This is a genomic window from Mesorhizobium sp. 01N446 (assembly GCF_056399285.1).
In genome coordinates this window covers 1-57,671 of the sequence record NZ_JBFTRA010000003.1, presented here as the reverse complement: position 1 = coordinate 57,671, position 57,671 = coordinate 1, and the positions used below count along the sequence as shown (strand labels likewise).

Genomic DNA, 57,671 nt, shown 5'->3' with positions numbered 1-57,671 from the left:
GAGGCCGCGATTACCCCGAGGACACGGGCGATCGTGGTGGTCCACTACGCCGGCGTGGCCTGCGAGATGGACACCATTCTTGATATAGCGCGCCGGCACGGCCTCGAGGTCGTCGAAGATGCCGCCCAGGGTGCGATGTCACGCTACAAGGGGCGGCCGCTCGGCAGTCTCGGCGATCTGGGGACGCTGAGCTTCCACGAGACCAAGAACCTGATTTCGGGTGAGGGCGGGGCGCTGCTGATCAATGACCCCGAGCTCAGCCAACGGGCCGAGATCATCCGTGAAAAGGGAACCGACCGCAGCCGGTTCTTCCGCGGCGAGGTGGACAAATACACCTGGCAGGACGTCGGCTCCTCCTATCTTCCCAGCGATTTGCTGGCGGCATTCCTGCTCGCCCAGCTCGAAGATGCCGAATCGATTACCGCCGAGCGCTTGCGGGTATGGGACCGCTATCACGAGTTGCTGGCGCCGCTGGAGCAGGCCGGGCTGCTTCGTCGCCCGATTGTCCCGGCCGAATGCGAACACAATGCACATCTCTACTACGTGCTGTTGCCTGAGGGCGTTGACAGGCGTGGCGTGCTGGCCCGTCTTCGCGAAAACGGTATCGACGCCATTTTCCACTATGTTCCGCTGCACGACGCGCCTGCCGGCCGACGCTATTGCAGAACACACGGCGACCTGCGGGTCACCACCGAAGCCGCCGCGCGGCTGATCAGGCTGCCGCTATGGTATGGGCTCAGTCTCGCCGCCCAGGAGGGCGTGGCCGCGGTGCTTGGCGCCGGTCACCACTGAACAGCAAGGACGTTGGGCTGTTCCAGGGATTCTTGGGTGAGTGAAGCTGCGGGCAGATGACGAAACGTGTGGCCATTCTCCAGTCGAATTATATCCCGTGGAAGGGATATTTCGACCTCATCGCATCGGTCGACGAGTTCATCCTCTACGACGACATGCAATTTACACGGCGCGACTGGCGCAATCGCAACAAGATCAAGACGCCCGCCGGCGCGCAATGGCTGACCGTGCCTGTCGTGACCAAGGGAAAATACCTTCAGAAGATCCTCGAGACCGAGATAGACGGCGCCGACTGGGCTCAATCGCACTGGCGGCAGCTGCAGCAGAACTACCGCCGGGCAAGCTGTTTCTCGGAAATAGCTGAATGGCTGGAGCCGCTCTATATCAGCCACTACACGCATATATCGGAGCTGAACCGCTGCTTTCTCGCGGCAATATGCGGTTATCTGGGGATCACCACGGCCATCACCTCATCCAGCGCGTACCAGCTCAACGGTGCCAAAACCGAGCGGTTGGCTGACATCTGCACCCAGGCGGGAGGGACGGTCTACGTTTCGGGGCCGTCGGCGAAAGACTACATCGTGCCCGAGGTCTTCGAGCTCAAGGGCATCGATCTCGAATGGTTCGACTATGAGGGTTATCCTGCCTATCCCCAGCTCTGGGCGGGATTCATACACGAGGTGTCGATCCTCGACCTGCTGTTCAACTGCGGAAAGCAATCGCCTCAGTTCATGCGGTTCGTCGCCAGGCGAGCGTAGTTCCGGCGCCCTGATCGAAAATTTAGTGAGTTATCGGCTTTGATACACAGTCATTGATTGGCTGGGGTTCCTGGAAGCTTTTCGAACTTTCTGGGTCACACCTCGGACCGAATTGCGGGTGCTTATGGACAAAGCAGGACATTAGATTCGGCTTTTTTGAGCTATTTAGGAAGCCAACGACTTCCTAGCACCTTTGCCTTTCCGACAGTGCGCGTCAGCAGGAACACTCAAATGTGAGCGGCCGCATTGCCCCCTTTCTTTCGGCTGCGAAGCAACAGCATTCGCCGGTTTCCGGGAACACCACCACGCAGCCTAGCGCTACCACGCGGTACAGGTGAACGCGGTCGGTTGAGTTCAATTCGGGCCTTGCACTTATGCCGTGGATAATATCACAATCCGCTGCTTTCCCTGTTCTTTGTCTGCTAAAAAAATAGGCGAGCCTGAGGTGGCTTCTCATGTCAGGCGTCAAAACAGCCGAAGAAAAACCTTTTCGAATTCTGAGCCTGGATGGCGGTGGCGCCAAGGGGTTCTACACGCTTGGCGTGCTGAAGGAGTTGGAAGCCGCACTGGATAAGCCCCTTCATGAGGTTTTCGACCTGATCTACGGCACAAGCACGGGCTCGATCATTGGAGCCTTATTGGCAATCGGTAAGCCGGTCGATGAGATCCACTGCCTGTACAAGACCTACGTCCCTACGGTGATGAAGCGCTGGCTACCAAGCCGGAAGACCGCCGCGCTCAGCGATTTGGCTACCCAAGTGTTTGGCGAGGACGGCTTCGATAGGGTGAAAACAGGTATCGGAATCGTCGCCTCAAACTGGGATGCCGAAATTCCAATGATATTTAAAGCTAGCGAGAAACAAGCTCACGGCCGACGGAAGACTTTCGATCCGGGGTTTGGTTGCACGCTGGCCGATGCAGTCCAGGCTTCGTGCTCCGCCTATCCATTTTTCAAATTGAAAGTTATCACCACTTCGCGTGGGGAAATCCGCAAGGTTGGGGACGGGGGTTATTGTGCCAATAATCCGGCGCTCTATGCGATTGCAGATGCGGTCGAGGCCTACCAGGTGCCACGCACAAGCATCAGGCTCCTCAGTATCGGGGTTGGGGAATATCCGCCCCCCAAAAAACCCTTGTGGAGCGTCTTGCGATGGGTGAACAAGCTGCCATCAATCAAGCTCCTGCAGAAATCCCTCGAAATCAACACTCAGTCGATGGAACAGCTGAGGGATGTGCTTTTCGGCGGCATACAGACAGTTCGGATCAGTGAGAGATTTACCCAGCCAGAGATGGCCGCCGACTTGCTCGAATACAATCTGAAAAAGCTCAATTTGCTGAATCAGCGCGGGAGCCAGTCCTTCGGGAACCGAGAAGCCGAAATCATCGCGCTGCTATCTTAGTAGGGGGGAAAATGACAATTCCGGAAGATCAGCTGGAGACCTGGTCGCAAATCGGTGCGATCCAGTCGTCTGCCGCAACCAACCAGACTATCACCAACGTGTTGGTCGACCAGCGTGCGCCTTATTCCAACAGATCTTACCAGCAGCCGTTTTTGCAGGGCTCCTACAAGAACCAGACGAACATCCGCACGGACAGCGATGTCGACATTGTCTTTTGCACTGATGCGATCTTCTACCACAATATCTATGAGGTTAGTCCACCCCGAGTGACCGCCTCAGGCCAAGCCGCCTTCGAGCAGGCTCACCCCGGTGTCGGCGCATATTCCCAACAGCAATTTAAAGCGGATGTAGCGCAGTGGCTTAGGGCCAACTTCGGCGACGACGTCCAGCCCGAAAGTAAGGCCATCTACATCCGAGGGAACAACAACCGCCGTGATGCCGACGTGCTGGTTTGTGCACAATTCCGGCACTACTTCAACTACATAGATGAAGCCCATCACAGTCGGGCAGACGGCATCGTATTTTGGAAGAATGACGGCACGCGAGTCGTGAACTTTCCTCGTCAGCACGCGGAGAACTGCACGACGAAAAATCAGAACACGCGAGAGTGGTTCAAACCGACCGTGCGAGTGTTTAAGAATATGCGCAACCGGATGATTGAGGCAGGGATACTGGCCGCAGGTGTCGCCCCATCCTACTACATCGAAGGCCTGCTATCCAATGCACCGGACCTCTGTTTCGGCCACAGTTTCCAGCGGACATACGAACAGTGCATGGGGTATCTGAGCCACGCGCCGGTCGATGACCTTATGTGCCTCAATGACGTTCACTACCTGGTGAGGCCGAATTCAGACGTGAACTGGTCACCGGACAATTTTACAACCTACATGCGGGCGACTGCCGAGTTTTGGGATGGATTTGGGCGCCGCGTTATGGGGTTGGGGCTTTAGCAGGCAACGTCAGCATCTGGTAAAACGACTCAACGTCTCTCTTGGAATTGAGATGACCAAACTTGAAGTGATGTACGACCTACTTGTCGACATGATGAGAGACACCATGCGGCTTTTACCAGAGGTCAAATTCGACCGAGGCAACCGCATTCATCGCGCCGTCATGGCCCTTTATGCGGTCATCATCGAGAACACGGACAGCGCCATGATACTCCGGCAGGCCAAAAGGTCGGCGGGAATAGACACCATTTTGCGGTCGAGTCTGGAGGCCTTTGTCGACCTCGCCAACCTGTGCAACGATCCGACCTATTACAACCAGATGCTTGCGCTCTATCACAAAGACTGGCTCCAGCTCACTCAGGAAGGGCTAGCCGGAAACCCCTTTCTCGACTTCTTTCAGCAAGACCCAGGCGCAGCTCAATCGTTGGAAGACCATAGAAAGGCACTCGTGGAACTGGAGAAGCTCGGGCGCACCTTGAACATATTCGAGCGCTTCCAATTGGCTGGTTTGGAGAACGAATATCGCTCTGTCTACAAAGACCTTTGTGGCCACAGCCACAACAACATCAAAGCCTTGTCCGACCAGCATTTTATCGGTGAGACGGAAGATACGGTGGAGGTCGTCATCTTTGCTGAGATGGGTAAGGAAGCCCTTTTGTCGTCATTGGATCAATTCGTGGTTATCGTTGGAACCGCTGGCTATATCGTGCACGACTATTTCCAATCGCCCAGCGCGGAAGAAGCGGCGGCGTTTAAGAATCGTCGCACGGACCTCCAGCCTTTCTTCGATGATGGGGAGGAATGAGGGCCATCACCCGTACCGGGCGAATTTGTTCGGCGTCACCTTCTTCCGCCACTTCTCCAAGCCGCTGCCTTTGCCGCGGTTCAGGGTGTCATAAGTCTCGCCGCCATGCACCTGCGCCATCCGCTCCGCCTGGAACGGCTCCTTGAACCGGAAGGCGAGGTACTCCCCGTCATCATGGCGGATGAACACGTGGCGCTCGGCGCAGGCCATTTCATGCGCCCGGCTGTGAGCCAGGGTCATAGTTCTTCTCGCAGCAGTTCTCCCGCGGGGATGACGGCATGATAGGATCGAATTCCTATCATGCAGAGCGAAAGTCAAGCGTTACTCGATGTCGAAGGATGGCGGTTCCTTCAGGCTCATGAAGTCATCGAAGGCTCGGATCGCCTCAGGCGTCGGGATATCCGAACGGTCAAGAAACTTTCGTATTCCATCTGCTATGTTACGACGGTTGATTACCCCCAAAATGACCCTTCCTGCGCTCATCTCATAGTCGAGGGCGCCACACCACATGTTGATGCGTCCATAGCCAGGTGCAAAAGCTAGCGCTTTGGCTTTTCCACTCACTTCGTGCTTCGCCAGAGAAACTCGCAGGAATTCGATTTGGCCGAACAGGATGTGAGTCATCCGAAGGTCTTCGCGTATCCGGCCGATGATGGCTGGGTCCGATTGCACGCTTTCTAGTTGGTCGGCCAACATCTGCTCGCCCGCATGCAAGAACCCCTTCTCTTTGCGTAGGGCCTTGATCTTGAGAGGCAGTCCGCCGTTCTCATGCCATTTCAAAACATCCTTGACGCGGCTCCGCCACGTTCTCAGCAACTCGTAAACTCCGAAGATCCACATCTGCGATTGTGCATTCAAAAATACGAGGGCGCTAATGTCGCGGTTTTCATCATCCTCGCGCAGGGTGGTGTACTCCAAGCTTGTGATGAACTCATCGACCACGCCCAGATTGGTGGCCTGCATCCCCAGGTAAGGGTCGAACAGCACCAGGGAATCCAGCGCCGCCCGCAGGGCATGCCATTTGATATGTTCGGGGTCTTCATACCCTGGTTCGAACTCCTGCTCGAAGTCACCCTCATCGTCACCATCTTCCATCGACATGTCGATCACCCACCGAGGTCGCTATCAAGCGATTCAATTAAGCGCTCGCGGGTTATGGCGCCAGACCCTACAGCAAGCTTCACGTCAGCGATAAACGTGGCAAGTGACGGAAGTCGGTCGCCACCGCGGACGGCCCACCGGTGGGCATTTCGGATAGCGTAAAACGGGAAGCCCTCCAGCTCCTCGCTCCCCACGAGCACCTGAGCCCGAATCTTCGCTTGATCGCCGGGGGCGGCAACAGCTTCGTCACCTCTTGCTCCAACTCAGTCCCGCGATTGCTGGCAGGGGCCAGCAGGTCAGAAAGGGATGTGAGCCGCGCCATCAAGGTCGCGCGGTTGGCTTCCGACAGTTCCGGTTTCGCCGTAAGGATGAGGCCGGTGCTCGCCGCCCGGAGCTGGCCCATTTCAATGTCTGTGAGCCACGACTGCACTGACGGCGGCAGCAAGTCCCCACCAGGCGTTGCGCCGGCGCCGCCGCTTGCGACGGCAGTGAGAGCGCCAGGTTGCGGGCCAGTCGGCCTTAAGGCCACCGTGTACTGCGTTTCCCCTTGTCCAGTAGTCCGCAAAGTCATCCCACTCGGCGGAGACACGAGCAGCGTCCCAACCGAATTGCTGGTTTGCCCACTCTCCCCACTCGGCGGGCGGGAGGCCTGCCAGCCGTGCTCGACCAGCTCTTCGGAGCGCATAGAGGCCCTTGGCCTTGAGTGATAGGCGGTTATCGCGCAGCAGCGCATTGGCAATGATGGTGAAGTCAGATTGGGATTGGCGGAGCTTATTCATATGGTGACAGCCTCGCTCTGATAGTCAGCTACGCTTGGCGCCAAACTTGGAGCGCCTCCTGCCGACTGTCACCGTTCCCGGTTTACCGCGAGTGCGATTTCTACCCGCCACTATACGACGTGTTCAGCGGGACGGGCGAGGGCTGATGATGAACCCCCGCCCGAGCCGCCCGATGGCGTCAAGCAAATCGTACTGGCGGGTGGAGTAGAAGCACCGACAATGGCCCAGCGACATACCGTCAACAGGTACATCCGTGCAACCAACACCATGCCCATGTTCTTCTTCGACATCCCACCTCTCTAAAATCGGCCTCCGCTTTGGTGGCGGGCCTTTTTGTGGCACATAGCGATGTCGGGTTTGGGGAGGAAGTACCCTTGTTTGAGCGGAAGACCGTCTTTGTCGTGGGCGCAGGCGCCAGCAACGAACTCGGCCTGCCGATGGGTAGCGCACTAGCGAGCGGCATTGGCGATAGGCTACAACCCCAAGGCACCGATTTCGGGGCCAGCCTCGGCGATGCTCTTTTGACCTACGCCATCAACCTTCTCGCCGATAATTCCCGAGGCAGCGGAGAGCGATTCTTTAAGGCCGCGCAAATGATTTCCAGGGCGATGCCGCAAACGCTTTCAATCGACAATTTTCTCCATGCCCATGCTGACAACCCGACTCTGATTCAGACCGGAAAGCTTGGCATCGCAGCAAGCATTTTGGAGGCGGAGAGATCGTCGAAGATCTATGTGGGGAGGGATACCGATCACGTCAGCTTCCGTGCGGTCGCCGACACGTGGCATCGGACTTTCTTCAAAATGCTGTGTGAAGGGATGCAGCGAAGCGACCTAGAGGGGCTATTCGACAACGTCAGCATCATCACCTTCAATTACGACCGGTGCATCGAGCACTACCTGGTTCAGGCGCTTTCCGTCTATTTCGACCTGACATGGCAAGATGCCCGGCAATTGGCCAATACGCTGACGATCATCCATCCCTATGGGCAGGTTGGAAAGCTGGAGTGGCAAAAGTCGTCCATGGTGTCCGTAGATTTCGGACACGCACCGCCTCCCCATGATCTACCAGCTATTGCGGCGCAAGTCCGAACGTTCACTGAGCGTGTCGATGACGTAGAGATCATGGAGAGGATGCACAGCCTCCTCGATGAAGCCCAGGTCGTGGTCTATCTGGGCTTCTCTTATGGGGACATGAACATGGAATTGATGACGACCCAGCGCAGTGATCGGCCTAAGCAGGTTTACGGCACGAGCTATGGAATTTCGGGACCCAATGGGGAGCGAATAAGGAAGGCCATTGCGGCCTCCATGGGGGAAAACGTCCGCCCGGAGCATGTTCATCTAGTCGGATGTAAGAGCAACGAGCTTTTGTATGATTTTTGGCGGCCCATCCTAAAGGGATAAGTCCGTACAACTTCCGAGTAAACGCCCGCTGAAACTGAACTACCTTTTTATCTCATATTTTTGCATTGCCTTATCGGTAACGCTAAGCTCTTTGAAGACACGCGGGATGCGCCGCGTCCCGTCCATGTCTCGCCGGAGGGGGGCCGATATTTGGGTTCCGGCTTCATGCGTGTCCTGTCACCTGTTTCACCATTTCCGGTACTGGTGCCGAGCGGTCGCTGCGTGAGAGCTCCGGAGTTCCCGGCGAGGCAGTTGCAGCGATGTTCGTTGCCGAGCGCGGCGACGACCCAAATACGTCTGGACGCTGCGGCCATTCTCTACAATTTGTCGCCGGCCGAGACGCGGATTTTTCGAGCTCACGATTGATGGCCGAGACAGCGAGGAGATCGCCCGAACCCTCTCAATCTCACCGAACGCGCTGAAATCCCACACGCGGCACTTGCTCGAAAAGGCCGGGCAACGCCGTCGGGTCGACCTGCTCCGCCTCGCAGCTTCCCTGAGGCCGGCCGTGAAGCACTGTTAGCTTAATGCGTCTTGCACCTGCACCCGGCGAATTAGCTAAGCTTACCACTTGGGTCGGTTCCGGCTGGGGACGAAATGCCACTCCAGCGGATTGCTCCAATGGTTTCAGCGTCATTCCTATTCTGCCGCCTTGGCCTTGGCGCGCTGAGATAGCCGCGCCAAGGTCGAGCGGGAGGCGCTGTGGCGGCAGCAATGCTGTACCTTGCGGTTGCGCTACTCCAAGTCCGTTGACACCCAAAGCTTCGCCTTTCGCGCCTCATCGGCTGCGGGGTGATTCCGCTCGATGCTAACCTCTCCGCAAGGAGACTATCAATGGGTTCTTTGGCCACTGCTGCATCGCCCGCCACTCGGCTCCCACTGCTATGTTCGCTGGCCCATCTGCTCTTCCTGCCATTCCGCATCGAATGCCCGTCTTCCCTTCGCGGCCCAAAGGTCTCGCGCATGTTTGCCGTCATGGCTTTGCAGCTTTGCTGCGATCCAAAGCATCGCTCCATAGATGACGGCGCGATCATCATTGGTCAGCTCGACAATGCCTGCCTTGACGACGAGACCGCCGAGTTCGATGAGCTGCCGTGTGCGCTGGCGGCGCTCGACCTGCCAGGTGCGCATGTCATTGCGAGCCTGTGCCGCCTGCTGTCGATTGTAGGCTGCCCGGTTGCGCTTGAGTGCCGCGTGTGTTGCGCAGAGATGCCGGAGCAGTTCGCCGGGACCGGCTCTCGAAAAACATCACCCCACGCTTGGCCCATGCCTCGCGCTTAGAGGTGTCTTTCGTTTCGGCAATTGCAACCAGTGCGCCGGCCAGTTCGTCGGTGCTGAGCTGATCGGCGCCGGTGGCGATCACCAGCTCGCCAAGTTGCTGCACCTTTCGCGTTTTGAGTTCTCGCGCCTTTTCTTCCAGCGCCTTCAGTTCGGCGTCGAAGTCCCGCGGTTTGCGCATGGTTGTCTCCATCGGTTGTTGATGCGGCGATGATAGGCGAGCACCTGCCGGAAGGCTTCAGGGTTGCCGAGACAGCCCGGGACGGGCTGGTCCATCCCGAGAATTTTTCGAGGGAGGGCGCGCTTATACGTCGTGCCGACGTGCGCTTTGACGTGCAAATGATCTGGTCGCGATGGCGATCTATCATCTTCACGTCAAGGTCATTGGCCGCAAGGCAGGCTCAAGCGCTGTCGCGGCAGCTGCCTACCGTTCAGCGTCGCGGTTACGCGACGAGCGCATCGAACGCAGCCATGACTTCTCCGCCAAGCGCGGCGTCGTCCATTCGGAGGTGATGCTGCCTGAGGATGCACCGCAGGCCTGGCGCGACCGCGAAAGGCTGTGGAACGATGTCGAGGCGTTCGAGGGGCGCAAGGATGCCCAGCTTGCCCGCGAGGTCGAGTTTGCGCTCCCGCGTGAACTCACCCAGGCGCAAGGCATCGAACTGGCGCGCGACTTTGTACAAGCCGAGTTTGTCAGCAAGGGTATGGTAGCCGATCTCAATGTGCACTGGGACCGGGCAGAGGATGGAAGTCCCAAACCGCACGCTCATGTCATGCTCACCATGCGGTCGGTCGATGAGAACGGTTTTGGTGCCAAGGTTCGCGACTGGAATGCTACCCAGCTGGTCGAGCGGTGGCGCGAGCGGTGGGCGGAGCTGGCCAATGAACGCCTTGCCGAACTCGACATCGACGCGCGCATCGATCATCGCACTCTGGAGGCGCAGGGCATTGCGCTGGAGCCGCAAACCCAGATCGGTGCGCCAGCCCGGCGCATCGAGGGCGGTGGCCTTGCTGCTGGTGACATTGAAGCAGATCGCGCCGAACTGCATCGCGAGATCGCGCGCAACAATGGTGCGCGCATCATTACCGATCCATCCGTGGCGCTCGACGCCATCACGCATCAGCAATCGACTTTCACCCGAAAGGACATTGCGAAGTTCTCGCATCGCCACAGCGAAGGAATGGAGCAGTTCAACGCGGTCGTGGCAGCCATCAGCAACGCACCCGATCTGGTCGAACTCGGCAAGGACGGACGCGGCGAAGACCGTTTCACCACCCGGCAGATGATCGAGACCGAACAGCGCCTTCACCGCGCGGCGGAGCGTATTGATTTGGACGAGCGACACGCGGTGAGTGACGCACATCGCGAGGCAGCATTGGCGCAGGCTGTGCAACGCGGGCTTGTCCTGTCAGGCGAGCAGAGCGACGCGCTTGCGCATATCACCGATGGTCGCGGTCTTGGTGTCGTTGTCGGCTTTGCCGGGACTGGCAAGAGCGCCATGCTGGGCGTTGCGCGCCAGGCATGGGCAGCAGCAGGCTACGAGGTCCGAGGCGCCGCACTCTCCGGCATTGCCGCCGAGAATCTGGAGAGCGGATCGGGGATTTCGTCACGCACCATCGCCAGTATGGAGCATAGCTGGGGACAGGGCAGGGATCTGCTCACCACGCGCGATGTGCTGGTGATCGATGAGGCCGGCATGGTCGGCACGCGCCAGTTGGAGCGCGTGCTCTCCCATGCGGCGGACGCTGGCGCAAAGGTCGTGCTGGTCGGCGATCCGCAGCAGTTGCAGGCGATCGAAGCCGGTGCTGCGTTCCGTTCCATCCATGAGCGACACGGCGGTGTCGAAATCGGCCAGGTGCGCCGGCAGCGCGAGGACTGGCAGCGCGATGCCACGCGCGATCTGGCAACTGGCAGGATAGGTGCGGCGATCAGCGCCTACGACGACAAAGGGATGGTGCATCAGGCTGCAACGCGCGATGAGGCGCGAGGTGAACTCGTCGAGCGCTGGGATCGCGACAGGCAGGCGCATCCAGAGGCAAGCCGGATCATCCTCACCCATACAAACGACGAGGTGCGCGCGCTCAACCAGGCCGCACGCGAGCGCATGCGCGCTGCCGGAGATCTCGGCGACGAAGTGCGAGTGACTGTCGACCGCGGTGCAAGGGCCTTCGCCAGCGGTGACCGGGTCATATTCCTGCGCAACGATCGCGGGCTTGGCGTCAAGAACGGCACGCTGGGCATCGTGGAGGAAGTCAGCATACAAAACATGACGGTTCGCGTCGACGATGGGAGGTCGGTGCGCTTCGACCTGAAAGACTACGCGCACATCGACCACGGCTATGCCGCCACCATTCACAAGGCGCAGGGCATGACCGTCGACCGGACCCATGTGCTCGCCACACCGGGCATGGATGCGCATGGCAGCTACGTCGCCCTGTCGCGGCATCGAGACGGGATGGACCTGCACTATGGCAGCGATGACTTCGCGACACGAGATCGGCTCGTCCGAACGCTGTCCCGCGACCGCGCCAAGGACATGGCGTCGGATTACGAGCAGATCAACCCGGCGCAACACTATGCCGAGCGGCGCGGCATCACGTTCCGCGAGCGCGTCGTCGAGATCGTGCGCCGGATCGTTCCGGAGAAGCTGCGCGACAGGATCGGCGGACTGCTGGACGGGTTGCGCTCGCCCGGAGACGCCGAGCCCATGCAGGAAGGTCGGCCTGAGCCGGGAAGGGAGAGTGTTGGCGGGCGGATCGGAGGCCCGACGCCGGAAAGAGATCCTTCTGCCAGGGGAGTGCCGCGCGACACGGATATACCGATGGACCCGGAAGTGGCGTTGCGCAGCGCTCGTACGAAGGCGCTTGTTCGTCACGCACGCGCCCTCGATGCGATGTCGCACAACGCAAATGCTGACGGGCAGGGCAGTCCCGACCAGATGCGGGAATTGAGGGAAGCCCGTAACGCGTTCGAAAAGGTGCGGCCCTATGGCTGGCGCGATGCCGAAGCGGCCTATGTGAAAAATCCCGAACTTGTCCGCGAGGCGGGGGCCGGCCGCGTCAGCCGCATCGTGCTGGCTCTCCAGCTTGAAACGGAAATTCGTACCGGGATGGACATCGATCCCAGCCGCCGCGCCGACCGTTTCGTCGAACGTTGGCAAAAGCTCGACCGGACGGGACGGGAGCAATACCAGGCCGGCGACATGTCCGGCTACAAGTCAACGCGCTCGGCCATGTCCGAGATGGCCAAGAGCCTCGAACGCGACCCTCAACTGGAATCCCTCCTCGCCAGCCGCAAGCGCGATCTCGGCATTCACACCGATACTGGCCGTCGCCTGGGCGCGGAACTCGACTTCAGCCATGGCATCGGTAAGGGGCGGGGCATTGGGATCTAAGACCTGCCGATTTGCCGCCGTTTCCACTCCGCGGCCGGCTGAGGCGACAAACCTGATTGCCTCGGGCATGGGTTCGTCCTGTCTGTCCCCGCAGAAACCAGCAAGAACCAGTGAGGTGCAGGCAAGCTACGTCCGAGCCGGATCGTATCATACGCCTCCAATCCGTCCTTGCCCGGACCGGCCTGTCTCGCACGACCATCTATCGCAAGATCGCCGAAGGCACGTTCCCGGCTCAGATCAAGATCAGTGTCAACGGGGCAGGCTGGCGTGAATCCGATATCAATCGTTGGGTCGACGATCCTGTCTCATGGCACACCAGTGCATCAAGAGAAAACAGCGACTAGTGGTGGTCGAGTGGCACGTTGCTGCCACCGTTGAACACTCTCTCTGAGCAAGTTCAACGACTGGGAAGCGGCCGGAAGCAGACTGACAGCTCTGGTCGCGGACTAAAGCTAGCGGACGTCGCGCCCTTTGCGGCCGTCGATATTAATCTGGCAGTCGCAGCCCTCAAAAGCTCACAAGCCTTTTCAACCCGGGCACTGCAGGTTACCAATCACTGTTCGGCAATTGCGCAGAGGCACAGCATGACTGAGGCGCTTGGCTCCTTACACGACTGGTTCTACCAAGTGGCTTCGCCTGTGATTTCATGGTGGCTGGGCTCGATCACTGCTGGCGTCGCAGCGTCGCCGGCTATTGCTCTGATTTTGCTGCTGGTGTCGATCCTTTGTGCGGTGCTTGGCAGAAGCATTTCCATCATGATCTCTTGTCTCGCCTTCAGCGCCATTGTCATTGCATTGCACGGCCTCGCCCCAACGCCGCCGTTGAAAGGCGGGCTGATAATGGTGGCGGTGTTAGGCTTCGGATTGCTGGCGGTAGCATTCTACCGTGAGCGCGCTAAAGTCGACAACATGTACCAAAGGCTGGAAGCTGCCCGCAAAGAGACTGAAGAAACGAAGCTTCTTCTGGACAATGAAATCAAGTGGCGAAAAGCATCTGAATGAGCAGCCGAGGCCGTTAGCAGATCCAACGTCAGCGTGCGCTAATGCTGGACTTCGAGCTGACGAAGTAGATGCATGCCGGCCTGTCGGCCTGGAGTCTGCCAGCTCCGCATCAACGGAGGCAGTAAAACTAGCTAACAGGTTGCTGCCAACGCCTGGGGCGGGTTAAGCGGGGGTACAGGCGTTGGCAGCTATCAGGGTGTGGCTACTCACCCTGATTGCCGGTCGCTTCGAACTCAACAGCAACGGGTTCGATGCGTTTGGATCAATCTTCGTTCATGGCTCGCTTCATCTGATCGGTGAATGGCTTGATAAGGTAGGAAAGCGCGGATCTTTCCTTCGTGTGCAGGAAGACTTCAACCGGCATGCCCGGCACAAGTTGCTTGCCTTCCAGGCCGCTGTCATTGACGATTGCAATCGTTGAAAGATAGTAGGCCTGACCAGTCTGCGCGTCGACACTCGCAGCTGCTCCAACAACGTTCACGCGCCCGTCTATCTCTGGCGTGGTACGCTGGTTGAACGACGAGAAGCGCAGCCTGACATCCTGGCCTGTCGATACTTGGTCGATATCAGTAGGTGCGACCCTTGCCTCGACGACAAGCTCGTCACCGCGAGGCACGATTGACATGACGGTTTCACCGGGCGCAATCACCCCACCCACAGTGTGAACCTTGAGGTCGTTGACGGTTCCCGAAATCGGCGCTCGCAATTCCATGCGCGAGAGACGATCCTTTGCAGCGACGATACGCTCGTCCAGTTCGGCAACCTTCGCCTCGACGTCGCGCAATTCGCGTTGGGCATCGGTCCTGACCTGCTGGTCGATCTCAATCATCTTGAGATTGACCTCGCTGATCTGGCCTCTCGCCCGCGCTATGTCGGACTCGACCTCGGCGATATGGCCATCGATCTTCACCTGGTCCCGTTCCAGCGAGTGGGTCTTGTCGCCTTCGATAAGCCCCTTGCGCAACAAGGGAGCCAAACGGCCGATATCTTCAGCCACGAGGGTGCGCTCACTCCTGCTTGACGCCTTCTGGGCTTCCAGACCTCTGATCTGTTCCTCAAACTGTTCGATCTGCGAAGCCAGTTGCGCTTTCTGCGCCACACGCGACGCCCGGTTGTTGGCAAACATCCGCTTTTCGCCATCGACGATAGCTTGTGAATCGACATCGGCTGCAAAATCGAACGTGATCTGGTCCATGTCGTCGCGCTCGGCGCGCAAACGGGCGGACCGCCCCTGGAATTCCAGGAACTGCCCACTCAACACGCCTAACTCCGCCCTGGTCTGGGTCTCGTCGAGACGGATCAAAACGTCACCGACTTTCACCGGGTCGCCATTGGCGACTTCGATCGCGCCGATGATGCCACCGTCGCGATGTTGAATCATCTTCAACTGTTTTTTCGCGGTGACTTTGCCCTGTGCAACAATCGCACCCGATAATTTTGCATTGGCCGCCCAGCCTCCACAGCCCAAAACCAAGCCCAACGCCACGAGGCCGGAGAGCGCCACCCTTGAGTGAATTGCGTATTGTGGCCGGCGCGTCTTATTCTGGAGATTCTTGTCCACGCTTTTACCCCTGTCGTCTACGCGTTCGCCAATGCCAGACCAGGCATTGCGGCCTCGTGCTTTGCTTCAAGAATGAAGTCCTGTGCGGTCAGTTCGTGATGGCCGTCCAGGACCAATGAGAATTCGTCGTCCGGGTCGCTGTCGAGATTACCGGAGACGATGGTGACCTCGTGATCGATGTCGAGCATTTGATAGTTGAAGGTCACCGCCCCAATATCGGCCGGTGCCGCCGAGGCTGCGCCGGCAAAGAACAATTTCTGACCGGCAAAATCATTGTTGTCATCGGATATGCGCGACAGATCGATGCGGTCTCCGATCTGGAAGTCCATTATCAGGTCGCGCGGCCCGCCACGGTTGGCCAGAGATTCGATCGATCGAAACACGAAGGTGTCATTGCCGCCGCCGCCAACCAAGATATTGACGGCGTCGTTCGCCACCAGCGTATTTCGCCCATGGCTGCCCACGATGCTCTCGATTTCAAAAATATGGGCCTCTTCGATGCCGTCCAGGAAGAGAAGCCCATCCTGGAGGTCCACGATGGCGTCAGCGGCATTGGCGGAAAGATCAAGCGTGTCCTGCCCTTCGCCGCCATCAACGATATCGATCTGGAGGTCGTTGCAAAGAACAATGACGTCATCGCCTGTGCCGCCGTCGACGTGGTCGAGACCTGCACCGTCACTGAGATGATCATTGCCGTCACCGCCGCTGATAGTATCGTCGCCTGCACCGCCAATGAGCGTGTCATCGCCCTGACCACCGTCCAGTGTGTCATTCCCGTCGCCGCCATCCAGCGTATCGGCGCCTGCATCCCCATGCAAAGTGTCGGCGCCGCTGCCTCCCAGCAGATGGTCGTTGCCGTCGCCACCGACGATCGTATCGTCGCCGCTGCCCCCGATCAGCAGGTCGGTCCCGGCACCGCCATCGAGGGCATCGTTGCCATTACCACCGTCCAGCGTATCGTTGCCGTCTTCGCCATACAGTGCGTCATCGCCTGAGCCGCCGTTGGCGACGTCATTGCCATCGCCACCATGGATCTGGTCATTGCCTTGGTCGCCAAGCAGAAGATCGTTCCCGGCATCGCCATACAGGATATCGTTGCCCTCGCCGCCGAACAGGGTATCGTCGCCAAGGCCGCCAAACAGGATGTCGTGTCCGCGGCCACCCCAGATCACGTCGTTGCCGCCGCCGCCGATGAGCCTATCATCGCCATCGCCGCCGTGAATCGTATCGTTGCCTTCGCGTCCATAGACGATGTCGTTGCCGCCGCGGGCGTCGATCAGATCATTGTAAGGCGTTCCTATGAGTACATCGTCGCCTTCGGTGCCGGCCATCGATTCACCAGTCGGCTCCGCGACTTCGAGATGAGCGCTCTGCTGGATGGTGTCTGCACCGTCGCTGATCTGATAGTGAAACGTGACCGGTCCGGTCTGATCATGTTCGGGCGTATAGAGCCAGCGTTCCAGTCCTATACGCTGAAGTTCGCCATGATCGGCCTCCAGCGAGCGTACGATCAAATTGTCGCCGTCCGGATCGCTGGCGCCGTTCAGGAGCTCCCCCATGGTGATGATGACGGACAGGTTCATCATGCCGTCGGAAAGAAAAACCGGACCGGACAAGACCGGCCGCCGGTTTGTTTTTGTCGACCCTGGCGAGCCTTGACCTGAGTCGGATTGGCCGGGCTGATTTCCCTGTCCGCCACTGCTGCCGCCCTGGCCACCGGAGCCCGACCCGCCCTGGCTGTTGTCGCCCCCGCTCTGGCCTGGCAAGGCGCCGCCGGGAGGTGGCGATCTCCCGCCGTTGTCGTTGCCGGCAACAGGTGGCGGCGGGCCGCCATGACCGCGAGGTCCATGGATGCTGTTGCCAAGGCCACTGCGAATGTTCGAGTGCGGTCCTTGCACGCCCCAAGGCCGATTTGAATGCAAGATATCGAAATTGAGGTCGGGTACATTGACACTTACAGGTTCGGCGAGACTTCGCAGATAGTCTGCGACATGGCCAATCTTCTGTATCTGCGTCATTACGGGATCGTCTTTGATGTCGGATGCGTGTTTGTCTTCCCTACTGTTGTGGTCGGAGGGCTCGCCCGGGTGCTTGTCGGAAACCTTCTGTTCTGTCTCGAACATTTGTTTTAGAAGCGACACAAATGCGCCGATCAAGAACGGAACTGCGGAAATTGAATTGACGCGCGAACGCGACTCTCGCAGTGCAAAGCGGTTCTTCGGAGCGTCGAGCTCCTCGTGGTTGGGCAGTCCAAGTGCGAGCCGATCGTCCATTTTGCACTCGTCAGTCTTTTTGCGCGGCCGCAACGGCCGACGTAGCTCGCATCTTGCCGCCAGAGCTCGGCACGGCGCCCACCTTGCGATCTGAGGCAGGTATTGGGGCGGCGCGCGTAGGTTCGCGGATCAGTTCGTCCTTCGGCCCCATCGCTACGAGCTTGCCGTTCTGTATCAGCCCGACGAGATCGACTGCTGCCAGGGCGCTTGGGCGATGGGCAATCACAATGGCGATGCCGCCACGCTGACGGACGCCTTTGAGCGCCTCCGTCAATGCCGTCTCCCCTTCGGAGTCCAGGTTGGAATTAGGCTCGTCCAGCACGACAAGGAAAGGGTCGCCGTAAAGAGCCCGCGCAAGGCCGATGCGTTGGCGCTGCCCAGCCGACAGGGCTGTGCCGTTCGGCCCGAGTTCGGTCTGGTATCCCTGGCCGAGCCGAACGATCATTTGATGGACACCTGCAGCGCGCGCAGCGGCAACGATGCCACGTGCATCGGCTTGCGGGTCGAAGCGCGAGATGTTCTCGGCGATCGTCCCCTCCAGCAGCGATACATCCTGTGGCAGATATCCGATAGCGGCGCCAAGTTTGTCGCTGTGCCATTGATCGAGCTCGGCGTCGTCGAGCCTGATCGAGCCACGCAGCAGCGGCCAGACGCCGACAATGCCCTTGGCCAGCGATGTCTTGCCGCCGCCGCTCGGGCCGATCAGTCCGAGCGCGTCGCCGGCCTTGAGTTCGAAAGAGACGTCGCTCAGAAGAACCGCTCCGGTATGGGGCGCAACGACAGTTACCTTCTCCACTTTCAGCGTTTGGCAAGGCGCTGGAAGATCGATGATGTGGGACTCGTCATTCATAGCCGCAAGGGTTTCCTTCAGCCGGCCAAAGCTCCGGCGGGCGGCGACGAAACCCTTCCAGTTGCCGATGGCCATGTCGATGGGAGCAAGCGCGCGCGCGGAAGCGACCGAACACGCAATGATGGAACCCGCGGAGAGCTCTCCCTTCATGGTCAGATATGCGCCAAGGCCCAATAGCGCCGATTGCAGCATCATGCGCAGCACCTTTGCCAGGCCGCTGAGGGATCCTGTCGCATCGCTGGTCTTGGTTTGCAGATGGAGATGCTTGTCATTGGCCGCTTCAAAGCGCGACACGGCACGCGAGCCAAAACCCATGGCCTTTAGAATATCGGCATTGCGCGCATGTGCGTCGGCGATGTTCGAACGCACAATGGCGGCGCGGTGCGTGTCCTTGGCGGCATTTCTCGTCAGCACTTCGGTGATGATGGTCAAGGCGATGAGGACTATCGCCCCCCCGACCGTTACCAAACCGAGCATAGGGTGGAGGAGATAGACAAAGCCCAGGAACAGCGGCATCCATGGCAGGTCGAACAAGGCGATGGGGGCTTGGCTGGATATGAAGCCGCGCACGGTGTCTACGTCGCGGCCTCGCTCGAGCGCTTCCGATGTGGAATAGCCGTAGCGTGGCATCTCGATCACCACCTGATGGGCAAGCGGGGCGAGTCTGGCGTCGAAGCGTGCGCCATAGCGGACCAGAATCTGGGACCTCAGCACATCGAACAGGCCTTGAAAAAGGTAGAGACCAATGGCCAGCACCGAGAAGGCTACGAGCGTAGGCACGCTGCCACTGGGGATAGCCCGGTCGTAGATCTGCAGCATGTAGAAAGAGCCCGTCAACGCCAGCAGGTTGATGACGCCCGAGAGGCAAAGCAGAAAGACTGCAAGACCGCGATAATTGCCGATGTATTGCGAGACATCGGGGGTAGACCGGGTGCGTTTCTTTTGGGTACTCATGAAAGCAAATCCCAACTACGTTGAACAGTCTGTGGGGTTCAGCGGCCGCCGGGGGATTCCCCCGGCGGCCAGCAGGTTCAGGCGAACTTGAAAGAACTTCCATCCAGGTCGTGGTGGCCGGCTACGTCGATGCTGAAGTCGGCCGCGCCGTCTCCGTTGATCTCACCGGTTACCAGCGTGTGTTCGCCGTCGGCGGCGGTCTGGTAGCTGACCATGACCTGGCCCGCCGAAGTGAACCCGGCTCCGGCAAAGAGGACGAAAGACTGGTGACCTGCGGCGTTCGTGTCGGCGTCGATCATTGACAGATCGATCTTGTCGCCCGGCTGCAGGCCAACGATCGTGTCGCCATTGGCATCGGCTGCTGAGCCGAACACGAAGGTGTCGTTGCCAAGTCCGCCGTCCATCACGTTCGCCGCCGAACTTGCGATTATGGTGTCATTGCCGGAACCGGCGACCACGTTCTCAAATCCGAACACCGTGTCCTGGCCGCTTTGCGCGCTCGAGACACTGCCGTGATGCAGCAACCCGTTGCCCAGATCGATCGTCAAGCTGGCGCTGATGGCCGAGTAGTCGAGCGTATCCTGGCCATCCTCACCCCAGTAGACGTCGTCTCCGTCACCAACATTGGCGATGATGTGATCGTCGCCGGCGCCGGCATAGACAGTGTCGTTGCCGGATCCGCCTTCGATGACGTCGTTGCCCTCGTCGGCGAATATCCGGTCGTTGCCGCCATCGCCGAAGATCATGTCATGTCCGGCGCCACCGAAGATAATGTCATTGCCGCCGCCACCGAAGACGACGTCGTCGCCTGCGCCAGCCTTGATCAGGTCGTCTCCGGCACCGCCGAGCAGGGTATCAGCGCCGTCATTGCCCAGAATGACGTCGTCGCCTTGGCCACCGCTCAGCACGTCCGCATCGGGTCCGCCGATCATGACGTCGTCACCATCGGTGCCGAGGTGCGCGTCACCTCCCATCTCCGGCGCATCCGCGCCGTCTTCTTCACCACCGGCAGCTGCCGTCAGATCCAGCGAAGCCGTCTGGTGAGCCGAAATGTGGCCATCGCTGATGTCGTAGCTGAAGCTCACCTGGCTGGTGTCGTCAGTGTCGGGTGTGAAGGTCCAGCCATCGGGCCCCTGCGTGACAGATCCCGAAGACGGCGTGAGGTTGGTCACCGTCAGGGCGTCGCCATCGGCGTCCGAGGCTCCAGCCAGAAGCGTCGCCGCTGCGATCAGCATCGGTGTGTTGGCGCCAAGCGACGGCAGGACGATGGGTCCGTTTACGACCGGCGCACGGTTCAGGTGCTCGTCGTCGTCGTCGTCGTCGTCTTGAACGTTCGACGGCTGGCCGCCGCTGCTGCCATTGCCCGGATCTCCGGACGGCGCGCCGTTCATGTCGGAATGGTTGACAATGTCCTGGGTGCGTATGTCGCCAACGACCTGGCCGGCTGCATCCGTATTGAAGACGATGCGATGGGCTGAGGTAAGGCCGGTGATATCTACACTATCGCCGCCATCCGCGTCGTTGATGTGGATGGTGTTGTAGTTCAGGTGCGTCGCATCGAAGTTGCCGCTGACGTTCACGGTATCGTTGCCGCCGCCGGTGTTGATCACCAGTTCCTCGACGTTGCTCAGTTCGGCGATGATCGAACTGTTGATGGTTCCGCCGCGGGTGATGACGATCTCGGTATTGCTGGCCGCCGAATGGCCGTTGTTGCCGCTTCCGTTCCCGAGCGCCACCCAGTCAGCGCGGGTGTAGATGTTGTAAGTCTCGGCACTGTTGCTGCCGTTGATCACGAAGGTGTCGCCGGTTGCCCCGTTCGTCCCGCCGTCGACCGTATCGCGGCCATCGGCGCCGTTGTTCGAGTTGCCGCTGGCGTTGTTGGCGTTCCAGACGACCGTATCGTCTCCGGAACCAGCGTTGATCGTGTCGTTGCCGCCGCCGCCGTCGATGATGTCGTTGCCGCCATTGCCGTTGATCGTGCTGGAGCTATCGTTGCCGATAATGATGTCGGCATTGTTGGAGCCGTCCAGTGCGCCGGAAGTATCCTGGCTGACATTGACCGCAGTATTGCCGACGCCGGGGCCGGGATTGGCGACCGAGTAGGTGAAGCTGCCGCCGTTGGCACCGCTGTCGAGGATCGAAACGGTGTGGCTCGCGTTGCTGTGGCTGAGCGTGGCAAGACCCGAGCTGTTGGCGACGTTGCTGATGCTTGCGCCGTCGACATCCGTATCGTTGGCGGTCAGCATCCAGTCGGCCACGGTGAAGGTCGCTCCGCTCGTCGTGCCGTAGTTGGTGATGATTGAGTCGGCCGCGGTAGCGGTGGTCGGATCGTCGACCGGCGTCACATGCACCGTTGTCGTGGCGACAGCGCTGTCTCTAAATCCGTCGTTCACCGTGACGTCAATGTGACGATCGGCACTGGTCGGGTTGTCGCCGGGGTTCGAGAAGGTGATTGCTGCCAGTGCGGTCTGGAAGTCCGCCTGCGACGAGCCAGATACGCTGTTCAGGAGAACCGTCCCGGTCCCGCCGCCCGTAGCGACAATCCCCGCCGGCAAAGTGCCAACGTTAAGTCGATCACCGGCAACCGCATCCCGGATGTGGATGTTCGCGGAGAAGACCTTATCGCCGATGTCCGGGTCGGTGATCAACGGCGTGGAGGCGATCGCCGGAGGAGTGGGTTGCTGCTCGGTGTAGTTGACCGTGTAGTCGTTGCCGGGGAACGCATCGACCGACTTGCTGGCCGTCACGCTGATGTTGTCGATCGTAACAACGTCGCTGCTGCTGTTCATCGAACTGGCCACGAAGTAGAGCCGCGAGTTCGATGAGAAGGTGCCCGTGACGTCGAAGCTAACCTGTCCAGCCGCATTGGTATTCTGGTCGATCGTAGTAACCAGAATATCGTTGACGCTCGGCGCATTGCCGCCGTTTGTCAGATAGACACGAACGGTCTCGCCGTTGCCTAGCCCGGATTGCGAGACGCTGAAGCTGACGTGAGCGGTCCCGTATCCAGTCAGGTTGACGCCACGATAGATCGACGCTCCGTTATAGTTGTTCCCGCTGCCGCCGTTGATCTGAAGCGCCCCGCCGGTGCCATCGAGGCTTGGGGTGGCATAGTGGATCTGGCCCGATGTGGCGCTGGTGCTATTACCATCGCCGGACTCGCTCCACCCGCCACCGCTCCAGCCCGATCCGCTCGAATACGAGTTGTTGCTCGCAAACGTATCCGCCGCCGAGAAGTTCGTCGTCGTCAGTTGCGAATGCAGATCCAGCGTCGGCGCCTTGTCGAAGAACGCGGCAATGTTGATTGTCTGGTTTGCGAACCTGAGGTTTTCGACCCCAATTACCAGGTCGGTACCCTCGTTCGTCAGCAGGTTGCCGTTGGTGTCAACCAAGGGATTGCCGTTGGCGTCGAGGAAGTCGGCGGCGGTCCTGTGGTCGGTGATCTTCAAGGCGAAGAAGCCGTCGGCATGTGGATTGGCGACCACGTTGCCCTGAGCATCAAGCGCCACCACCGTGTAGTCGGATCCCGCCGCTCCGTCGAGGAACATATTCCCGGTGTAAACCGCCGTATCCGCCTTCCCGTCCGTGCCACCGTCGCCCAGCACCGTGTCCTTGAACATCTCGGTGCGGAGCATTTCGGTGAAGTGTTTGTCGAACATCGCCGTCTGGGCATGACCAAGAAGGCCGCTGTTGTCGATGGTCTCGCTGTACAGCGCGCGATGCGAGGCGCCCTGGTATAGGGCATCCTCAAGTTGCTGTGCGTCGGTCAAGCCGGGATTGTCGTTGTTATGCGTATATCCCGAGTTGTATTTGCCGATCAACGCATCGAGCCGGATCGAGCCGCCAACGATGATGTCGTTGCCGCCGGCGCCAGCCAGGATATCGTTGCCCGAGCCACCAACCAGCCAGTTCTCACCCTTGTCGAGGGCGGCATTGGCGAGACCCGCGTCACCGGCGGAGTCGCCGGTCAGCGTATCGTTGCCGGCCGAGCCGATCAGCCCTTCGGTCTGGAAGGCGGCGATCTGCTTGGGAATGCCGTTGACGTTGACGGCCGGGTTCTGCTGGTCGGCCAGGTTGAAAGTCACGCCGCCCGGACGAACGGCATTGTCGCTGAAGTCGATAAGGTCGAAACCCAGCGTACCGGGCTTGTCACCCTCGTCGGTGACGCCGTCACCGCCGAGCACCTCATCGGTGCCGATGGTAAGCGCGCCGGTGGTGTCACCGGGACGGATGATGTCGTCGCCATTGCCGCCGAACATCTGGTCTTGGTCGCCTCCGCCGACAAGCACGTCATCGCCATTGTCGCCGTAGAGGATGTCGCCGCCGCTGCCGCCATCGACATAGTCGTTGCCGTCGCTGCCGTGAGTGAACGGATCGGTGTCCTGATCACCATAGATGCGATCGTCGCCGGTGCCACCGGACAGCTTGTCGATGCCAATGCCGCCGGAGATGAAGTCGTTGCCGGAGCCGCCGATCACCTGGTCGTTGCCATTGATGTCGGAGCCGCTGGACTCGCCGTAGAGGAAGTCGTCGCCGGAACCGCCGTCCATCAGGTCGGGGTTGTCGCCGCCATACATGTGGTCGCTGCCATCGCCACCGTAGAGCCGATCGATACCATAGCCACCGTACATGGTGTCGTTGCCGCCGTCGCCGTAGACCGTATCATCGCCGCCTTGCGCATAGATCAGGTCGTTGCCCATGGTGCCGACGATGATCTCGTTCGACTCCGCACCCGAATTGGGCGTTCCATCGAGGTTGACGCCATCGTTGAAGACCACTGATCCGGTGGTCAACTGGATGTCATCGACCAGAATCTGCTGGCTGCCGCCGGCCGAGTTTTGCTGGACCTCGATCCGCAACTGGAAGCCCGCATAGGCGGGGTCAATCGTGCCAGTGTCCAATGTCACATGCGACCATGCACCGTTGGCCGGTGTCGGCAGGGCCAGTGAGTTCAGCACATGAGTGGTCACGCCATCTGTTGCTATCAGGCGTACCTCGCCGCCTGGCCAGGCCAGGTCCGTCCGGTCGCCCACATTGAGACCGAGGCTGAAGGTCTGACCCGCTGTCAGTATCTGGCCTGTGTCCTGGGACAGGATTGCCCCGCTATGCAGCCAGACGACATTGCCGCCGCCATGGCCGGCGGTATTGCTGACCGAGGTGGCCGGCGCGAACAGGCCGCCAACGCCGCCGGTGATTGTCCAGTTGCTCGGATTGCCTATCGTGTAATTTCCGAGAGCATCCTGGATGACGCCCGGCGCGCCTGTGGCAAGAGAGTCCGTCTCGAAGGCTGCGTTGATGGGATTGACTTGGAATTGCGCGCCATTCGCCAGCCGGGTGTCCTGCACATATTGCACGCCACCGATGGTCACCACATGGCCGTCGTTGAGATTCCCGCGGCCGCCATTGGAGTAGACGCCCATCGTTCCGTCAGCGACCGCGGCAATGTCACCATATTTGTGCTCATCGCCGGTGGTCTGCGCTTCGGCACCCGTTGCCACGACCTCCTTTTTCGCGCCGAGATCGACATATTGATCGGCATATCCAAAGATGTTGCCGTTGAGGTGCGTGAGCCCGGTATTGCGCTCGACGATATCCTTGAGCTGGCCGTTGCCGACTTCTTCGGCAAACTGCTGACCGGCCAGGCGGAACAGATAGTAGAAGCGGTCTCCGTCCATCAGTGACTCGATCTGGTTGACGAACACCTTGTCGAAGGTCTCGCCAAGCAGGCCGCCGGGTTGATGGATCTCGGCGAGCCCCCCAAGCCAGGTGTCGATCAGGTTGAAGGCCAGCGTACCGGCGCCGCCGACGGCTTCATCCCCATTCAGGAAGCCGTATGCCTGATCCAGCGTAAAGCCCAACGTACCGACAGCTACGGTGCCCTCGACAATGCCCAGGATCGTCTGCGCCCTGGCGAGGTCCCCGTCAAACGCATAAGCAGCAATGAAATTTGCCAGCGAGGTCGGGTGCTGCATGTTCTGCCCGAAGTCGTTCCAGCTCGTATACTTTTGAAGGCCGATCGCTTCGCGGAAATCATTCAGCGTGGGGATGCCGACATCGCGACCACGGGCAATGTTGATGGCGGCGAGATCCAGCGGTTGCCCCAGCAGGCCCTGGTTGAGGGCCGGGGTGATGAACTCGTCAACCTCGTTCATCTGCTGATGCGTCATGCCAAGCGCGATGGCGGCTGGACCGATGTCCGCGTATTTTTCCGGGCTGAGGAACGCCTCCTTCAGCGCGTAGCCCATGATCTTGCCGGTCAGCCCGTGGCTTGGATCGATAGTGTCGATCGTCTCGCGCAGCGTCGAGTGACCGAAACGGAATGCTGCCTGCGAATACTCCAGCGAGACCGCGGAATTGACGCTTGACGAGTATCCAACAAATTCCTGGATATTGGGCGTCACGTTGCGGGCATATTGGTCAACCGCTGCGTGCTGATATTCCATTTCGACGACCAGTTTGGCCGCGTTGAATACCTTGTCCTGGTCCCAGGCGATGCTGTTGTCGGTGTAGACGAAATCTCCAGCCGCATTCATGTGACCCGTGTCGACCTGAAAATCATGCAGGCTGGCGTGGGTTGGATCGCCCGAGACAACATCTTGCCGATGCAATGCGTCCATCAGGTTCTGCACCTGATAGTTATGCTCCTCGTGGAAAATGTGATGGATGGAGGTGAGGCCGAAATTCTCGTTCACACGGCCATCGCCCGCGACATAGTGATCACCAACGGACGCCAGCAAGATCTCACCCACAGCGTTGTGCACCGCTCCGGCAGGCGCCGTGATGCTGAAATCCGCAAAGTTGACGAAGGGATAGAGCGCGCTGGCACCCGAAAGCGTGTGGGGCGTTCCTGCCGGGGAACCGGCCGGCAGGTTTTCCATGTAAAGCGTCAGCTTGTGTGTCGTGGGATCGATGCCAAAGGACGAGTTGGCCCCAAACGTGCTTTTGACGTTGGCATTGATCGTCGCGATCGCGGCATCGACCTTGGCCGACTGGGCGGAGTTGCCGTAGCTGGCCTCGCCCACGCCTTGGACGCCATCACCATTGGTATCGTAGAAGCCGTGCAAATGGCCCGCATCAAAGCGCGGGTTCATGTCGAGCAGCAGTGCAGAGCCACTCGTGCCCGCAATCACATGTCCGCTCGCGTCGCGGTTGCGCAGATTGGATACGTCTTCCCAGGTCAGGGCATCCCGTCCGGTTGCCTCGACATGGGCCCGCAGTTCGTCGAGCGTCGGCAGGGTGTCGTTTGTCGAGGTGCCGTCGGCCTTGGTCCATGCGGTCGCCAGCGTCGTACCGTCAAACAGGTTCATACCTGCATGGAAGTCTGTTGTTGAGGCAGTCGTCGGATCCGGCACCCATTCGCGCAAAAGGTTCGTCAGTTGCTCGTGCGAGCCATAGGTCTGGCTCTGGTCGATGAACGGCGAGGTATGGTTGGCGTATTCCGGGCCGTTGGCATCGATGGTTTGCACGGTCGCGCGACTGATGGTGATCTCGTGCACCGGCTGTCCGTCGGCGCCGGCCATGCCATAGAGCGGATCGTCGGCCGCCAGCGCGATCTTGATGGTTGCGCCGGACGACTTGTCGATGAAGTCGAGGCCATGGTCGAAGAACTGGCCGAACAGTACGAAAAAGCCGTTGGACGGCGACACACCTGGGTTCAGGCCACCGATGAAGTGATCGTCCTGGCCGGCCGACGCGGCTAGCCGCGCTTGCGGGTCGACCTGACCGAGACCGCCGTCCGCGACGGTGGCCAGTTGCCCCCAGTCGAGAACCGTGGCGACGCCATTGGCGTCATAGTAGATTTCGTTCGGCGTGTGGTTGGCAGCATCGGGGTTCGGTGTGGTTCCGTCTGGCATAAATTGGTGATTGGTCCACGTGTCATACGTCACGCCCGCAGTCGTCGTCGCAAGGCTGATCATGCGCGGCGTGTAATCGACGACGTTGGGAATGTTGATCGCGGTGCCATCCGTTGCATGAGAGTCACCAGGTTGTACGGACGCGGTAGTATCCAGTGTCACGGCATAGTTCGTGTTCGAGGTACCGCTTGCGTTGAAGGTTCCGGTCGGGGTTCCGTCCGTCGCGCTGCCGTCGCTGTACTTTCCGTAGTATTGCTTCGCTGCGGCATAGGCATAATCCGCCACGGCCTGCATGATCGGCGAATAATTGGCGTAGTCCGCGGCAGCCGACCGCGTGAAGATTTGGTCGACAGCTCCCCAAGCGGCGTTGACGAGCGATAGGTTATTGTTCAGCCCAGTGACGTCGCGCAATCCGGCGAGGTCGGTGACCGACTGGTATGAGGTCCCATAGGCTGCGATATTGGCACTGACGCTACCAAGATTGGCATAGGCGACGTGTTTGGAATTGTAGACCGTGCCAGTGCCGTCCCAATTGATGATCGCATTGCCCTGCTGGTCGAACAGAGGAAGAAAGTTCAACTGGTCCAGAATGAACTGGATGTCCGTCTGGTTGATCACGAACGGCTTGAGTGTATAGGCCATGGCACTTCTCCTCACTTGCGCGCCCAGTCGATATCGGGGACAGTCAGCGCTATTGGATCTGTCGGTCTTGCAAGGAAATCAGCCACACGCTGTTTCGAGCTCAGTCCTGGCACCCGACGTTAACTCTTCTTTAAGGATGCCGTAGTGGCGATCATTTGCCATTGTCCGAGGTCGAGCGAATTCTTTGGACCTTAGCGGGATTGTTCGAGCATTAGGTCTGGCTTCGAACCAGACTAAAGTCGGGATCTATGCCTGACTTTTGGCCAGAACCCATGCACCTGCGAGAGAATGGCTGCATCCATTAGCTACCTGGCGGATGGCAACTCGCTTACTGGTGTTGAACGGTCGCCGCACGCGCAATCGGTACAGTTTGCCCCGAGGAGGTGTGCCTTAACCGTAGCCAAAAGGCGCAGCTCAGGCGCTTGGGTACAACATAACGTTGCAGAATGCAGCCGCATTAACGGTTCGTCCGGATAGTTAATTTAACCACGACCTGAAATTTTCGGTATCTACTCAGCCAAATATTGGTCGTATTAAAAATCGTATATTTGAAAAAGCGCTTTATTGTCAAACATAACGCGAGCTTATGTCTTAAACTTTTAAATATATAATACGCTATTTACGAATATTTTACTGTAAAATTCTGCATTCGCGGTGATTTTGACATGCGTTGACATCTATTTAAGAGAGGTCTAACGTATAAGTCGGGTGCTTGAGGCTGTTGGGGTTTCAATGCTGGGTTAGTGCTCTCGGTCGGAATACGCCTTGAGCAATGCGTTGGGGGTAGGCGTGGGCGAGTTGGATAACGTGACGGTTGCAATTGTCGACGATCACCCGATCGTGCGGCGGGGCTTGAGCGCGGTCATTTCGGGCGAGGCAGGGTTCAATCTGGTCGCGGAAGGCAGCACCGCGCGTGAAGCTTTGGAAATCGCCGAACGTTGGCGACCGCAGATCATGCTTCTCGATCTGGGGATTCCGGGGGGGGGCATGGAGGCGTTGAAGCGCATCGTCGTGCAGGTGCCTTCCGTTCGATGCATGATCTTGACAGTTTGCGATTTGGCAACCACCGCCATCGTCGCTTTGAACGCTGGCGCTAAAGGCTATGTGCTCAAGGGCGTAAGCGCTGGCGACCTCAAGAAGGCTATGTGGACGGTGGCCAACGACGAGTCGTTCGTTTCACCCGAATTTGCGACAAAACTGCTCCAGGCCGCACAACTTAACGTCCAGCAGGCTTCTTCCATCGACCATCTTACGCACCGCGAAGCTCAAATCATGAAAGCCGTCGAGGAAGGTCTCACCAATCGAGAGATTGGGGAGAAACTGGAGATCAGTGAAAAGACCGTCAAATACTATATGTCGGGCATTCTGCAGAAGTATGGGGTCACTAACCGTGTTTCGGCGGTAATCGCGGCGCAAAAGCTGCGCGGGGTAACTCCGTCTCTGGGGAATTGACGCGTTGGGAACCGCCATCGATGTGGTGCTGCGTTGATATCCGCTGCCAAACGGTGAGGCGTCATCCAAATCCTTTCGGCGAGTTGGCAGGCAAGTGAAGGCCTGCCGTAGGGAGCCTGAGATCAATGCGCGACGCGCGTCTCTCCTGGATCGAGTTGGGCGGCTATCTACTGCTGATCTCGATCGGCTGTCTCCTTTGGTTCCAGTTCAGCACCGCGAGGGAGATGGATATCGAAGCCGCGAAGCGCGCATTCCAARCGGAGAACCAAGCCAAGACTCAGGCGGTTGCTGTCGACATCGAGGCCAGCTTCCGCCAGATGTACCAGGGCATTCGCACCATCGCCCGCTTGCCGACCGTGCGAGCGCTGAGTTCGGAGTCTCATTCCTTGCACGAGGATGCAAGGGTCAGCGCCCAGGAAATCTACAACAATCTGGCGGAAAATCTTTCGGTTTCGGAACTCTATATAGTGCCAGCCAATTTCGATCCGGATCGCATCGACAGCGACCCGGCGACGCCAGAAGCGCCGCTTATGACGTTTGATGAACTGATAGTTGGTAAGAATGCCGACCAGACTCCGTCGCGCGCAGCCGCTATAGAAAGAAGAAAGGTAGAAGAAATAGAAAAATTTGAATATCGTACTATGAAAGTGCAACTAGACTATTTAGCAAGAAAATATAAAATAGAGAGCGCAATTCCTGATCTAGATTACCCAGCAATTATCAGTGGTGAAGTAATTACGTGCGACAATACACATTATTCGCCCACTATGCCTGATGAAAACGACCGCAAGGGCCTCGTCTATTCAGTCCCATTCTTCGGGTTTGACGGGGAACTGCGCGGGATCGTTACGGCAGTTGTCCTTTCCGACGTCCTCACTGAAATTCTGCCAAGCGATGGCTATGCGCTTGGCAATGACAGGCTCGGCTTCTACAAGGGGGCTCGTGACGGCCAACTTTGGAAAAAGATTTCGCCGCGGGCCGAACCAAGCCCCGACACCCTCGCCTATGCCAGCTCGACTCCGCTCGACTTTCCAGACGTGGCGGGAGGATGGAGCCTTTGGTCCGCAGTGCCGACGGCAGTGTTTCTGGAGTCCCCCGCTGTTCAGTCGATCAATGAGCGTTTCCGCACCGAAGTCATCATCCTGGGTTTGGGGAGCCTAGCCCTGGCTGCCGCCCTCCGATGGCTTGCTCATAGGGGCTCAACGGTGGAAAGGCACAATCGAGACCTGGCATCGCGCATTGACGAACGCACGGCCGAACTGGCCAGCGCCAAAAAGATTGCCGAGGAGGCGAGTTCGGCAAAAACCCAGTTTCTCGCCCGCGTCAGCCACGAGATCAGGACGCCTATGCATGCGATCGTCAGTGCGGCGGAGCTGCTGAGATCCAGCCGGCCCGACCGGCGTGCGCGGGCCAAGCTTGAGATCATAGATCACGCCAGCCAGACGTTGCTCGAGATCGTCAACCAAGTGCTCGACCTTTCGGCAATCGAGGACGGCAGGCTGAACATCAATTCGGTCGAATTCGCGCCTTCGGTTTTGGTCTCAGAAACATGTGACATGATGCGGGCCGTCGCCGACCGCAAGGGTTTGAGGGTGACCATCGAATGCGCTCCGACCACCCCAACCCGTTACTGGTCAGATCCGGCGCGCATTCGCCAGATCCTAGTAAACCTGATCGCGAACGGATTGAAGCATACCCAGGCCGGCGGGGTGACCGTCAGGATCAGCAGCAATGTATCCGGTGTTCTCGCGTTCGATGTCGTGGACACTGGCTCGGGAATCGCAGAGGTTGATCGCGAGCACATCTTCGAGGAATTCTATCGCGGTGCCAATTCGGACGGGTCCGGCCTTGGCCTGGCGATCAGCCGTCAGCTCGTCGAGTTACTCGGCGGTACCATCGAAGTCAGTGAGGCCCATCCACATGGTGCCCATTTCCGGTTTAGCGTCGCTGCCGGGCCTTCCGCCACAGCCTCTCCCGCGAGCGGGCTCAATACCTCGCATACGAAGCGGAGCCTCTCGATCGCGGCAGGGCCGAGGATGAGCGTCCTAATCGCCGAAGACAATGAACGTGTCCGTGGACTTCTTGAGGAAACGCTTCGGCAGTCTGGTTGTCTCGTGCAAGTGGCCAGTGATGGCGAGGAAGCGGTAGCCGAGGCCCGTCGCACCAGCTTTGACGCAATTCTGATGGATTGTTCGATGCCGAAACTCGACGGGATGCGTGCCGCGTCCAGGATCCGGGAGATTGAGGCGACGTTAGTTACCGAACGTCGCCGAGCCCGCATCGTCGCCTTGACGGCCAGCGCATATGCCAGCGACCGGGAAGCTTGCCTGCAGGCAGGTATGGATGATTTCTTGAGCAAGCCCTTCAAACGGGATGAGCTCTTTCGCGTCTTAGGAATTGCAACCGGAGCAACGGGCAAAACCGCTGCAGTTCTGGCGCCGGCTGCAGAATAGCTCCATGCGATGCCGTACCGAGCTGCCAATCGCTGCAGCATCTTTAAGGTAGACTTCCCTAAGCCCCATCGGACACCAACTCGGGCTTGTCACGTCAGCAGCTCCCGCGAAATCTGTCTGAGATCGTTCAGGGCTTCGAGGCTCGCTGACTTCACGTCCTGAATGATTTGTCTGGCCTCCGTTTCCGTCGTGCCTTCTGTATGCCGCAACAGGTCGTCAAGCTCGTCGAGGCGCAGCATCACGAAGGTGAGCATTTGTGCTGGGCCATCGTGGATGCGCTGGCCGATCTCTTTTTGGTTTAGGATATCGGGTCGAGGGTTTCTAAGCACATCGATTATGTCGTGGCCTCGGAAGGCCAGAACGAGCGCACTCAGAATGATCGCCCACACGAGTGCAATTGCTACGACCGCTTGGATTCTGCTGGGGCCAGCATCCCCGCCCGGTACCCCCGCAGCAGTGACAGTGATGCAATGATCTATCCACCAAGCGAGCGGTAGCATCACGATCGAAACAACAGCGACAAGCAGGAAAAAATGCCGAGCCAGGCGAATCTTTTTTCCAATGCTATTTTCGGGCATGGCTTTCCTCACACGGACTATCAAACCGAGCGCATAGAATCTTATCACTGAACTCTTCTACGTAAGCCCCCAAGTAGCAACGCCGATCGTTTCGATCACAGCCGAACCGGCGGAGGCACCTACTGCCAAGTCCAGTTTAATCCGGTGCCCAACTCACCATCCGCCCCAGCGAAAGCGGAGCTGAATCTCGCCCAAGCACTGGGTGGGCGTCGCTGATCGTTAGCGTTTGGTCCTAGTTCCGCTCGCTACTCTTCTTTTCTGGAAGTCAGGTTTCGGCGCTTGGTAAAGCTATGTCCGCTTTAGGCATCTCAGATTTTGTTATGAACGGCCGAGATTGGGCGCGTTGCTGACATTGATCGGAAACAGATAATCCTTAGTGCAGCCCGCAGGTGCGGCCTTCGGCTAGGTGTTTGCATTACCGCGTGACAAGCGCACACCAGGGCCACCGCCATTCTCTGCAATGAACTCTATTCCGGCTGCTTCGAACGTTGCTTTAAGCTGAACTATTGTGGACTGTTTCAAGGTCTCGCCTCGTTCGAATCGCACAACCGTTTGAGTTGAGACGCCGGCCTCCTTAGCAAGCTCTAAAACGCCCCAGCCTAATGCAGCTCGTGCCATGCGACACTGCACCGGGTTCATAAAATCACCATAATATAGTGATTTTGATTGATCATATGCTGCACTTTGTGTAGTCTCGATTTCAATTGGGCGGCCGGATAGGTGATGCAACACCGATCCGGCCTGGCCACGTGCAAGCTGTTGTGGAGCTCGGATCATGGCTGATTCCGACAATAGCATGACTTTGTCTTCCGTCACGCTCGAGGGAGGTGGCGAGCAGGCTACAAAAAGATCTGCTCGTTCCGACGAAGCAGATCCGGCGCTTGCGCTGCTAGGAGACTGGTTGCGGGCACAGCATGTCTCGCAGGTCCTCTGCCGACTTCAGCAACGCCTGGAAACGCGCGTTCTCGGCGCAGTTTGTCCGGCGCCGACGGATGCGAATGTTGGTTACTCGATCGTCTGCGAAGCGGAAGTCGAGGCCGCGACAGCGGCTTTGAAGATTCAGGATAGACTTCCGCGTACGCCCGCACACTCACTTCTCGGCGTTGTCGCCAAGCTGGAGATAGTCATGGGCGCAGATCGCGACATCGACGACCCAACAGATTTTCCCTGGCCGCATATCGAGTCGATCCTGCATGACTTGAAGGAAATCACCGGAAGTGTGCCGCTTGAGCGACCTGATCGATCCATCGTTCAGGCGGACTGTCGGCGATATCAAGCAATCGCGGCCGATTTGATCGGTCTCGGAAAGTGCACCGCAGACCTTCATTTTGGTCAGCAACCGGCCGCTGGGATTGATACAAAGTAGAAAAGGATACGCAAGCGCACATAACGGCCATTCGCCGCTGAGGCAATTTCAGCGAATCTTGTCCCGATGCGGATGTGGTCGGGACGGAACTGGTGAAAGCGAAGCGACGCGGTTCAAAACGCAGCGTTGAACGCAACGCCCAAACCAATCTGTTTTCGCGCCAACGCGCCATTGACGAAGCATTTCTGGAACGAACGGTCCGTTTGTTTGAGGCCCGCATGGAGCGGCCCCTCTCAACGGAAGATGCCCGGCAGATCGTCGATAATCTCGGTGGCTTCTTTCGCATCCTCGCCGAATGGGACCGAATTGACCGGGGCGAATAGCAGGCGCTTCATGGCTCCCTCATCGCCGGCTCAGTCCGGCGGCAGATGCGATGACCATGGAGGGAAGGAGGCGTCTACGATGAACCAGCGACTTATGAAGGTCGCAAGGCCCGCAGGTCTTACAAAGGCGCTGCTTTACGCCCGCGTATCCTCCAAGGAGCAGGACAAGGAAGGTTTCTCCATCCCGGCTCAATGCAAGCTGTTGCGCGATTATGCCCAACAACAGCGGTTCGATATTGCGCAGGAGTTTGTGGACGTTGAGACGGCCAAGACCACCGGCCGGACCAACTTCACCGAAATGGTCAAATATCTGCGCAAGCATCCCGGCATCCAGATTGTCTTGGTGGAGAAGACAGACCGGCTTTATCGAAATCTGAAAGACTGGGTCACGCTCGACGAGTTGGATGTCGAAATCCACCTTGCGAAGGAGGGCGTGATACTTTCGCGCGACTCACGCTCGTCGGAAAAGTTTATGCACGGCATCAAGGTCTTGATGGCCAAGAACTATATCGACAACCTGTCAGAAGAAGCCCGCAAGGGGCAGATGGAGAAGGCGGAGCAGGGCATATGGCCGACAAAGGCTCCGCTGGGCTATATCAACACCACTGGGAAGGATGGCAGAAAGGTTATTGAGCCGCATCCTGAACTGGCTCCAGTCGTCACACAGCTGTTCGAGCGTTACGCAACCGGCCGGTATTCGCTCAAGGCCTTGGCTAAGGCAGCCCATGGCGAGGGGCTGATTTATCCCAAGAGCGGCAACCTGGTTCCGGTCAGCACCGTGCATATGATCCTGCGCAACCGCCTCTATACCGGACTGTTCCAGTGGAACGGCAAACTGCACGAGGGCAAGCACGAACCTCTCGTATCAATCCAACTATGGGAGCGCGTACAGGGCGTTCTGACAGGCCGCAATGCGGTGCCGACCCACCCGATAGGAAAAGAGTTCGCCTTCACCGGCTTGATAACCTGCACCGAATGCGGCTGCGCCATCGTGGCCGAGATCAAGAAGAGCAAATACGTCTATTATCACTGCACAGGGCATACCAACAAAGGTCGGGGTGGATACGGTGATTGCCGCCGCAAATATGTTCGCGAGGAGGTGCTCGACCAGACATTCGCCAACCTGCTTGACCGTTTGCATTTCGACGAAGAGATACTGGAATGGGTAAAGGCAGGCCTCTTGGCCAGCCATGCCGACGAGCGCCGCGAGCATGAACAAGCGATCCATCGATGTCAGGTCGAGTACAAGCGGCTCGAGGATCGGCTGCATGCCATGTATCTCGACAAGCTCGATGGCCGCATCGACAACGCCTTTTACGATCGGATGTCAGCGCAGTGGCGGATCGAACAGGCGCGGCTGCTTCGCGAGATAGAGCGTCATGGTAGCGCCGAGGAATCGTACATGGAGGATGGCATCCGGCTGTTGGAACTGGCACGCAACGCCAGCCGACTGTTTGCGAAACAGCCTGCGCACGAGAAAAATCGACTCCTGAATCTGGTGCTGTCGAACTGCAAATGGGACAAAGGCGAAGTTCACGCCGTCTTTAGACAACCGTTTGATCTACTTGCGGAAACGGTCGTGGCCGGCGCAGCAATGGGTGCACAGCAGGCAGCTTTATCGACAGGGAGTCCAGTTTGGCTGGGGCGCCAGGATTCGAACCTGGGAATGTCGGTACCAAAAACCGATGCCTTACCACTTGGCGACGCCCCAATAGCCGTCAGAGTCGCTTGTGCGGCGCGTTATTAGCAGAGCGGCCGAAAAGCACAATGCTTATGAGCGATGGCAGGAATGCACAAATCGAGCAATCCACAATGCCGCCCGATCCCATTCGAGCGGGCTACTCACCCCAGACAGCCAGTTCATTGCCGGCCGGATCGACAAAATGGAAGCGCCGGCCGCCGGGGAACGGGAAGATCGGCTTGACGATCGTTCCGCCTGCACTTTCGACGGCCCTCAGCGTTTCCTCGAGGTCGTCGCTATAGAGCACGGGCAGCGGCTTGGCCGGTGCTTCCGCGGCATCGGCCTGAAAACCGCCATCCAGGCCCTCGGCAAAGGCCGAATAGGTCGGCCCATAGTCGGTGAACGACCAGGCAAAGGCGGAACTGTAGAAAGCCTTCAACCGGTCCAGCGTGCCGCCGGTCGCCGGCATTTCGAGATAGTCGAGTTTTCCGGTCAGTTTCATGGGACACCTCTTGTTCCCTTTATGTTCTAGTCGTCGAACCGTGAGGTGGCAAGTCTTTTTGCCGCATGCCCGGGCAGGGCTTTTTCTTAATCGATTGTAGCGACGGGACGGCTCTGCCGGGCGCTTGCCTTTCGCACTGCAGCATCATATCGCTCCAAAGTCGGACCAGGGTGGAACTTTCCGTTTCGCCAATCTTTCCAATCTCCTGCAACCGGAGAGCAAAGCATGACCAAATGGGTTTTCACCTTTGGCGACGGTGCGGCGGAAGGCCGTGCCGGCGACAAGAATCTGCTGGGCGGCAAGGGCGCCAACCTGGCCGAGATGTGCAGCCTGGGCCTGCCGGTGCCGCCGGGCTTCACCATCACCACCGAGGTCTGCAATGCCTACTATGCCAATGGCCGCGCCTATCCGGCGGGGTTGGAAGCCGATGTCGCGGTCGCGCTCGATCAGATCGGCCGGCTGACCGGCCGCCGGTTCGGCGATCCGTCGAAGCTGCTCTTGGTGTCGGTGCGCTCCGGAGCCCGCGCCTCGATGCCGGGCATGATGGACACCGTGCTCAATCTTGGCCTCAACGACGAGACGGTCGAGGCGCTGGCCACCGATTCCGGCGATGCGCGCTTTGCCTATGACAGCTACCGCCGCTTCATCCAGATGTATTCCGATGTCGTCATGGGCCTCGACCACGAGGTGTTCGAGGAGATCCTCGAAGACCAGAAGGCCAGCCTCGGCCACGAGCTCGACACCGAGCTGACGGCCATCGAATGGCAAGGCGTGATCGCGCTCTACAAGGCCAAGGTCGAGGAAGAACTCGGCAGGCCGTTCCCGCAGGATCCGCAGGAGCAGCTCTGGGGCGCCATCGGCGCGGTGTTCTCGAGCTGGATGAACAACCGCGCCATCACCTATCGGCGCCTGCACGACATTCCCGAAAGCTGGGGCACGGCGGTCAACGTCCAGGCCATGGTGTTCGGCAATATGGGCGAGACATCGGCCACCGGCGTTGCCTTCACGCGCAACCCGTCGACCGGCGAAAAGCAGCTCTATGGCGAGTTCCTGGTGAACGCGCAGGGCGAGGATGTCGTCGCCGGCATCCGCACGCCGCAGAACATCACCGAGGCCGCCCGTATCGCCGCGGGCTCCGACAAGCCGTCGCTGCAGAAGCTGATGCCGGATGCCTTCCAGTCCTTCGTCACCATCTCCGACAGTCTGGAAAAGCACTATCGCGACATGCAGGACCTCGAATTCACCATCGAGCGCGGCAAGTTGTGGATGCTGCAGACCCGGTCGGGCAAGCGCACCGCCAAGGCGGCGCTGAAGATTGCCGTCGAAATGGCAAGGGACGGCCTGATCACGAAGGAGGAAGCCGTCGCCCGCATCGATCCGGCCTCGCTCGACCAATTGCTGCACCCGACCATCGACCCGAAGGCCGCGCGCGATGTCATCGGCGTCGGCCTGCCGGCGTCGCCTGGCGCTGCCACCGGCGAGATTGTCTTTTCCTCCGGTGAGGCCGAGGATCTGAAAGCCCAGGGCCGCAAGGCGATCCTGGTGCGCATCGAGACCAGCCCCGAGGACATCCACGGCATGCATGCGGCCGAGGGCATCCTGACCACGCGCGGCGGCATGACCAGCCATGCCGCAGTCGTCGCGCGCGGCATGGGCAAGCCTTGCGTGTCGGGCGCCGGCTCGCTGCGCGTCGACTACAAGGCCGGCACGCTGCTCTCGATGGGGCAGACCTTCCGCAAGGGCGACATCATCACCATCGACGGCGGCAACGGCCAGGTGCTGAAGGGCGCCGTGGCGATGCTGCAGCCTGAACTGTCCGGTGATTTCGCCGCCATCATGGAATGGGCCGACGCCGTGCGCCGCATGAAGGTGCGCACCAACGCTGAAACCCCGCTCGATGCCCGCATGGCGCGCTCTTTCGGCGCCGAGGGCATCGGGCTTTGCCGCACCGAGCACATGTTCTTCGACGGCGCCCGCATCGTCGCCATGCGCGAGATGATCCTGGCCGATACCGAAAAGGACCGGCGCGCCGCCCTCGCGAAGCTTCTGCCCATGCAGCGCTCGGATTTCCTGGAACTGTTCGAGATCATGGCCGGCTTGCCGGTGACGATCCGCCTGCTCGATCCGCCGCTGCACGAATTCCTGCCCAAGACCGAGGCCGAAATCGCCGAGGTCGCGGCCGTCATGAATGTATCGCCCGACAAGCTCAGGCAGCGCACCGAGGCCCTGCACGAATTCAACCCGATGCTCGGCCATCGCGGCTGCCGTCTCGCCGTCTCCTATCCCGAGATCGCCGAGATGCAGGCGCGCGCCATTTTCGAGGCGGCTGTAGTAGCCGGTCAGAAAGCCGGTGCGTTGGTAGTGCCCGAGATTATGGTGCCGCTGGTTGGCCTGGTGAAGGAACTCGACTATGTGAAGGCGCGCATCGATGCGGTCGCCAAGAGCGTCATGGAAGAGAGCGGCGTCAAGATCGATTACCTCACCGGCACGATGATCGAACTGCCACGCGCGGCGATCCGTGCCCATGTGATCGCCGAATCCGCCGAGTTCTTCTCCTTCGGCACCAACGATCTCACCCAGACCACGTTCGGCATCTCGCGCGACGATGCGGCCTCGTTCCTGGAGACCTACCGCCAGAAAGGCATCATCGAGCAGGATCCCTTCGTCTCGCTCGACATCGATGGCGTCGGCGAACTGGTGCGCATGGCCGCGCAAAAGGGCAGGGCGACGCGGCCGGACATCAAGCTCGGCATCTGCGGCGAGCATGGCGGCGACCCGGCATCGATCCGCTTCTGCGAGGAAGTCGGGCTCGACTACGTGTCGTGCTCGCCCTATCGCGTGCCGATCGCCAGGCTGGCGGCGGCGCAGGCCGCGGTGCAACTGGCGAAAACCGGGCGCGGATAGCTGCAGGTGAAGCCTGTCACTGAGATGAAGCGGGAACGCGCTGTCTGAGCAGCGGCGGGCAGTCAAATTGCCGCGCCGAGCATTTTTCTGCTATCCATCGTCCCGATTTCCGCCTTCATGCGGGGCTTTGGATACCGGCTTGAAATCGCCAATCGGGAATTCGGGTTTGATGCGTCTGCTGCAAAGACATCTCTGCATGATCGCCATGTCGCTGGCGGCTGCACCCAGCGCTCATGCAGCGCCGCTGGTCGAACCCACGCTGCACATCAAGCCAGCGGCAAGCGGAGCGGGTCGCGTTGCGCTGACGCTTGATGCCTGTGACGGACACACCGATACGCGCATCCTCTCGGCGCTGGTGGAAAACAAGATCCCGGCCACCATTTTCGTCACCGGAATCTGGCTGAAGCGAAATACCGCGGCCGTCGAGATCATGCGGGCGCATCCCGATCTTTTCGAACTGGAAAATCACGGCGGCCGCCACATTCCGGCGGTCGACACGCCGCAGAGGATCTATGGCATAAAGAGCGCCGGCAGCCCGGATGCCGTGCTGGCCGAGGTCGAGTCGGGGGCCGCGGCGCTTGCCAGGACCGGTCAGCCGGCGCCGAAATGGTTCCGCGGCGCCACCGCCGAATACAGCCCTTCGGCGATCGCGATGATCCGCAAGCTCGGCTTCAAGATTGCCGGCTTCTCGATCAATGGCGATGGCGGCTCGCTGCTGGGCGCCAAGGAAGCCGCCAGGCGCATCGCGGCGGCTAAGGACGGCGACGTCATCATCGCCCACATAAACCAGCCGACCCATGCCGCCGGCGAGGGCGTGGTGCAAGGCCTGCTGGCGCTCAAGGACAAGGGCATGACCTTCGTGCGCCTCGACGACGCCGACGGCACCGGCAATCACGGCACCACCGACTGATCCCGCAGGGACGCCCTGGAACTGACCCTGCTGCTCAACCCGGCGTGGCTTCGACTGTCACCTTGCTGGCGTAGAACGCGCCGTGGTCGCGGATTTCGGTCATCTCGTCGAAAGGCCGCTCGTAGGCCCACATCGCATTCTGACCGGTTTCGCCGGCAGGCACCACGCTCCAATAGCTGGCATCGCCCTTGTAGGGGCAATGGGTCGAGTGCTGCGTGCTGCTGAGTTTGGCGAAATCGATGTCGGCGAACGGAATGTAGAAGACAGGAGAATAGGGCGCTTCGCTCAGCACCTTGGCCTTGGTGGACAGCGCGATGACCGTATCGCCGGCGCGCACCGTGACGGTGCCGACATAGGGTTCGATGGTGATGATCTTGTCGGGGTTGCGCTGGAAGCCGGGTGCCGGGTTGGCGATCTTGTCCATGCTGGTTCTCCTTGCCTGGCCCCTTAAAGTGTGGCGGGCACAGCTGTTGCGCAAGGTCCGTTCGCATCACGAAAACCGGCGCGCCAATCGCCGAGGCGTGGCGCTGCAGCGCTTCTAATGACAGCCGCGTCTCAGGCGGCGGTCTTGAATGCGTCCATCAGTCCGGCATAGGCGGCTGCGATGCCGGCCACCGGGTTGCTGCTCCTCGAAACGGTCTCGACTTTCAGCGAGCCGCCGCCGGTCGGCAAGGTGAGCAGCAGGAACTGGCGATTGCCTCCAGCGCCGACGGATGCGGCCGCGACGTGCTGGCCTTCCCCTTCGTTCTGGACGCACATCTTGAACAGCAGCGTGCCGCCGACCGCTTCGAGCGCGCCGCCGACAACTTCAACAAATTCGTCTTCGGAAACAGTCTTTTCGTCCGGCACCAGATCGGCCAGGCTTTCGGCAAGTGTACTCTCAAGGGCTTTGTCGTCGAGCTGCGTGTCCATGCGAACCTCTTTCAGTCGCCAATCGCCCCCTTTACCCGTTAACGAAGCTTAACGCCGACGATGGCCGGATTGTGGCGGATTTCCCGGTCATTTCGTTGGGTAGGACACTGTTGCGCCTGTGGCGGGTCTGACCCTCCTGCCATATCGCTGGCACGAATGCCCGGCGGCCCAAAATCCAAAACATGCCAGAATTCAACCGCTTGCCGTCGCGGCGCGCGCCCTGAAATTCGTGTCCCACGCAAGCGGGTGACTGGACAATCCGCCGGTTCGCTTCACAATGCGCCAAAGCTACGACGCAAAATGCGCGAGGGAGGAGGAACCGGATGCTGGGGCTGATGCAGGAATGGCCGCTGCTGTGCCACAAGCTTATCGACAACGCCGAACGGCAGCATGGAGTACGCGAGATCGTGTCGCGTTCCATCGAGGGGCCGATCGAGCGTACCACCTATGCCGACATCCATCGTCGTTCTCTCAAGGTCGCCCAGCGGCTGGAGCGGGACGGCTATGGGTTGGGCGACCGCATCGCCACGTTGGCCTGGAACACGGCGCGCCACCTCGAGGCCTGGTACGGCATCATGGGGGTCGGCGCCATCTATCACACGCTCAATCCGCGCCTGTTTCCCGAGCAGATCGTCTGGATCATGAACCATGCCGAGGACAAGGCCGTCTTCGTCGATCTTACCTTCATACCGTTGCTGGAGAAGATCGCCGGCGCCGTCAAATCGCTGAAGAAGGTGATCGTGCTGACCGACAAGGCGCACATGCCGCAGACGAGCTTGCCCAATGCCGTCGCCTATGAGGAGTGGCTTGGCGAGGTCGATGGCGATTTCGCCTGGAAGACCTTCGACGAGGGAACCGCCGCCGGCATGTGCTACACATCGGGCACCACGGGCGATCCCAAGGGCGTCGTCTACAGTCACCGCTCGAACGTGCTGCACGCCATGATCGCCGCCATGCCTGACGCGATGGGCCTGTCGTCGCGCGACACGATCCTGCCGGTGGTGCCGATGTTCCACGCCAATGCCTGGGGCCTTGGCCAGAGCGGCCCGATGATCGGCGCCAAGCTGGTGATGCCCGGCTGCAAGATGGACGGCGCCTCGATCTATGAGCTGCTCGACGCCGAGAAAGTGACCTTCAGTGCCGCCGTGCCGACCGTCTGGATGATGCTGCTGCAATATCTGGAGGAGACCGGCAAGAAGCTTCCCTACCTGAACAAGGTCGTCATCGGCGGCTCGTCCTGCCCGCGTGCGATCATGACGAAGTTCCAGGACAATTACGACGTCCAGGTCATCCATGCCTGGGGCATGACCGAAATGTCGCCGCTGGGCACGCTGTGCACCTTGAAGCCGGAATACGCCGCTCTCGAGGGCGAGGCCCGGCTCGATGTCAAGCAGAAGCAGGGCTTTCCGCCCTTCGGCGTCGAAATGAAGGTGACTGATGACGAGAACAATCCGCAACCCTGGGACGGCAAGACCTTTGGCCGCCTGAAAGTGCGCGGGCCGGCCGTCGCTCGCGCCTATTATGGTGGCGCCGGGGTGGAACAATTCGACGAGGACGGCTGGTTCGACACGGGAGATGTCGCCCACATCGACGCCGGCGGCTACATGCAGATCACCGATCGGGCCAAGGACGTCATCAAGTCCGGCGGCGAATGGATTTCGACCATCGACCTCGAGAATCTGGCCGTCGGCCATCCGGACGTGGCGGAAGCCGCGGCCATCGGCGTCCATCATTCGAAATGGGGCGAGCGGCCCTTGCTAATCGTCGTCGCCAAGCCGGGCAAGGAGCCGACCAAGGCGGATATTCTCGGTTTCATGGATGGCAAGGTGGCCAAGTGGTGGATGCCCGACGATGTCGCCTTCGTCGGCGAAATACCGCATACCGCCACCGGCAAGATCCAGAAGATCACCTTGCGCCAGCAGTTCAGGGACTACCGCTTGCCGACGGATTAAGGGGATGTTGCGTGTTTCGGCTTCAAGCCGTCGCGAAAATTCACTAAACCTCCGTCCGGGTTGGGGCAACGCAGAGAACAATGGTTAGCATTCCCGAACGGCGAACGTCGAAGGCTGCCGGCTGGTCGCGGCGCACGGCCGCATTTTCAATGGTGCTTCTGCTGACCGACTTCGTCGGCCACCGCTTCGATCTCGTCGAAACGCCGGTGTTCCTGTGGGTGCTCGGCATCGTCGCGCTGCTGGCAGCGCTGGCGCTGCTGTTCGCCGCCTTTGCCTTTTCGAGACTGTGGAAGTTCGGTGACCGGGGCGGCCGCGACCTGACCGTCGGCGCCTTGCTGGCACTGCTGGTGCTGGTCCCCTATGGCGTCGCCGCCTACTGGGCGACGATCTATCCGCCGCTCCGGGACATCTCGACCGATTTCGACGAGCCGCCCGCGCTCGACATCAGCGAGCGCACAAAGGACATGAATGTGCTGTCCCCATCTACGCCAGGCGAACAGAGGCTGCAGGCCGACAGCTATCCGTTGGTCACCGCGCGCAGCTATGACCTGCCATTCGAGACCATCGTCAATGCCGTCGAAACCGTTCTCGACCGGCGCAGCTGGGATCTTTCCGAACCCTATCCCGACCTTGCCGGGCAAAGCGACGTGACCATCACCGCTGTCGCCAAGGGCTTCGTGCTCGGCCTTCCCGCCGATGTGGCGATCCGCGTGACGGACGATGGCGACAGCGTCATCGTCGACATGCGGTCGGCTTCGCGTTACGGCCGCTACGACCTCGGCGACAATGCCGCGCGCATCACCGATTTCCTGGCGGAACTGGATCAGGAAGTCGCCGGCCAGGTCGGAGCGGCGCCGGCCGAATAGGAGCCTGGGCCGGCAGGCCTACGGGGCCGGCGTGAAAATGCCGTCGATAGCGGGGGCGGCGTCGGTCGATACCGTGCCGCGCGCCACCAGGTCCTCGAGATGGGCAAGCACCGACAGTCCCGCGGCGCCATGCAGCCGGGGATCGGTATCCCTGTAGATTGCCTTGACCATATCGGGAACCGTCCGGTCCCCGGCTCTGAGCCGCTCCAATATGGCCCGCTCGCGCATCTTGCGATGGGTCTTCAGTCCGCGCATGAAAGCGCGCGGCTTAGTCACCGGCCCGCCATGGCCAGGAAGCAGCAGGCGGTCGTCGCGCTCGATCAGCCGGTCCAGCGATGCCATGTAGTCGGCCATCGCCCCGTCCGGCGGCGCGACAATCGACGTCGCCCACGCCATGACATGATCTGCCGAAAACAGGATGCCGGTTCCTTCCAGCGCGAACACCGCATGATTGGCGGTGTGGCCGGGGGTCAGGACCGTGCGGATCGTCCAGCCGTCGCCGGCGACCAGCGCACCGTCCGGCAGTGCGATGTCGGGAGCGAAGGCGGTGTCGGCGCTGGCGTCGAGCGCATTGGTCTCGCCGATATGCAGCGGCCTTGCCGGCCGGTGCGGCCCTTCCGCCATCAGCAACGCGCCGGTGCTTTCCTTCAGCCGGGCCGCCAGCGGGGAATGGTCGCGATGCGTATGGCTGACGAAGATATGGCTGACCGGCCTGCCGGCGATCACGCCGAGCAAGGTCTGAAGATGCGCCTCGTCTTCCGGCCCGGGATCGATCACCGCCAGCGTGTCGCGCCCGACGACATAGCTGTTGGTGCCATGAAAGGTGAAGGGGCTGGGGTTCCGGACGGTGACGCGCTGCACGTCCGGTGCCACGTTCACGCCCTGGCCGTAGTGCGGATCGAAGCTGGTATCGAATTTGAGCGCCATATCGGCACATTGCTCCCGGAACGGCAAAACCGATTGCCGCATAGCACGCAAGCCAATATAGGAAAACGCTGAGACCGCGATTATCGGATCGCGACAGATCGGATTGGGGAAGACCATGGTAACTGCAACGACGATGCGCCCGCTTGTTTCTTTGGCTTTGCCGCAGGAAGGCGCGGCGCGACTGGCAACACAGTTTTTCCTGGCGATCGCCGGAACACTGTTGCTGACCCTGTCGGCCAAGACCAAGGTCGTGCTGGGCCCCGTCGACCTCTCCATGCAGACGCTCGCCGTCCTGCTGATCGCCGCCGCCTTCGGCCTGCGACTCGGCGTCGCCACGCTGCTGCTCTACATGGCGGAAGGCGCGATGGGCTTCCCGGTCTTCCAGGGCACGCCTGAGAAGGGCATCGGCCTTGCCTACATGGTCGGCCCGACGGGTGGCTATCTCGCGGGTTTTGTCGTCATGGCGGCGATTGTCGGCTGGGCCGCGGATCGCGGCTGGGATCGCCACCCGATCAAGCTTTTCAATGCGATGCTGGTTGCTGAAGTGGTGATGATGGCGATGGGCTTTGCCTGGCTGGCGCTGCTGATCGGCCCGGAAAAGTCCTGGCAGTTCGGCGTCGTGCCGTTCATCGTCGGCGACCTGATCAAGGTTGCGCTCGCAGCCAGCCTTGTGCCGGCCGTCTGGTCGCTGCTGAAGCGCTCCTGATCTCTGCAGAAAGCTTGGCGTGCCATAGACGTCAGGGATCCATTCCCGAGGACGGACGCTTCCGATGAAGGTTCTGGTCACCGGCGCCGCCGGCTTCATAGGCTATCATGTCGCCAGGCGGCTCCTGGAGCGTGGCGACGAGGTCGTCGGCATCGACAGCGTCAACGATTACTATGATCCGGCGATCAAGCAGGCGCGGTTGCGGCTGCTTGCCGAGGCCAGCCGAAGCATCAATTCCGGCTATCATTTCATCCACGGCGATCTTGCCGACAGAGGAACCGTGGATGGCTGCTTTGCCGATCATGGTTTCGACCGGGTGATCCACCTCGCAGCCCAGGCCGGGGTGCGCTACAGCCTGGAAAACCCGCGCGCCTATGTCGAAAGCAACATCATCGCTTTCACCAACATACTGGAAGCCTGCCGCGGCGGCGGCATAGCGCACCTGACCTATGCCAGCACCTCGAGCGTTTACGGCGCCAACACCGACATGCCGTTTTCCGAGCATCGCCCGGCGGATCATCCGCTGCAGTTCTATGCCGCGACCAAGCGCGCCAACGAACTGATGGCGCACAGCTACAGCCATCTGTTCGGGCTGCCGACCACCGGGCTGCGCTTCTTCACCGTGTACGGCCCCTGGGGGCGTCCCGACATGGCGCTGTTCCTGTTCACCAGGAGCATCCTGGCTGGCGAACCGATCAAGCTGTTCAACAACGGCAACCACACGCGCGACTTCACCTATGTCGATGACATCGCCGAAGGTGTGATCCGGACCAGCGATAGCCCTGCCGCCGGCAATCCCGCCTGGGATTCCGGCCATCCGGATCCGGCAACCAGCAGCGCGCCCTGGCGCATCTTCAACATCGGCAACAACAATCCGGTGAAGCTGACCGCCTATGTCGAGGCGCTGGAAAGCGCGCTTGGCCGCAAGGCCATCATCGAGCTCTTGCCGCTGCAGGCCGGCGACGTGCCGGACACTTTCGCCGACACCTCAGCTCTGCAAGATGCCGTCGGCTATCGCCCCGGCACATCCGTGTCGAAAGGGGTGGGGCGGTTCGTCGAGTGGTACCAGGCGTATTTTAGTAACGACTCCAGGATATAAGCGGGCGCTGGCAGCAGCTTTTTCCAGGTGTAGTATGGCTACCCGTTGCTGCGGAGGGGATTTGAGCATGCCGGGGAGATCTTCTTGAAGGGAATCATCCTTGCCGGAGGCAGTGGAACGCGCCTTTATCCGCTGACGTTGGCGGTCTCCAAACAAATTCTTCCGGTATACGACAAGCCGATGATCTATTATCCGCTGAGCGTGCTGATGCTCGCGGATATCAGGGAAATCCTGGTCATTTCGACACCGCGCGATCTGCCCGTCTTCCGTGAATTGCTCGGCGACGGATCGGAGTTTGGGCTGGATATCTCCTACGCGGAGCAGCCGCACCCCAATGGGCTTGCTGAAGCTTTCATCATCGGCCGCGACTTCATCGGCAAGGACAGCGTGTCGATGATCCTGGGCGACAACATCTATTTCGGCGACGGGCTGTCGCAGCTTTGCCGCATCGCCGCCGCGCGCGACACCGGCGCATCGGTGTTCGCCTATCGTGTCGACGATCCGGAACGCTACGGCGTGGTGTCCTTCGACAAGGCCACCGGAACCGCGCTGACGATCGAGGAAAAGCCGCAAAAGCCAAAATCCAATTGGGCCGTCACCGGGCTGTATTTCTACGACAACAGTGTCGTCGACATCGCCTCGGCCATCCGGCCTTCGGCCCGCGGCGAACTCGAGATCACGGCGGTCAACAATGCCTATCTAGATCGCGGCCTGCTGCAGGTGCACCGATTGGGGCGCGGCTATGCCTGGCTCGACACAGGGACCCATGACAGCCTCAACGACGCGTCTTCCTTTGTGCGCACGATCGAACATCGGCAAGGCATCAAGGTCGCTTGCCCCGAGGAGATCGCCTTCGAGCAGGGCTGGCTGACGGCGGAACAAGTGCTGCAACGCGCGACCCGGTTGGGCAAAAACGAATATGCCGCCTATCTGCGGCGGCGCGTCGCCGATCTGTCAGAGGGCTGAGCGTTGGAGATCAGGTCCCTCGGTCTGGAAGGCGTGCTCGAAATCGTGCCCAAGCGACATGGCGATGCACGCGGCTTCTTCGTGGAAACCTACAATGCCGAGCGGTTTTCGCAGGCAGGCATCGACCTGGTTTTCGTGCAGGACAACCACTCCTATTCCGCCGCGGCAGGCGTCTTGCGAGGGCTTCACTATCAACTCGCGCCGCGAGCCCAGGACAAGCTGCTGCGCGTCATTCGCGGCAGCGTCCTCGACGTCGCTGTTGATATCCGCCGAGGATCGAAAACCTTCGGGAGGTGGGTCGCTCACGAGATTTCGGCCGAAAAGGGCAATCAGATTCTGGTGCCAAAGGGGTTCGCGCATGGCTTTGTGACGCTCGTGCCCGACACCGAGGTCCTCTATAAGGTCACCGATACCTATTCGCCCGAGCACGATCGGTCTGTCCGCTTCGATGATCCCGACATCGGCATCGAATGGCCTTCAGTGACTGGCGGGTTCCAGCTTTCGGACAAGGACCTCAAGGCGCCGATGCTGGCCGAAGCGGACGTGTTTGCCTGATGGGCATGAGGATAGCGGCATGAATTTTCTGGTGACAGGCGGGGCTGGTTTCATCGGTTCGGCGGTGTGCCGGCATTTGTGCGCCAATCCGGCCTTTCGGGTGACCAATCTCGACAAGCTTACCTATGCCGGCAATCTGGCTTCGCTGCGGCAAATCGAGAATGCGCATAATTATCGTTTCGCCCATGCCGATATCTGCGACGAGAGGGCGGTGCTTGATCTCCTGCGCCGCGACGATATCGACATCGTCATGAACCTTGCCGCCGAGAGCCATGTCGACCGTTCGATCGACGGGCCCGGCGCCTTCATCGAGACCAACATCGTCGGCACCTACCGGATCCTCAATGCGGCGCTCGAATACTGGCGCGGCCTTGCCGACGACAGGAAAAGCCGGTTCCGTTTCCACCATGTCTCCACCGACGAGGTGTTCGGCGATCTGCCTTTCGACGGCGGCATGTTCGTCGAGGAGACGCCTTACGCGCCATCCTCGCCCTATTCCGCCTCCAAGGCAGCCTCGGATCATCTGGTCCGCGCCTGGCACGAGACCTATGGCCTGCCGGTCGTGCTCTCCAACTGTTCGAACAATTACGGCCCCTATCATTTCCCCGAAAAACTGATCCCGCTCGTCATCCTCAACGCGCTCGACGAAAAGCCGCTGCCGGTCTACGGCGCCGGCGCCAATGTGCGCGATTGGCTGTTCGTCGAGGATCACRCGCGGGCGCTGGAACTGGTCGCCACCAAGGGCACGCCGGGCGAAAGCTACAATGTCGGCGGCAATTCGGAACGGACGAACCTTGCCGTCGTCGAGACGATCTGCGACCTGCTCGACGCCAGGCGTCCCCGGGCCGGCGGCAAGCGCTATCGCGAGCTGATCTCCTTCGTAACCGACCGCCCCGGCCACGATCGCCGTTACGCCATCGATGCCTCCAAGATCGGCCGCGAGCTCGGCTGGGCGCCGAGCGAGAACTTCGACAGCGGCCTGACCAGAACCGTGGACTGGTTCCTCGACAACAAATGGTGGTGGGGGCCGATCCGCGAACAGCGCTACGCCGGTGAACGGCTGGGCGAAGCGCGCAAGGCCGGCGCGTGAGGCTCCTCGTCACCGGACGCGACGGCCAGGTCGCGGCAAGTCTTTTGGAGGCCGGCCAGGCGCATGCTGGCGTGGAGGTGGTCGCCATTGGCCGTCCGGATCTCGACCTCGCAAGACCCGAAGCCGTCATCGACGCCATTGCGGCCGGCAAGCCGGATATTGTCGTGTCGGCCGCCGCATACACCGCCGTGGACCAGGCCGAGGACGAGCCCGACATCGCTTTTGCCGTTAACGCAACCGGCGCCGGCAAGGTGGCTGAAGCGGCGGCGCGGCTCGGTGTTCCAATCATTCATCTTTCGACCGATTACGTCTTCGACGGCAGCGGGTCTCGCGCCTATGTCGAGACCGACGCGACGGCCCCCCTTGGCGTTTATGGAGCCTCTAAGCTCGCTGGCGAACTGGCGGTGGCTGCCGCCGGCCCGCGCCACCTGATCCTGCGCACCGCCTGGGTTTACAGCCCGTTCGGCAGGAATTTCGTCAAAACCATGCTGCGGCTGGCTGCCGACCGCGACGAGATTTCAGTGGTGGCCGATCAATGGGGAAATCCCACCTGCGCGCTCGATATCGCCGATGCCGTCCTGCATGCGGCGACGATGCTGCATCGCGAGAGGAGCTTTGCTGCCTTCGGCACCTATCATCTGGCCGGCACGGGCGAGACGAACTGGAGCGGCTTTGCCCGTCATATCCTCGACACCAGCCGGGCGGCTGGCGGTCCGTGGGCGCAGGTGCGGGATATCGCGACCAAGGACTATCCGACCAAGGCACGCCGCCCCGCCAATTCGCGGCTGTCGAGCGCGAAATTCGCGGCCGTATTCGGATGGAGCGCGCCGGAATGGCGACAATCCACCGAGCGGGTCGTGCGCCGCATCGTGGATGGTCAGCAGGTCGCTTGAGGTTGCAGCCGTTATTCGGTTTGCCTGAAACACCGTAGGCTTGGTCCGCAGGGTTGTCATCGTCGAGGTTGCCTGAATTCCACGACGTTGTTGAAATTGGGTGCGGTCCGGCGTCCGAGATTGACAAGCCATTGCGCGAAACCTAAGCACGGGCAACTTGGGTGTCAGGTGGGGGCTTGGCAATTCACGGAGAGCTTCTTGAAAGGGATCATCCTTGCTCGAGGCAATGAGAACGCGCTGTACCCAATAATATTAGCGGGCTCTAAGCAAAAACTGCCCTTATACAGAGATCAGGTCGCCGGCCTTGATCTATAGTGGCGCGCTGTCCGACCTCGCTCGCCAACTTTCATGCTGTCGCGGGCTGCGACAGGTGAGGGGCCTTGCCGCAGTCAGTGCCAGGGCCGGATTCCCGGAAAAAGGTGGCAATCCGTGACTTTGAAGTTCGGCACCAGCGGGCTGCGCGGTCTCGTCAGTGAGCTCAGAGGGCCACCGGCGCGCACGTATACGATCGCGTTCGCACGCATGCTTGTGGGGCGTGGTGTGTTGAACGAGGGCGACAAGATTCTCGTAGGGCGTGACCTTCGCTCATCCAGCCCCGACATTGCAGGGATTGTCCATGCCGCGATCGCCGAAGCCGGTCTGGTGGCGGTCGATTGCGGAGCCTTGCCGACACCGGCACTGGCGCTTTATGCCGGGGCTAAGAATGCCCCGGCGATCATGGTGACCGGCAGTCACATCCCCGACGACAGGAACGGGCTCAAATTCTACCGGGCGGACGGCGAGATCGACAAGCGCGATGAGCTTGAAATTGTGGCAATCCACGCAGGCTTGCAGAGAGCCGACCGGTCGCAGCCATCCGTTGAGCCGGTAAAGCCGGGCTCGGATCCGTCCGCAGGTTACCGGGATCATTTTCTTGGCTTCTTTCAGCCGGGTAGCCTGAATGGTGTCCGCGTCGGCGTCTATCAGCATTCGTCCGTGGCAAGGGATGTCCTTGTCGATATCCTTCGGGCGCTGGGAGCTGAGGCGGTGCCCTTGGGCAGGTCCTCGCATTTCATTCCGGTGGATACCGAAGCGCTCAGGCAGGAAGATCTTGTGCTTCTCAAGGACTGGGCGGCGGCTGAGCCGTTCGATGCCATCGTGTCCGCCGATGGCGATGGCGACCGGCCGCTTGTGGCGGATGCGCATGGCAGTTTCGTGCGCGGCGACCTGATCGGCGCGATCACGGCGCGTTTTCTCGATGCCGACTGCATCGTGACGCCAGTCAGTTCCAATTCCGCCTTGGAACGCTGCGGGCATTTCGCAACCGTGATGCGCACACGCATAGGCTCGCCCTATGTGATCGAAGGCATCGGCACGGCCCTTGCTCAAGGGGCAAAATGCGTCCTGGGCTTCGAAGCCAATGGCGGCGTCCTTCTGGGTTCGTCCGTCGAGAAGGATGGCCGCACGCTCACAGCCTTGCTGACCCGGGATTCGCTGTTGCCAATTCTGTGTGCGCTGTCGACGATTGCTGCGACAGGTCGCCCGCTCGCCGAGATCGCCGCTGGTTTCGGGTTCCTCGCCGCGGATAGCGGCCGGCTTGAAGGCGTGTCGGCGGAAGACAGCGCGTCTTTCCTCAAGAAATTGTCGACGGATACCGCCTATGCCGGCGCTCTTTTCGAGATTCTCGGGGGCGTCGCCGATATTGACAATCGCGACGGCGTGCGTATCACCGCCGGCAACGGAGAGGTCGTTCACTTCCGTGCGTCAGGCAACGCGCCAGAATTGCGGTGCTATATCGAGGCTAAGACAGAATCCCGTGCACACGAATTGCTCGGTTGGGGTCTTGACCTCAGCCGAACTCAAATCCTGGAAAGCTGAAGTTTGACCAATATCGTTCCTGTCATCATAAGTGGCGGTGTCGGTTCCCGCCTCTGGCCTATTTCGCGTGCGTTGCACCCCAAGCCCTTTATTCCCTTGCCGGGAGGGGGAACCCTCATTCGCCGGACCTACGCCCGCGCAGCCGGTCTTGCCGGCGTTGAGCAGATTGTGACGGTCACCAACCGCGATCTGCTGTTCCTGACGGCTGACGAATATGCGGAGGTGGCGGCGCCAGGGGTAAAGAACACGTTCCTGCTGGAGCCTTTCGGTCGTGACACGGCGGCCGCGATCGCGCTTGCAGCGTTGCAGGTCGCGCGCGACAATCCAGACGCGGTTCTGGTTGTGCTGCCCGCGGATCACCTGATCCTGGACGAAGTCAGCTTTGGCGCGGCCGTTGCAAAGGCGGCCGCGATCGCGTCCACGGGACGGATCGTGACATTTGGCATGAAGGCCGAGAGCCCTGAAACCGGATTTGGCTATATCGAGGCCGAGGGGGACACGGTCCTTCGGTTCGTGGAAAAGCCGAATGCGGAACGAGCGGCCCAATTCATCGCCAGCGGCCGTTTTTTCTGGAATTCGGGCATGTTCTGTTTTGCCGCCCGCTCCATGATCGCCGCGATGCAGGAACTGTGTCCGGACGTGTTGTCCAATGCGCGCACGGCGCTGGAGAAAGCCAGGACAAGCGATGCCGCGGACCGCGTCACCGTCGAGATTGACAAGGATGGTTTCGCGGCCGTTCCTGCCGTGTCCATCGACTATGCTGTCATGGAGAAAGCAAGGAATGTGGGTTTCGTTCCCTGCAGCTTCGATTGGTCCGACATCGGCTCATGGAACGTTCTTTCGAAGCTTGTTCCAGCCGACGACAGCGGCAACCGCACGACCGGCGAAACGATGCTCCATGATGTGACGAACTGTTACGTGCACAGCGAAGACCGGCTTGTGGGTCTCGTTGGCGTTTCGGATCTGTTGATCGTCGACACGCCGGATGCGCTTCTTATCGCCCACAAGGACAAGGCGCAGGAAGTCAAGGACCTCTACAATCGCCTCAAGCTGGAGGGTCACGAGGCGGCGACCGTGCATCGCACCGTGCATCGCCCGTGGGGTACCTACACCGTCCTGGAGGAGGGGCCGCGTTTCAAGATCAAGCGGATTGAGGTTAAGCCGAACGCGCGCCTTAGCCTTCAGGCGCATCATCACCGCTCCGAGCACTGGGTCGTGGTGAGCGGGACCGCGAAGGTCGTCAATGGCCAGAGTGAGATCCTGCTGGCGACCAACCAGTCCACCTATATCCCTTGCGGCCACAAGCACCGCCTCGAAAATCCCGGCATTCTTCCGCTGGTCATGATCGAAGTGCAAAGCGGGGAATATCTTGGCGAAGACGATATTGTGCGGTTCGATGATGTTTATGGCCGCGCCTAACCTGAGGACGACCCATCAGGCACGTCTGCACATTGGGTACGTTTAGCGTTTTCGGGCAGACGGTTTGCATTCCTGAATTGGCGATCAAGAAAGTAGAGACAGGTTCATCATGAATTCCAAAGTAGCATTTATCACTGGCGTGACCGGTCAGGATGGGGCCTATCTCTCGAAGTTCCTGCTTGAGAAGGGGTACGAGGTCCACGGCCTTTTGCGGCGCAGTGCCTCGGCCGATGTGGTCGGTTCGCGGCTGAAATGGCTTGGAATCGCGGACAAGATCGTACTCCACGATGGCAATCTGACGGATCTCTCCGGCCTCATCCGGGTGCTTCAGGACGTTCGTCCGGCCGAAGTCTACAATCTTGCCGCGCAATCTTTCGTCAAATCGTCCTGGCAACAGCCGCTTTTGACCGGCAACGTGACGGGCATTGGCGCGGCCAACGTGCTGGAAGCGGTGCGGATAGTGTGTCCCGAAACCCGTTTCTACCAGGCATCCTCTTCGGAGATGTTCGGGCTGATCCAGGAACCGATCCAGTCGGAAAAGACCCCTTTCTATCCGCGCTCTCCCTATGCCGCGGCCAAGCTCTATGCACATTGGATGACGGTCAATTACCGCGAGAGCTTTGGGCTCCACGCGTCGAGCGGCATTCTCTTCAATCATGAATCGCCCCTGCGCGGCATCGAATTCGTCACCCGCAAGATTACCGACGCCGTCGCGCGCATTAAGCTTGGGTTGCAGGAAAAGGTGGCGCTCGGCAATCTGGACGCCAAGCGCGACTGGGGCCACGCGCGTGACTATGTGGAAGCCATGTGGCTGATGGTGCAGCAGGACACGGCAAGCGACTATGTGGTCGCGACGGGCAAGACCGTCTCCGTTCGGGAGTTTTGCAAACTGGCCTTCGATCATGCCGGTCTCAATATGGAGGACCACATTTCCATCGACGAACGCTTCCTGCGACCCGCGGAAGTCGAAGTTCTGCATGGCAACCCGACCAAGGCCAAAGAGAAATTGGGCTGGGAGGCAAAGACCAGCCTCAAGGAACTCGTGATTGAGATGGTCGAAGCCGATCTTGAGCGTGTAAGACGTGACCGACACCTTTGAGGCGCGGTTAGCGAGGTCGGCATGCGGGTTTTGATCACGGGCGCGCGGGGCTTTGTCGGTCCCTATGTCCATGAAGCGTTGCGCCGCATCTGCGGTCGCGACACAACGGTTGTTGCGACCTCCAAGGATGGAGGGCCGCATCCCGTATTCGGTCAGGTCGAAGCGCTCGACGTGACGGACAGGGCGGCTGTTCGTGAGGCTATCGCTCGTCACAAGCCGACGCACCTTGTCCATCTGGCGGCCGTCGCCGCCCTTGGCGCCGCCCAGGCCGATCCCGAGAACACCTGGCGCATCCACGTCCAGGGCGCGCTCAACGTGGCCCACGCCATTCTCGGCGAGGCGCCGGATTGTTGGTTGATCTATGTCGGATCGGGTCTGGTTTATGGCGAGACCGCGAAAGCCGGCCGGCCGGTTGACGAAAATGCACTGCTTGCGCCGATGGATGACTATGCGGTGACCAAGGCCGCGGCCGACCTCGCCTTGGGTGCGCTTTCCCGTCACGGCCTTAAATGCATTCGAATGCGCCCCTTCAACCACACGGGGCCAGGGCAAACCGAGGCATTTGCGGTTCCTGCCTTCGCCATGCAGATCGCGCGGATTGAAGCAGGCCTGGCTCCGCCGGTCATCCGCGTCGGCAATCTTGACGCGGAGCGGGATTTCCTGGACGCGCGGGATGTCGCCAGTGCCTATGCGCGCGTCGCCCTGAACAGCGATGGTCTCGCACCGAACACCATCTTCAATGTCGCATCTGGCATTTCATGGCGGATGGGAGATATTTTGGAGCAGCTCCTGGCGCGAAGCAGTGTCAAGATCGTCACCGAACAAGATCCGCTGCGGCTGCGGCCGAGTGATTTGCCGTGCATTGTGGGGGATGCAGCTCGCGCCCGAATGCGTCTTGGCTGGATGCCCGAGCATCCGTTCGAGGAGGCCCTTGCCGCGGTTCTGAAGGATTGCCGCGCACGAGTAGCCCAAGCGTAGAGAACTGCAATCAATGCCCTTTCACCAACAAATTGAGAGTCAGAATTCATGAACGAGGTAAGGTATCACGCCATCGAGACCTGCCGTGTCGGCAAGGACAAGGATCTCGTCTCCGTGCTCAATCTCGGTGAGCAGGCACTCACCGGAGTGTTTCCCAAATCGGCGTCCGAACCCGTGACCAGAGGGCCGCTCGAACTGGTCTGGTCTGCCTCCAGCGGACTTCTGCAGCTGAGGCATTCCTATGAGCCGAGCGAAATGTACGGCGACAATTACGGCTATCGCTCGGGCCTCAACCAGTCGATGGTCGATCATCTGACGCACAAGGTTCGCTTCCTGGAGAGGCTCGCCTCGCCACGTGGCGGTGACGTCGTTCTCGACATCGGGAGCAACGACTGCACGACCCTCAAGGCCTATTCGACCGCGGGGTTGACGCGCATAGGCATCGATCCGACGGGCCGCAAGTTCGCGCAGTATTATCCGGACGATGTGAAACTGGTGCCCGACTTTTTCTCGGCCGAAGCCTATCGGGGCATCTCGCAAAAGCGGGCCAAGATCGTGACTTCCATTGCGATGTTCTATGATCTTGAGGATCCGATCGCATTTGCGCGCCAGGTGGCCGAGGTCCTCGCCGAGGACGGCATCTGGCATTTCGAACAAAGCTACATGCCGTCCATGCTTCGACTCAACTCCTATGACACGATTTGCCATGAGCATATCGAGTATTATTCCCTCGGAGTTGTGGCCAAGATATTGGAGGCGGCTGGTCTCAAGGTCGTCAACGTCGTCATGAACAACATCAACGGCGGCAGCTTCGCGGTCACGGCTACCCACAAGGGCAACACGAGTCTCAAAGCCGATCAACCGGTCATCGATTGGTTGCTGCAACAGGAAGACCGCATGGGACTGTCCACGCCGCGGCCTTTTCGCGACTTCGAGGAGCGCGTGTTCCGGCACAAGGACGACCTGTCGCGTCTTATCAGGACACTCGTAGCCGACGGCAAGAAGGTGCTGGGCTACGGCGCGTCGACCAAGGGCAATGTCGTCCTGCAATTCTGCAACTTCACGCAAGCCGAGATCCCGGCCATCGCCGAAGTCAATCCGGAAAAGTTCGGCCGCATGACCCCCGGGACGCACATACCGATCATATCTGAAACCGAAGCGCGAGCGATGAAGCCGGACTATTTCCTGGTCCTGCCGTGGCATTTCAAGGACGGTATCTTGCGTCGTGAACGCGAATATCTCGCCGACGGGGGCAGGTTTATTTTCCCGTTCCCCGAGATAGAGATCATATAGGGAAGGGGCCAGCGCGGTAGTTTGTCATGTTTCGATGAGGAGTATTTTGAACGACTGACCTAGCCCGAACGCTCCAAATGGATTGCACAAATGCTGATCTTCATCGCTGGGATGCCTCGTAGCGGTTCCACCTATTCCTTCAATGTAGTCAAGCAAGCTCTGTCCCGGCGAGGCGATGTTGCCTCGGTGACTTCTGACAGGCGTGCACAGTTCACATCTGGCGAGACCAATCACGCCATCTATAAGGCGCATGACGCAGATGATGAACTGCTCTCTTTGCTCCAGAATGGCTCCATAAAATCGATCTGCACCATCAGAAAGCCCGAAATCGCGGTTCTCTCCTGGCTAAACACATTCGGTGGAGAACCCACGCAAGTCATCGACACGGTGATGCTGCCATGGATGCGCCTCTATGAACGCATTGCCGCGCATTCACTCGTCATCAGTCTAGACGAAATTGAGGGCCGAAGACTTCGCTCAACCTGGAAAATTGGCCGCTATGCCTGTCCCGACTACAGTCCGGTCGAATGGATGAAGGATTGTCGCAATTTCAGCAAACGCCGCGTCTCGGACCTGTTGAAAGAGGTCGAGGACAAGAAACGCAAGGTGGTAGAGGGTGGGTGGACTTACTACGACGAGGAGACTTTTTTTCATCGTCGGCATATTTCAGATCGCAGCAAGTTCGATACGAGACCGGAGGTTTTGGCGTATATCCGAAATAGATTGGCGCCATGGCTAGACGGCAACGGCAATCTCATACGCCCCGGACAACACTCTTAGGCAACTGTTGCGTCAAACGTACTTTGCTCTACCGAATTGACTTCGACATTCATGAACTTGAAGCGCACACGGCAATCATGTATCGAAGCCGTCGCACACCGCCGGGCCTGGGCAGAACACGCGATCGGGACATCTCGACATATGCTGCCGACCAAGACAGGCGTCCTCGAAGAGGCCTTCGCCGACATAAGTTCTTCGCTGAAGAAACACCACCTTGCCACGACGTTCAGTTGGCAGGATGTGGCCCAGCGCTATCGGCGCTCGCGGGTCGGCGCGTTCTGGCTGACCATCAACATGGGCGTCCTGATCGGT

45 protein-coding genes, 1 tRNA gene and 1 pseudogene (1 of these 47 running past the window's edge) are annotated in these 57,671 nt (G+C 60.0%); 31 read left to right on the top strand and 16 right to left on the bottom strand.

The window, feature by feature from the left end; all coding sequences use genetic code 11:
- From rffA to AC1DPX_RS14505, 5 genes are all read left to right on the top strand, one after another.
- Positions 1 to 792 carry the 3' portion of a dTDP-4-amino-4,6-dideoxygalactose transaminase gene (gene rffA / locus AC1DPX_RS14525; protein WP_477237598.1) on the top strand. The gene continues 381 nt to the left of window position 1, outside the view, so 792 of the gene's 1,173 nt are visible here — the last part of the coding sequence; its start codon lies off the left edge, out of view; its stop codon occupies positions 790 to 792.
- A 56-nt stretch (positions 793 to 848) separates the two neighbouring features.
- A complete protein-coding gene (locus AC1DPX_RS14520; RefSeq protein WP_477237596.1) occupies positions 849 to 1,550 on the top strand; it encodes a WbqC family protein in 702 nt (233 codons plus the stop codon).
- A 455-nt stretch (positions 1,551 to 2,005) separates the two neighbouring features.
- Positions 2,006 to 2,950, top strand: coding sequence for a patatin-like phospholipase family protein (locus tag AC1DPX_RS14515; protein WP_477237593.1), 945 nt, complete (start codon positions 2,006 to 2,008; stop codon positions 2,948 to 2,950).
- Between the two features lie 11 nt (positions 2,951 to 2,961).
- On the top strand, positions 2,962 to 3,900 hold the full coding sequence (locus tag AC1DPX_RS14510) for a nucleotidyltransferase domain-containing protein (RefSeq protein ID WP_477237592.1): 939 nt from the start codon (positions 2,962 to 2,964) through the stop codon (positions 3,898 to 3,900).
- A 52-nt stretch (positions 3,901 to 3,952) separates the two neighbouring features.
- Positions 3,953 to 4,705 (top strand): DUF5677 domain-containing protein, encoded by a 753-nt coding sequence (locus AC1DPX_RS14505; RefSeq protein WP_477237590.1) that lies wholly within the window; start codon positions 3,953 to 3,955, stop codon positions 4,703 to 4,705.
- Positions 4,706 to 4,711: 6 nt separating this feature from the next.
- Here the strand turns inward: AC1DPX_RS14505 and AC1DPX_RS14500 are convergent, their stop codons facing one another.
- On the bottom strand, positions 4,712 to 4,945 hold the full coding sequence (locus AC1DPX_RS14500) for a hypothetical protein (protein ID WP_477237588.1): 234 nt from the start codon (positions 4,943 to 4,945) through the stop codon (positions 4,712 to 4,714).
- Positions 4,946 to 5,026: 81 nt separating this feature from the next.
- Positions 5,027 to 5,806 (bottom strand): hypothetical protein, encoded by a 780-nt coding sequence (locus tag AC1DPX_RS14495; RefSeq protein WP_477237586.1) that lies wholly within the window; start codon positions 5,804 to 5,806, stop codon positions 5,027 to 5,029.
- A gap of 1,153 nt (positions 5,807 to 6,959) precedes the next feature.
- Here AC1DPX_RS14495 and AC1DPX_RS14490 point away from each other — a divergent pair.
- Positions 6,960 to 7,991: a hypothetical protein gene (locus AC1DPX_RS14490; RefSeq protein WP_477237584.1), complete on the top strand. Its 1,032-nt coding sequence runs from the start codon at positions 6,960 to 6,962 to the stop codon at positions 7,989 to 7,991.
- A 304-nt stretch (positions 7,992 to 8,295) separates the two neighbouring features.
- Positions 8,296 to 8,514, top strand: a complete 219-nt coding sequence (locus AC1DPX_RS14485; RefSeq protein ID WP_477238252.1) for a LuxR C-terminal-related transcriptional regulator — start codon at positions 8,296 to 8,298, stop codon at positions 8,512 to 8,514.
- A 359-nt stretch (positions 8,515 to 8,873) separates the two neighbouring features.
- Here AC1DPX_RS14485 and AC1DPX_RS14480 read toward each other — a convergent pair whose 3' ends face one another.
- Both AC1DPX_RS14480 and AC1DPX_RS14475 read right to left on the bottom strand, forming a co-directional pair.
- Complete coding sequence (locus AC1DPX_RS14480) at positions 8,874 to 9,122, bottom strand: conjugal transfer protein TraD (RefSeq protein WP_477237582.1); 249 nt, start codon at positions 9,120 to 9,122, stop codon at positions 8,874 to 8,876.
- 1 nt (position 9,123) lies between these two features.
- The gene (locus AC1DPX_RS14475; RefSeq protein ID WP_477237580.1) at positions 9,124 to 9,450 is read right to left on the bottom strand and encodes a conjugal transfer protein TraD; all 327 of its coding nucleotides are present in this window, start codon (positions 9,448 to 9,450) and stop codon (positions 9,124 to 9,126) included.
- A gap of 172 nt (positions 9,451 to 9,622) precedes the next feature.
- Between AC1DPX_RS14475 and traA the strand changes: the two genes are divergently transcribed.
- The 3 genes from traA (at position 9,623) to AC1DPX_RS14460 (ending at position 13,665) form a co-directional block, all read left to right on the top strand.
- Entirely contained in the window at positions 9,623 to 12,664 is a 3,042-nt protein-coding gene (gene traA, locus AC1DPX_RS14470) for a Ti-type conjugative transfer relaxase TraA (protein ID WP_477237578.1), read from the top strand.
- A gap of 110 nt (positions 12,665 to 12,774) precedes the next feature.
- Positions 12,775 to 13,008, top strand: coding sequence for a helix-turn-helix transcriptional regulator (locus AC1DPX_RS14465; RefSeq protein WP_477237576.1), 234 nt, complete (start codon positions 12,775 to 12,777; stop codon positions 13,006 to 13,008).
- 240 nt (positions 13,009 to 13,248) lie between these two features.
- Positions 13,249 to 13,665 carry a hypothetical protein gene (locus AC1DPX_RS14460; RefSeq protein ID WP_477237574.1) on the top strand — a complete coding sequence of 139 codons (417 nt, stop codon included), beginning with the start codon at positions 13,249 to 13,251 and terminating at the stop codon, positions 13,663 to 13,665.
- A gap of 262 nt (positions 13,666 to 13,927) precedes the next feature.
- Here AC1DPX_RS14460 and AC1DPX_RS14455 read toward each other — a convergent pair whose 3' ends face one another.
- The 4 genes from AC1DPX_RS14455 to AC1DPX_RS14440 all read right to left on the bottom strand — a co-directional run bounded on the left by AC1DPX_RS14455 (position 13,928) and on the right by AC1DPX_RS14440 (position 27,798).
- The gene (locus tag AC1DPX_RS14455; RefSeq protein ID WP_477237572.1) at positions 13,928 to 15,226 is read right to left on the bottom strand and encodes an HlyD family type I secretion periplasmic adaptor subunit; all 1,299 of its coding nucleotides are present in this window, start codon (positions 15,224 to 15,226) and stop codon (positions 13,928 to 13,930) included.
- A gap of 17 nt (positions 15,227 to 15,243) precedes the next feature.
- Positions 15,244 to 17,499, bottom strand: a complete 2,256-nt coding sequence (locus AC1DPX_RS14450; RefSeq protein ID WP_477237570.1) for a cadherin-like domain-containing protein — start codon at positions 17,497 to 17,499, stop codon at positions 15,244 to 15,246.
- Between the two features lie 10 nt (positions 17,500 to 17,509).
- A complete protein-coding gene (locus tag AC1DPX_RS14445) occupies positions 17,510 to 19,303 on the bottom strand; it encodes a type I secretion system permease/ATPase (protein ID WP_477238250.1) in 1,794 nt (597 codons plus the stop codon).
- 77 nt (positions 19,304 to 19,380) lie between these two features.
- Positions 19,381 to 27,798, bottom strand: a complete 8,418-nt coding sequence (locus AC1DPX_RS14440) for a peroxidase family protein (RefSeq protein WP_477237568.1) — start codon at positions 27,796 to 27,798, stop codon at positions 19,381 to 19,383.
- A gap of 765 nt (positions 27,799 to 28,563) precedes the next feature.
- Between AC1DPX_RS14440 and AC1DPX_RS14435 the strand changes: the two genes are divergently transcribed.
- Together AC1DPX_RS14435 and AC1DPX_RS14430 are read left to right on the top strand one after the other, a co-directional pair.
- Positions 28,564 to 29,250, top strand: a complete 687-nt coding sequence (locus AC1DPX_RS14435; protein ID WP_477237566.1) for a response regulator — start codon at positions 28,564 to 28,566, stop codon at positions 29,248 to 29,250.
- Positions 29,251 to 29,375: 125 nt separating this feature from the next.
- Entirely contained in the window at positions 29,376 to 31,703 is a 2,328-nt protein-coding gene (locus AC1DPX_RS14430; protein WP_477237564.1) for a response regulator, read from the top strand.
- 89 nt (positions 31,704 to 31,792) lie between these two features.
- Here the strand turns inward: AC1DPX_RS14430 and AC1DPX_RS14425 are convergent, their stop codons facing one another.
- On the bottom strand, positions 31,793 to 32,281 hold the full coding sequence (locus AC1DPX_RS14425) for a histidine kinase (protein ID WP_477237562.1): 489 nt from the start codon (positions 32,279 to 32,281) through the stop codon (positions 31,793 to 31,795).
- Positions 32,282 to 32,683: 402 nt separating this feature from the next.
- The gene (locus AC1DPX_RS14420) at positions 32,684 to 32,920 is read right to left on the bottom strand and encodes a helix-turn-helix transcriptional regulator (protein WP_322419279.1); all 237 of its coding nucleotides are present in this window, start codon (positions 32,918 to 32,920) and stop codon (positions 32,684 to 32,686) included.
- A 136-nt stretch (positions 32,921 to 33,056) separates the two neighbouring features.
- On the opposite strand from AC1DPX_RS14420, the gene AC1DPX_RS14415 reads away from it, so the two are divergent.
- The 3 genes and pseudogenes from AC1DPX_RS14415 to AC1DPX_RS14405 form a co-directional block, all read left to right on the top strand.
- The gene (locus AC1DPX_RS14415; protein ID WP_477237560.1) at positions 33,057 to 33,647 is read left to right on the top strand and encodes a hypothetical protein; all 591 of its coding nucleotides are present in this window, start codon (positions 33,057 to 33,059) and stop codon (positions 33,645 to 33,647) included.
- Positions 33,648 to 33,739: 92 nt separating this feature from the next.
- Positions 33,740 to 33,970, top strand: a complete 231-nt coding sequence (locus tag AC1DPX_RS14410; RefSeq protein ID WP_477237558.1) for a hypothetical protein — start codon at positions 33,740 to 33,742, stop codon at positions 33,968 to 33,970.
- Positions 33,891 to 35,036, top strand: a pseudogene (locus tag AC1DPX_RS14405) (recombinase family protein); the annotation flags it as partial. The gene AC1DPX_RS14410 and the pseudogene AC1DPX_RS14405, both read left to right, overlap by 80 nt.
- Before the next feature lie 261 nt (positions 35,037 to 35,297).
- Here AC1DPX_RS14405 and AC1DPX_RS14400 read toward each other — a convergent pair.
- From AC1DPX_RS14400 to AC1DPX_RS14390, 3 genes are all read right to left on the bottom strand, one after another.
- Positions 35,298 to 35,507 carry a hypothetical protein gene (locus tag AC1DPX_RS14400; RefSeq protein ID WP_477237557.1) on the bottom strand — a complete coding sequence of 70 codons (210 nt, stop codon included), beginning with the start codon at positions 35,505 to 35,507 and terminating at the stop codon, positions 35,298 to 35,300.
- Between the two features lie 99 nt (positions 35,508 to 35,606).
- Positions 35,607 to 35,681 (bottom strand) — tRNA-Gln (locus tag AC1DPX_RS14395).
- Between the two features lie 127 nt (positions 35,682 to 35,808).
- Positions 35,809 to 36,153, bottom strand: coding sequence for a VOC family protein (locus AC1DPX_RS14390; protein WP_477237555.1), 345 nt, complete (start codon positions 36,151 to 36,153; stop codon positions 35,809 to 35,811).
- Positions 36,154 to 36,378: 225 nt separating this feature from the next.
- On the opposite strand from AC1DPX_RS14390, the gene ppdK reads away from it, so the two are divergent.
- Positions 36,379 to 39,057: a pyruvate, phosphate dikinase gene (gene ppdK, locus AC1DPX_RS14385; protein WP_202355272.1), complete on the top strand. Its 2,679-nt coding sequence runs from the start codon at positions 36,379 to 36,381 to the stop codon at positions 39,055 to 39,057.
- A 169-nt stretch (positions 39,058 to 39,226) separates the two neighbouring features.
- Positions 39,227 to 39,967 carry a polysaccharide deacetylase family protein gene (locus tag AC1DPX_RS14380; RefSeq protein ID WP_202355271.1) on the top strand — a complete coding sequence of 247 codons (741 nt, stop codon included), beginning with the start codon at positions 39,227 to 39,229 and terminating at the stop codon, positions 39,965 to 39,967.
- A 34-nt stretch (positions 39,968 to 40,001) separates the two neighbouring features.
- Here the strand turns inward: AC1DPX_RS14380 and AC1DPX_RS14375 are convergent, their stop codons facing one another.
- Complete coding sequence (locus AC1DPX_RS14375) at positions 40,002 to 40,391, bottom strand: DUF427 domain-containing protein (protein ID WP_202355270.1); 390 nt, start codon at positions 40,389 to 40,391, stop codon at positions 40,002 to 40,004.
- Between the two features lie 131 nt (positions 40,392 to 40,522).
- Positions 40,523 to 40,879: a hypothetical protein gene (locus AC1DPX_RS14370; protein WP_010914922.1), complete on the bottom strand. Its 357-nt coding sequence runs from the start codon at positions 40,877 to 40,879 to the stop codon at positions 40,523 to 40,525.
- Between the two features lie 323 nt (positions 40,880 to 41,202).
- Here AC1DPX_RS14370 and AC1DPX_RS14365 point away from each other — a divergent pair, with 323 nt between their 5' ends.
- Entirely contained in the window at positions 41,203 to 42,831 is a 1,629-nt protein-coding gene (locus AC1DPX_RS14365; protein ID WP_477237553.1) for a fatty-acid--CoA ligase, read from the top strand.
- 80 nt (positions 42,832 to 42,911) lie between these two features.
- Positions 42,912 to 43,697, top strand: a complete 786-nt coding sequence (locus tag AC1DPX_RS14360) for a DUF1499 domain-containing protein (RefSeq protein ID WP_477237551.1) — start codon at positions 42,912 to 42,914, stop codon at positions 43,695 to 43,697.
- An 18-nt stretch (positions 43,698 to 43,715) separates the two neighbouring features.
- On the opposite strand, the gene AC1DPX_RS14355 is transcribed toward AC1DPX_RS14360, so the two are convergent.
- Positions 43,716 to 44,624, bottom strand: coding sequence for an MBL fold metallo-hydrolase (locus AC1DPX_RS14355; protein ID WP_477237549.1), 909 nt, complete (start codon positions 44,622 to 44,624; stop codon positions 43,716 to 43,718).
- A 115-nt stretch (positions 44,625 to 44,739) separates the two neighbouring features.
- Here AC1DPX_RS14355 and AC1DPX_RS14350 point away from each other — a divergent pair, with 115 nt between their 5' ends.
- From AC1DPX_RS14350 to AC1DPX_RS14295, 12 genes are all read left to right on the top strand, one after another.
- Positions 44,740 to 45,330 carry a biotin transporter BioY gene (locus AC1DPX_RS14350; RefSeq protein WP_477237547.1) on the top strand — a complete coding sequence of 197 codons (591 nt, stop codon included), beginning with the start codon at positions 44,740 to 44,742 and terminating at the stop codon, positions 45,328 to 45,330.
- Between the two features lie 64 nt (positions 45,331 to 45,394).
- A complete protein-coding gene (locus AC1DPX_RS14345) occupies positions 45,395 to 46,429 on the top strand; it encodes an NAD-dependent epimerase (RefSeq protein ID WP_477237546.1) in 1,035 nt (344 codons plus the stop codon).
- Positions 46,430 to 46,513: 84 nt separating this feature from the next.
- On the top strand, positions 46,514 to 47,395 hold the full coding sequence (rfbA, locus tag AC1DPX_RS14340; RefSeq protein WP_202355264.1) for a glucose-1-phosphate thymidylyltransferase RfbA: 882 nt from the start codon (positions 46,514 to 46,516) through the stop codon (positions 47,393 to 47,395).
- A 3-nt stretch (positions 47,396 to 47,398) separates the two neighbouring features.
- Positions 47,399 to 47,950, top strand: coding sequence for a dTDP-4-dehydrorhamnose 3,5-epimerase (rfbC, locus tag AC1DPX_RS14335; protein ID WP_202355263.1), 552 nt, complete (start codon positions 47,399 to 47,401; stop codon positions 47,948 to 47,950).
- Positions 47,951 to 47,969: 19 nt separating this feature from the next.
- The gene (gene rfbB / locus AC1DPX_RS14330) at positions 47,970 to 49,040 is read left to right on the top strand and encodes a dTDP-glucose 4,6-dehydratase (protein ID WP_477237544.1); all 1,071 of its coding nucleotides are present in this window, start codon (positions 47,970 to 47,972) and stop codon (positions 49,038 to 49,040) included.
- The gene (rfbD, locus tag AC1DPX_RS14325; protein ID WP_477237542.1) at positions 49,037 to 49,933 is read left to right on the top strand and encodes a dTDP-4-dehydrorhamnose reductase; all 897 of its coding nucleotides are present in this window, start codon (positions 49,037 to 49,039) and stop codon (positions 49,931 to 49,933) included. The genes rfbB and rfbD overlap by 4 nt, the downstream gene beginning before the upstream one ends.
- Before the next feature lie 429 nt (positions 49,934 to 50,362).
- On the top strand, positions 50,363 to 51,790 hold the full coding sequence (locus tag AC1DPX_RS14320) for a phosphomannomutase (protein ID WP_477237540.1): 1,428 nt from the start codon (positions 50,363 to 50,365) through the stop codon (positions 51,788 to 51,790).
- 3 nt (positions 51,791 to 51,793) lie between these two features.
- Positions 51,794 to 53,209, top strand: a complete 1,416-nt coding sequence (locus tag AC1DPX_RS14315; protein ID WP_202355259.1) for a mannose-1-phosphate guanylyltransferase/mannose-6-phosphate isomerase — start codon at positions 51,794 to 51,796, stop codon at positions 53,207 to 53,209.
- 109 nt (positions 53,210 to 53,318) lie between these two features.
- On the top strand, positions 53,319 to 54,308 hold the full coding sequence (gene gmd / locus AC1DPX_RS14310; RefSeq protein ID WP_477237538.1) for a GDP-mannose 4,6-dehydratase: 990 nt from the start codon (positions 53,319 to 53,321) through the stop codon (positions 54,306 to 54,308).
- 21 nt (positions 54,309 to 54,329) lie between these two features.
- On the top strand, positions 54,330 to 55,286 hold the full coding sequence (locus tag AC1DPX_RS14305; protein WP_477237536.1) for an NAD-dependent epimerase/dehydratase family protein: 957 nt from the start codon (positions 54,330 to 54,332) through the stop codon (positions 55,284 to 55,286).
- Positions 55,287 to 55,334: 48 nt separating this feature from the next.
- On the top strand, positions 55,335 to 56,579 hold the full coding sequence (locus AC1DPX_RS14300) for a class I SAM-dependent methyltransferase (RefSeq protein ID WP_477237534.1): 1,245 nt from the start codon (positions 55,335 to 55,337) through the stop codon (positions 56,577 to 56,579).
- A 90-nt stretch (positions 56,580 to 56,669) separates the two neighbouring features.
- On the top strand, positions 56,670 to 57,359 hold the full coding sequence (locus tag AC1DPX_RS14295; RefSeq protein ID WP_202355255.1) for a hypothetical protein: 690 nt from the start codon (positions 56,670 to 56,672) through the stop codon (positions 57,357 to 57,359).
- Positions 57,360 to 57,671 lie beyond the last annotated feature (312 nt).

Coding starts and splice junctions, on each gene's coding strand:
- AC1DPX_RS14520 (WP_477237596.1), top strand. CDS start 849: ATGACGAAACGTGTGGCCATTCTCCAGTCGAATTATATCCCGTGGAAG.
- AC1DPX_RS14515 (WP_477237593.1), top strand. CDS start 2,006: ATGTCAGGCGTCAAAACAGCCGAAGAAAAACCTTTTCGAATTCTGAGC.
- AC1DPX_RS14510 (WP_477237592.1), top strand. CDS start 2,962: ATGACAATTCCGGAAGATCAGCTGGAGACCTGGTCGCAAATCGGTGCG.
- AC1DPX_RS14505 (WP_477237590.1), top strand. CDS start 3,953: ATGACCAAACTTGAAGTGATGTACGACCTACTTGTCGACATGATGAGA.
- AC1DPX_RS14500 (WP_477237588.1), bottom strand. CDS start 4,945: ATGACCCTGGCTCACAGCCGGGCGCATGAAATGGCCTGCGCCGAGCGC.
- AC1DPX_RS14495 (WP_477237586.1), bottom strand. CDS start 5,806: ATGTCGATGGAAGATGGTGACGATGAGGGTGACTTCGAGCAGGAGTTC.
- AC1DPX_RS14480 (WP_477237582.1), bottom strand. CDS start 9,122: ATGCGCACCTGGCAGGTCGAGCGCCGCCAGCGCACACGGCAGCTCATC.
- AC1DPX_RS14475 (WP_477237580.1), bottom strand. CDS start 9,450: ATGCGCAAACCGCGGGACTTCGACGCCGAACTGAAGGCGCTGGAAGAA.
- traA (WP_477237578.1), top strand. CDS start 9,623: ATGGCGATCTATCATCTTCACGTCAAGGTCATTGGCCGCAAGGCAGGC.
- AC1DPX_RS14460 (WP_477237574.1), top strand. CDS start 13,249: ATGACTGAGGCGCTTGGCTCCTTACACGACTGGTTCTACCAAGTGGCT.
- AC1DPX_RS14450 (WP_477237570.1), bottom strand. CDS start 17,499: ATGGACGATCGGCTCGCACTTGGACTGCCCAACCACGAGGAGCTCGAC.
- AC1DPX_RS14445 (WP_477238250.1), bottom strand. CDS start 19,303: ATGAGTACCCAAAAGAAACGCACCCGGTCTACCCCCGATGTCTCGCAA.
- AC1DPX_RS14440 (WP_477237568.1), bottom strand. CDS start 27,798: ATGGCCTATACACTCAAGCCGTTCGTGATCAACCAGACGGACATCCAG.
- AC1DPX_RS14425 (WP_477237562.1), bottom strand. CDS start 32,281: ATGCCCGAAAATAGCATTGGAAAAAAGATTCGCCTGGCTCGGCATTTT.
- AC1DPX_RS14420 (WP_322419279.1), bottom strand. CDS start 32,920: ATGAACCCGGTGCAGTGTCGCATGGCACGAGCTGCATTAGGCTGGGGC.
- AC1DPX_RS14415 (WP_477237560.1), top strand. CDS start 33,057: ATGGCTGATTCCGACAATAGCATGACTTTGTCTTCCGTCACGCTCGAG.
- AC1DPX_RS14390 (WP_477237555.1), bottom strand. CDS start 36,153: ATGAAACTGACCGGAAAACTCGACTATCTCGAAATGCCGGCGACCGGC.
- ppdK (WP_202355272.1), top strand. CDS start 36,379: ATGACCAAATGGGTTTTCACCTTTGGCGACGGTGCGGCGGAAGGCCGT.
- AC1DPX_RS14380 (WP_202355271.1), top strand. CDS start 39,227: ATGCGTCTGCTGCAAAGACATCTCTGCATGATCGCCATGTCGCTGGCG.
- AC1DPX_RS14375 (WP_202355270.1), bottom strand. CDS start 40,391: ATGGACAAGATCGCCAACCCGGCACCCGGCTTCCAGCGCAACCCCGAC.
- AC1DPX_RS14370 (WP_010914922.1), bottom strand. CDS start 40,879: ATGGACACGCAGCTCGACGACAAAGCCCTTGAGAGTACACTTGCCGAA.
- AC1DPX_RS14365 (WP_477237553.1), top strand. CDS start 41,203: ATGCTGGGGCTGATGCAGGAATGGCCGCTGCTGTGCCACAAGCTTATC.
- AC1DPX_RS14360 (WP_477237551.1), top strand. CDS start 42,912: ATGGTTAGCATTCCCGAACGGCGAACGTCGAAGGCTGCCGGCTGGTCG.
- AC1DPX_RS14355 (WP_477237549.1), bottom strand. CDS start 44,624: ATGGCGCTCAAATTCGATACCAGCTTCGATCCGCACTACGGCCAGGGC.
- AC1DPX_RS14350 (WP_477237547.1), top strand. CDS start 44,740: ATGGTAACTGCAACGACGATGCGCCCGCTTGTTTCTTTGGCTTTGCCG.
- AC1DPX_RS14345 (WP_477237546.1), top strand. CDS start 45,395: ATGAAGGTTCTGGTCACCGGCGCCGCCGGCTTCATAGGCTATCATGTC.
- gmd (WP_477237538.1), top strand. CDS start 53,319: ATGAATTCCAAAGTAGCATTTATCACTGGCGTGACCGGTCAGGATGGG.
- AC1DPX_RS14305 (WP_477237536.1), top strand. CDS start 54,330: ATGCGGGTTTTGATCACGGGCGCGCGGGGCTTTGTCGGTCCCTATGTC.
- AC1DPX_RS14300 (WP_477237534.1), top strand. CDS start 55,335: ATGAACGAGGTAAGGTATCACGCCATCGAGACCTGCCGTGTCGGCAAG.
- AC1DPX_RS14295 (WP_202355255.1), top strand. CDS start 56,670: ATGCTGATCTTCATCGCTGGGATGCCTCGTAGCGGTTCCACCTATTCC.